The sequence below is a fragment of the Vibrio sp. S12_S33 genome (genome assembly GCF_963889785.1).
Lineage (GTDB): Bacteria > Pseudomonadota > Gammaproteobacteria > Enterobacterales > Vibrionaceae > Vibrio > Vibrio aestuarianus.
In genome coordinates this window covers 1-56,308 of the sequence record NZ_CAWPQZ010000025.1, presented here as the reverse complement: position 1 = coordinate 56,308, position 56,308 = coordinate 1, and the positions used below count along the sequence as shown (strand labels likewise).

Genomic DNA, 56,308 nt, shown 5'->3' with positions numbered 1-56,308 from the left:
CGATATTGGTTGATTTCGTGGTTTGTAACTGCTGGCGTTTGGCATAAAAGGTAGACAGACTTAACCCGTTACGCTCACAGAAGACACGCTGGGATAAATGACTGGATTGGTATTTTTCAAACAGGTTTTGCCATTCTTGGTCGGTACGTCGTTTTGCCATTTCAGATCTCCTTATGGTTGGAGATTTGATCGTATAGCGTGCTGAGGTTGATTAAAATGTGGGGTTTATGATGCGCTTACGTTAATACGACTTTTGTGTTGCGAGAGATTGGTCGCTCATCAGGTTCAAGAGTAAGCGACCAACTACTCAGCTATAGAATATCTTCAAATGGTTGAACTAACTCCAAGCCCACCAATTCTTTTTCTAAATATGGACGAAGATTATAAGCATTACGGAGCTGCATATACTCTTTTGTGAGCTGGTCAATATTATTACCCTGTGTTTTTTTCGCTCTAAGCATATAATTTTTATCAGTAGCTCTCGTTGATACGAATTCAATAACATCAACATCATATGACAACATTTCTAGCAAAAGAGCTCTCATAGAATCTAAAATTATGTAAAGCAAACGATCTTTATACACGCTGTGCTTAGTCAAGCCTTTGGTGGGTTCGAATGATTGCATACTTTTTTTAACGCTGTGTTGGCAGCATGACACAGAGACAATGTGTCTTGCATTATTCTTAAGCCCTAAGAGCATTGCTTTATCAGTCGCAATATCGCAGGCATGAAGTGAGTAAGCGACGTCGATGTCTCCATTATGGGTGTAAAGTTCTATATCAGCGGCATGGAAGTGCATTCCAGTGAAACCCAAGGAATCAGCTAAAGTACGATTCTTATCCATCAGCTTCTTATTGAAATCAACACAATGAATCTGAACTGGTCTTTTTACTATATTTGTATAATAGTAATAAACAATAAAGCTCAGATAACAATTTCCCGCTCCGCTATCAACAAAAACCAGTTCCCTTTTTGAAGAGTATTTCCTTACTTGACTATGTATAACTTCCAAAAAAGCGAGTATTTGTTCAACTTTTTTGGTTTTGTTCGAAATCTCTTTTTTTTGTGGTGTTAATAAACCTAAACCAAGTGAAAAATCACAGAGTTTGATTTTAGTAGCATGCTCAATAAGCATGTCGCCTCCTAAATAATATTAGGGGTGAGACAACACTGTTAAGAAAGTCTATGAAGAGGGGGATGTCATCTGGAAGGAAACCATCTATAGATAGACCTTTACAAAACAGCAGACACACCCGTTGTATACAAATAATGTATACAAAAGTTTCTTACCCAATGATTTAAACAATCTTGAGTTTTTGATGTACTGGTATTCTGTAATTGATTTATCTATGTTCCAGAGTTGCCGCCTTAAGGTCTAGCTTCTCCGGATGGATTTCTCCCATCGTTTATAGTGAAATGAGTAACCTCTGTTACTTTGCGAAGAATAAACTCACTTGTTTTTGAAAGCAAGTTCTATGGTGTTAAAAGAGAGCTGAGATCAATTATACCCGACTCAAAAGGCTTTCTTGGGTGATAGTATTTTATGACTGGAGGAAACTAATGGAGAAATCACACTTAATGGACAACACCTTTGCTAACTTGGCTGATTAGAATTATCCACGGATGTTAATCGTCTATCTCGCTAAATTGCTTTCTCCTAAAAAGTGAATTTAGATTGTAAGCAGACATCCAAATAAAGACCGCTAATTTAGTGGCCTTTTGTCTATCAGAAGTTTAAGTCTAATCTATTGCCAAACGTCTGTACCTAGCTTCTTCAATTTCACATTGTCAAATTCTGTAGTGGCCGCTTTTCCTAGCTGTTCGACCACATAGACTCGAAGCTCTCTACACGGTTTTTGCTGTCGTTACGCTTACCAACGGACTTTCTAATCGTGTTGCCTTGAATGTAGATTGATAAGTTGTCGAAACTGGTCACCATAATGCCGCATGGGGGGAAGTTGGAGACTAAAAATGAAGGTAAACCGCCATAGGTGGAAATAACCTGGCGCATTTCAATCTTCGTTTTTTCGCTTGGGATACTTCCGTTCTCGGCGTATAACTTGGCTTGGTCAGTGGCAATCAACTCATTACCAATGATAGCGACTAGGTCATTAGTGGCGGCAAACCATTCATCAAGCATGGTTTTAACGGTGAGTACCACTAGGTCTAGGTTCACAAAGTCACCACCCTCACCAATGCGAATTTCATTCGAGTCTTTGACCACAGAATGCAGTGTTTATGATGCGCTTACTAACCATCTATATGTAGCGATAAAAAAACCTCAGTGTTAACACTGAGGTTTTTTATTTGAGCTAATGATTAAAGATCTTAATCAGAGTACATTAATTACTGTGCATCACCAATTAATACTGAATCTAAGGCTATCTCAATCATCTCATTGAAGGTGTTTTGACGTTCCTCTGAAGTCGTTTGCTCACCTGTTTTGATGTGATCAGATACGGTACAAATCGTCAATGCTTTTGCGCCGTATTCAGCAGCAACACCATAAATACCTGCCGCTTCCATTTCCACCCCAACGATGCCGTACTTATCCATGACATCAAACATTTCTGGATCAGGTGTGTAGAAAAGCTCAGCTGAAAATAGGTTGCCTACTTTGACATCAATGCCACGAGCCGTTGCTGCTTCTTCAGCCGCTTTTACCATTTTGTAATCGGCTATTGCAGCGAAATCGTGATCTTTGAAGCGAATACGGTTCACTTTTGAATCCGTACATGCGCCCATGCCAATCACAACATCACGTACTTTGATGTCTTCACTTACTGCGCCACAGCTACCAACACGGATAACCTTTTTCACACCAAAATCTTTAATCAGCTCGGTCACATAGATAGAACATGATGGAATACCCATACCATGTCCCATTACTGAAATTTTACGGCCTTTATAAGTACCAGTGTAACCAAACATGTTACGAACATCGCACACTTGAACGACATCATCGAGGAAAGTTTCTGCAATGTATTTTGCACGAAGTGGGTCACCAGGCATTAAAACGACGTCAGCGAATGCACCCATTTCCGCGTTAATATGTGGAGTTGCCATTGAAAATATCCTTTATCTAAAATTGACGAAAGAATAGAGAGTACCCTCTCTATTCATATTCACAAATGCAATGAGCACTTAAAGAAAGTTCTTACCATAATCCATTGCCGAAGTATCAAAGTACTGCGCGATAGATTGACCGATGTCTGCAAAGGTATCACGACGGCCCAATGATCCTGCAGCCACTTTTTGGCCATACACTAATACAGGAATGTGCTCACGAGTATGATCCGTACCCGGCCAAGTTGGGTCACAACCGTGATCCGCCGTTAGGATGAGGATGTCGTCTTCTTCCATAAGCGCCAATACTTCTGGTAGACGATTATCAAAATATTCAAGTGCAGCCGCATAACCTGCCACATCGCGACGGTGGCCATAAGCTGAGTCGAAATCAACAAAGTTAGTAAAGACAATGGTGTTATCTTTCGCAACTTTAATTTGCTCTAAAGTTGCATCAAACAACGCAGGAATACCTGTTGCTTTTACTTTTTTCGTAATACCGCAGTTGGCATAGATATCGGCAATTTTACCAATAGAAACGACGTTGCCTTGTTTCTCATCAACCAATTTTTGCAACACAGTAGCCGCAGGTGGCTCTAAAGAAAGATCACGACGGTTACCGGTACGCGCGAACTCTCCCGCTTTAGGGCCAATGAATGGACGAGCGATAACACGACCAATGTTGTAATCTTCCAATTCTTCACGAGCGATTTGGCAAAGTTCAAGTAAACGATCAAGACCAAACGTTTCTTCATGACAAGCAATTTGGAATACTGAATCAGCAGACGTATAGAAAATCGGCATGCCCGTCTTCATGTGTTCTTCGCCTAAATCATCTAATACTTGCGTACCAGAAGCATGGCAGTTACCCAAAAAGCCAGGAAGGTTAGCACGCTTTAGAATTCGGTCGGTAAGCTCTTTGGGGAAGCTGTTCTGCTTATCACTAAAGTAGCCCCATTCAAACAGCACAGGCACGCCGGCAATTTCCCAGTGACCTGATGGTGTATCTTTACCTGATGACAACTCTGCCGCATGGCCATAGGCACCAATAATCTCAGCATTGGCATCCAACCCTGGAGCAAAACGCCCAGTTGACTCTTTGTGAGCCATCGCCAAACCTAATTTGGATAAGTTTGGTAAGTTTAACGCCCCTTTACGCTCTGCATTATCTGCATCGCCTTTTGCACATTGCTCTGCAATGTGACCAAGCGTATCTGAACCGACATCACCGAACTTTTCTGCGTCTGCCGCTTCGCCAATACCAAATGAATCTAATACTAAAATAAATGCTCTTTTCATTTCTCTCTCCAACCAGCGTGTTACACATTTTCTGCACGAATTTGACGGTAAACATCTGGTGTTGGTGTATATTCTCCGCCCACTTTAATGGCGTTTTGTAAGGCTTTTGCCGCTTCTTGCCATTGCTCTTCATTACGCGCATGAATCATAGCCAGTGGTTTGTTGCTATCAGCGACCTCGCCTAAACGGATAAATTGGTCAAAACCCACCGCGTAATCAATGCTGTCTGTTGCAACGCGGCGTCCCCCCCCCATGCCCACAACAGCCATACCAATGGCACGAGTATCCATTGCCGATACCACACCACTTTCTAGTGCGTAAACGGGTTTAATGATCTCGGCTTTATCAAGGTAATGATCATAATTTTCGACGAAATCAGCAGGACCGCCTAAACCTTTGACCATTTTGCCAAAGCACTGTGCAGCTTTACCGTTATCTAGCACCGTCATCAGTTTAGTGCGTGCTTCATCGCTATCTTTCGCTAAGTGACCGAGTACCAGCATTTCAGCACAAGAAGCCAAGGTAATTTCAAGTAAGCGAGGGTTACGGTACTCTCCAGTTAAGAAACGAACTGCTTCACGCACTTCAACTGCATTCCCCGCAGAAGAGGCTAACACTTGGTTCATGTCCGTTAAAATAGCCGTAGTTTTAGTGCCAGCACCATTTGCTACCGCAACGATCGATTTCGCTAACTCTTCAGAAGCTTCGTAGGTTGGCATGAAAGCGCCCGAACCCACTTTGACATCCATCACTAGAGAATCTAAACCTGCTGCCAGTTTTTTCGAGAGAATAGAGGCAGTGATCAGTGAAATATTGTCCACCGTTGCCGTAATATCACGCGTGGCATATACACGTTTATCCGCAGGAGCAAGATCACCCGTTTGACCAATGATCGCCACCCCTGCCTCTTTCGTCACTTGACCAAAAACATCGTTAGTTGGTGTGATGTTATAGCCAGGAATAGATTCCAATTTATCCAATGTTCCACCGGTGTGGCCAAGCCCTCGGCCTGAAATCATCGGCACAAAACCGCCACAAGCAGCTACCATTGGGCCAAGCATTAGTGAGGTTACATCACCAACACCACCAGTTGAATGCTTATCGACTATAGGGCCATCAAAGTTCATGTAGTCCCAATCGATCACCATGCCTGAATCGCGCATCGCACAAGTCAATGCAATGCGCTCTGGCATGGTCATTTCATTAAAGAAAATAGTCATAGCAAAAGCGGCTATCTGACCTTCAGATACCGTATTTTTTGCTACGCCTTGAATAAAGAAGTTAATTTCGTCAGCGGTCAGTATTTCGCCGTCACGTTTTTTACGAATGATTTCTTGTGGTAAATACATTAGATCCTCCCAAGCAATACGCTTTGGTCTGTAGGGTAAAGAGGTAATGCGGAGCCATAAAAACAGCCCCACAAATCAGACTTATTATTATCAGTTCAGATGTAACCTACGATTAGTACGCGGCAGGATCTGCTGTTTGGTCTGTTACTTCTAATGTATTTAAAAGGTTAGTCAGTAGACTTGATGCACCAAAACGGTAATGCATGTTATCGGCCCAGTCGGCACCTAATAACTCATCAGCCATAGTGAGGTACAATGCCGCATCTTCTGCTGTACGAACACCACCAGCTGGTTTAAAACCAACGGTTTTAGCAACGCCCATATCACGAATCACTTCTAACATCATACGTGCATATTCTGGCGTAGCATTCACTGGCACTTTACCAGTTGAAGTTTTGATAAAGTCTGCACCAGCTTCGATACAAATCTGTGATGCTTTTTTGATCAAAGCTTCTTCTTTCAATTCACCCGTTTCGATAATCACTTTCAAAAGGATATCGCCACATGCTTCTTTACATTGCTTAACAAGATTAAAACCGACTTGTTCGTTACCTGCGATTAATGCACGGTAAGGGAAAACAACATCAACTTCATCAGCACCATACGCAACAGCTGCTTTTGTTTCAGCCACTGCAATTTCAATATCATCATTACCATGAGGGAAGTTTGTTACTGTCGCAATACGAATCTCTGGTGTGCCTTGCTCACGAAGTGTCTTCTTAGCAATAGGAATAAAGCGAGGGTAAATACAAATTGCAGCTGTATTGCCTACTGCTGTTTTCGCATCATGACAAAGGGCGATCACTTTCGCGTCTGTGTCATCATCATTTAGCGTAGTCAAATCCATCAATTTTAGTGCACGAAGTGCTGCTGCTTTTAAATCGCTCATTTCTATCTCCGATCAATATATTCAAATAGTTCACTACTGGCACGCGAGTTGTTGGTGCGTTTTTCCCAGTAGCCACAAATGAACGGACTTGGTTCCCTGAAGACTCGGAATGCTGAACATTCCAATTGCTATCCCTGTCACCGCACAGTACCAATTTGGCCTATGGCACAAACAATGTTACTCCAATATTGAGCTTTTATTGCTGTGTCTAACGTATATCAAGGCAACACAGTTGCCCTAGCTCTAGATCATACTCCATGTATTGATTAGTGCTAGCTAAAGCCTTCAATATTCCATTGAAAACTAATCTCACCGATACAGTATAGATTTTCGCTACAAAACTGTAGCGCCATTCATAGAGCAAACGGTTTGTATCTCAAAAAGATTTTAAATCCCCTTAAACTATCTCTCTTTTTTGCATGGCCAATAATGAAATTAAACCCAGAAAACAAAAAAGCCCCGTAGCAATTTCTTGCTACGGGGCGATATTAAATGGTGTCTATAAATTAATTATTTTCTAACTAAATTATAGCGCAGCTAGGCTTAAGCAGAAGCCTGCAATTGTCGCTGCCATAAGGTTAGACAACGTACCAGCAAGTACCGCTTTAATACCCATACGAGCAATATCGCTACGACGGTTTGGAGCAAGGCTACCAAGACCACCAAGTAGGATTGCGATAGAAGAAAGGTTCGCAAAACCACATAGAGCGAATGAAATAATTGCAGTCGTCTTCTCAGACATCACTTGACCAGTTGCAGCAATAACTTGCGCGTTCTCACCTAAGTAAGGTGTGAAGTTTAGGTAAGCAACGAATTCGTTAACCACTAATTTCTGACCGATGAATGAACCAGCGGTTACCGCTTCAGCCCATGGCACACCGATAAGGAATGCTAGTGGAGAGAATGCATAACCTAGAATCAGCTCTAGAGTTAGCTCAGGCATACCGAACCAACCACCGATACCGCCCAACATGCCGTTAACAAGAGCAATCAAACCAACGAAGGCAATCAACATTGCACCAACGTTTAGCGCTAGTTGTAGACCAGATGCCGCACCGCCCGCTGCTGCGTCGATAACGTTAGCTGGTTTGTCGTCGCCGCCGTCTAATGCTTCATCGAAATCTTCATGAGGCTTATCAGTCTCTGGGTGAAGAATCTTAGCAAATAGAAGACCACCAGGTGCTGCCATAAATGATGCTGCAACAAGGTACTCTAGAGGAACACCCATTGAAGCATAACCAGCCAATACACCACCAGCAACAGAAGCAAGACCACCACACATTACTGCGAATAGTTCAGATTGTGTCATCTTAGGTACAAACGGACGAACAACAAGTGGTGCTTCAGTTTGACCTACGAAAATGTTTGCCGCAGCTGACATTGATTCCGCACGAGAAGTACCCAGTGCTTTTTGAAGCGCGCCACCAAGAATCTTGATAACCCACTGCATAACACCGATGTAGTAAAGTACAGAAATAAGTGCAGAGAAGAAGATCAGTGTAGGAAGAACGCGGAAAGCGAAGATGAAACCACCACCACCGAACACTTCGAACATCTTGTTAGAAACAAGACCACCGAACAAGAATGATGAACCATCGTTACCATAGTTGATAACGTTAGATACACCAGTTGAGAAACCGTTTAGAAGATCACGGCCCCAAGGTACGTAAAGAACAAATGCACCTAATGCAAATTGGATGGCAAAAGCGCCGCCCACAGTTCTGATATTGATAGCTTTACGGTTAGATGAGAATGCAAATGCAATAGCAAGAAGCACTACCATACCGACTAGGCTCATAAACAGGCTCATAGTTTATGACTTCCTTATAAGTTATTTATTGGCGTGTTACAAAATGGAGCTATAAAGCGAGGTGATTATACTCATCCCTCCTTAGATAAAGTAATGCCAGCCTCACACTTTCTTATAAGATTCAGCTCGCATTCACTCACTTATGTGAGCTAACTCACCATTTAATGATACAAAAATCACTAGCCATACATTTCATTTCGAATTCATTCACAAAGAAAATAGCAGTGAGTGGCTATTTTCCCATAAAACCTCAGCAATCGATTGTTCTGACTGTCCCCTTAGTAAAGCAAGCGTTTGCACAATAATTGACAAATATTTAGGGTGATTCACTTTGCCTTGCAAGCCATTCAATGGCATGTCTGGTGCATCCGTTTCAAGCACTAAACTTTCGATAGGCAAAGCACAAATGGCCAAACGCGTTTTATTGGCCCTTGGATAGGTGATGATTCCCCCTACTCCAATTTTAAAGCCAAGATCAATAAACTGCTTGGCTTGCTGCTCACTTCCGGAAAAGGCGTGTAATATTCCACCTTGGTTAAAGTGGTGTTTTTTCAAAAGTTGAAGAACACGATTGTGAGCTTTACGGCTATGTATAATAAGAGGTAAAGCCGTCTTTTTCGCCAACTCAATTTGAACTTCAAACATCGATTCTTGCAATTTAGAGTCAACGTCTATAGCGAAATCAAGACCACATTCCCCTAAAGCAAGGCACTTGTCGTGTCTGTTATCTAACGCTTGTTCAAACTGATCTATATAAGAATGTGATGATTGAGATAAAAAATAAGGATGAAAACCTAAAGAAAAATAGAGAGCAGGATAACTTTCCGCCAACTGAGCAACTCGCTGCCAATTACTTGGACCAATCGCTGGAACCAGTAATTTCTCAACTCCAGATTTCTGAGCAAGTTTAATGTGTAGATCAACATTTTCAGAAAAAACAGAAAAATCAAGATGGCAATGAGTATCAAACAGACGTAACTTACTGATGCTCACGTTTAGTCTCTTTATCCGTAGCCGGGTCTTGTCGATAAGGGACACAACTGCGCTTTTTATCCGGTGTCAGCCCCATACTTTCGCACCAACGATCATAACGTGAGATTTGTCTTTTCAACCACTGCCACATATTACCACCTAACTATATCATTACTGCTCTTCACGCTTGAAAACGAGCTCAGTCGCTGAAGATTCTTGTTCAACAAAATAGTAACCTGCACGATCAAACTGAGTCAATTGCTCAAGCGAGGACACCTGATTATCGATGATATAACGCGCCATCATGCCGCGCGCTTTTTTCGCATAAAAACTGATGACCTTATATTGTCCTTTTTTACAATCCTTAAAAACGGGAGTAATGATCTGACCATCTAACTTTTTATGATTGACGGCTTTAAAGTATTCATTAGAGGCTAAATTAATCAATACATTATCCCCTTGATCTTGCAGAGCTTGGTTCAACTTATCAGTAATGATATCTCCCCAAAACTGATACAAATTAGCTCCTCTCACATTGCTCAATTTCGTTCCCATTTCCAAACGATAGGGCTGCATTAAATCAAGCGGTTTCAACAGGCCGTACAAACCAGACAACATTCTTAGATGCTGTTGAGCATAATCAAAGTCAGCATCCGATAGCGTTTCAGCCTTAAAACCAGTATAAACATCGCCTTTGAAAGCCAAAATAGCAGGCCTTGCATTATCTGTAGTGAAGGGTTTACTCCATTGAGCAAAACGTGCCACATTCAAGCCAGCAATTTCATCACTGACCTTCATTAATTGAGAAATGTCGCTAGGGGTTAGACGACGACATACTTCAATGAGCTCCGCGGAATGATCGACGAGTTCAGGCTGAGTGAATTTATTGGTGACTAGCGGAGATTCGTAATCTAACGTTTTAGCTGGAGATAGAACAATGAGCATACCTTTCTTTCCTCTATATTTATTATTTAACCTGAGTTGAGGTTATTAAATCAAAGCAGTCAACAACTTCAATTCATCTTATGGATAACAGAGTACAAAAAAAGCCATGCAGTGTCTGCATGGCTTTGCCAATCTATTCAATTGTTCGTAACAATGGTTATTTATTGTTGTTATCCCAAATACCATCTTCTAACTGGGATTTTAGCTCTGGATACTCATTGGCATCAAAGGTTGGGACTTTACCTGCCTTTAACTGGCGGTTATAGTCTTTCGCCAGTTTAATTACGATGCCAGACAGCAGCAGAATCGCCACTAAGTTAACAATCGCCATCAAGCCCATCGAAACATCCGCCATTGCCCATACGGTTGGCAACGTAGCCAAAGAACCAAACATCACCATAGAAAGGAATACAATTCGGAAAACTGTTAACCCTTTCTTATTGTTATGCTCTAAAAAGATGAGGTTGGTTTCAGCATAGGAGTAGTTAGCAATAATGGAAGTAAAGGCGAAGAAGAAAATCGCAAGTGCAACAAAGATGCTCCCCCAACTACCAACTTGAGAACTTAACGCGCGCTGAGTTAATTCAATACCCGTAATTTCACCATGTGGTACATATTCCCCAGACATTAGGATAATGGCAACCGTCGCTGAACAGATCACGATAGTATCGATAAACACACCCAACATTTGCACATAACCTTGTGAAGCAGGATGCGGCGGATAAGGAGTTGCAGATGCCGCGGCATTTGGTGCAGAACCCATACCCGCTTCATTTGAGAACAAACCACGCTTGATACCGTTGATCATCGCTTGTGCAATTGCGTAACCCAAACCACCCGCAGCAGCTTCTTGCAAACCAAATGCACTCTTGAAAATCAACGTGAGCACGGCTGGCAATTTTTCAATATTGGTTACCATCACAAACATTGCTATCGCTAGATAGGCTAATGCCATGAAAGGCACAATCAATTCAGCGGTGCGTGCAATTTTTCGAATACCACCAAAAATAACAAAGGCTGAAATCGCAACAATGAAAATACCCACATGAAGCGGTTCAAAGCCAAATGCGTTATTCATTGCCCCAGCAATGGAGTTTGCTTGAACGGCATTGAACACCAAACCGAAAGCGATAATAAGGAAGATAGAGAACAATACCCCCATCCAACGCATGCCAAGACCTTTTTCCATGTAGTAGGCTGGCCCACCACGATAGTTACCATCTTTGTCACGAGTTTTGTACAACTGAGCAAGCGTACTTTCTGCAAAAGAAGTAGCCATACCTAACATGGCGATTAACCACATCCAGAAAATAGCACCAGGCCCACCAGCGGTTAGAGCAACAGCAACCCCCGCCATGTTTCCGGTACCGACACGAGCAGCAAGGCTAGTACATAATGCTTGAAAAGAGGAGATACCCGCTTTGTCTGCTTTACGGCTATTTTTTAGCACACTGAACATGTGGCCAAAGTGGCGAAACTGGATAAACCCTAAGCGAACGGTGAAGTAAACCCCAACACCAACTAAAAGATAAACAAGAATTGATCCCCAAAGTAGATCATTCATTAAATTGATTAAGTCTGTCACAAGAACCTCTCATAGAGTGATAGCGCTGGCCGCAGAAAATTTAATGAAAGAACACACATGTCTCGTTCAACATCCTTTCGAGCATGCTTTTATCGATATTATTAGATGTGTTCTATTCATCCAAAACGCGAGAGATCTCACATTTTGCAGAGGCCGCGTATTTTTTGACGAACGGATAATGCAACCTGAAAGGTTAAAAATCAATATGCATCAAGTTTAGTTAAAATGTTATTTTTCACCATAAAATCACCTTCAGTTAACATAAAGCCAATCAGAACCCCAACAAAGGTAAAACAAATAACAACCAAAACACCAACATTACAGAATAAAAAACAACCATAGAAACTCAGTTGCATCAACTTAATCTCAACCATTGAGAATCAAGGGTTCATTCGATTGATTAAAGAATTTTGCATAATTAGATAATTATTTTTCGTTAAGCGCTCAAAAAAAAACCACCCACCCACGTCAAAATACTCAAAACAACAATTAATTAACATTCTCAAATATAAATAAAATCGTTTGCTTTAGTTAATCGCTCGCTTTTCATACCAAACATCTCAACTGAAAATGTGAAATTCTGTTCAAAATCCAATAAAAGCTTCATAAAAAGGAAACAAATGAGAAACAAATCATAGTTAGGCTAAGTGAAAATGTGCTATCTAGAATGCACGACATGGCGTAATCACAACAACAAGAGGTTGCTTATGGAAGGCTTGCAATTTGACGAAATGTTGGAAATGGAAATCACGAAAATACGCTCCAGCCGCGCTAAACCAGTAAAGCGAATGTGGCGAGAAATAGAATTAATTCAAGATCAAAAACGATTGCAAAAAGAATTGATGGAGATGGATGTCTGCTTCGAAGCAGAACTGAGTAAAATTTAACCGAAAAAAGAGGCATCTTGAGTAGATGCCTCTTTTTTCACTGCGCGTTATTGGCATTCAGAAGCGGTTTGTCTCACTCGCTGAGCCAGTTGCTGATACTGTTCTGCAATCGTTTCACCAAATACCGGATCATCCTCTGATTGACTCCATTGAACCTCTACCGCTTGCCAATCCGCAATGGTAAAGGTTTGAGTAATCAATGGAAGTATCGACTGCTCTTCAAGTTCTAAATGCTGCTTCTGGGAAGAGATAAACGCTTCTAACTGCTCAATGAATACATGCTGTGGAACCACTGCATCTTGCAAAATCATATCGACAATATCAAGGAAACCATGGGTTATACTCGATAGTTCCGAGTGTTCTTTCTCTAAATTTTCGATCTCATTTTGTTGACCATAGTGTTCAATATAGTAGCGATAAATGATGTCTTCTTTCGGGTGGTGTACTGTTTCGGAGTGGCTCCCCAGATAATCTACAATTTCTCTGAGCAACGCATAGTTAACACTTTGCTCATTCTTGAGTTGGTGCAATTTACTACGCAAAATTGCAAGCAAGCGCGCCATGTAGCCATGCTCTCTTCGGATCCTTTCAATCATCATTGTGCTTCTCCATTACACATAACTTTAGCTAAGTGTATAAAAGGATTGCACTCCACGCTTTGACACTGCTCGAAAAAACATCAAATCATCATTCATCGAGCAGAGGTTGCCAATTAATAGGCTCTTTACCTTGCTGGATAAGCAATTGATTCGTTTGAGAGAAATGTTTACAACCAAAGAAGCCTCGATGGGCCGATAGAGGAGAAGGATGAGGAGCCATTAATACATGATGTTTGCTGCGATCGATCATACGGCCCTTTTTCTGGGCATGAGCTCCCCACAATAAAAATACCACTCCATCACACTGCTGATTAACAGCATCTATGACTCTATCTGTGAACGTTTCCCACCCCGTATTGGCATGCGAATGAGCCTGACCTTGTTCAACGGTCAAAACCGTATTGAGTAACAACACCCCTTGTTGCGCCCAACTTTTCAAATATCCATGCGAGGGAATTTGAAAACCCGGAATATCCTGCGCCAATTCTTTATACATATTGACTAAAGAAGGTGGCGTTTTCACCCCTGGTAATACAGAAAAGCACAACCCATGTGCTTGCTTTGGTCCATGGTAAGGATCCTGCCCTAGGATAACCACTTTGACTTCATCAAATTCAGTAAAACGAAATGCGTTGAACACATCATTAGCTGGAGGATAAATGACTTTCCCTGACGACCTTTCTTTTTCTACAAACGCCATTGTTTGCTGAAAATAGTCTTGTTGCTTTTCGTGGCCGATAACATCATGCCAAGTCAGTGATTGAGTCATAAAAGAGCCCTGTGAAGTAAGTATGGCTAACATTGTACCCACAAATACTCATTACTGCATGAGTCAACTTCACAGAGCTTTAGCTGATTAATGAGACTTTTGTTGCGGCGTTCGAGCATGTCCTTGCCCCGTAACATGGCGGTTAGGTATTGGTAGTCGAACAGGTCTGTGAGTATTTACAGTACGTGGCATTGAATGAAACATAGTGGCATCCTCCTTCATTACAGACTTAGCTATGCATAAGCCACTATGAAAGAAAGATGCCAACTTTAATTACGATTCAATTATTGAAAGCGATTCAACATGAAATTGCCTTAGTGTCTGGATTTCTTGTGACCAAATATCAGGATCAATCGTTTCTAAAATCAAAGGGATACCATCAAATCGTGAGTCTTTCGCAATATATTCAAAACAGGCCCAACCGATTTCCCCTTTCCCCAGTGAATGATGGCGATCGACTCGACTAGCAAATTCTGATTTTGAATCATTAATATGCATTGCCCGCAAATAGTGCATACCGACGACGCGATCAAACTCAGCAAACGTCGCCTCACAAGCCTCTGTCGTGCGTAGGTCATAACCAGCAGTAAAGGTGTGACAAGTATCCAAACACACCCCAACTCGTGATTTGTCATTCACTTGTTTAATGATTTGCGCCAAATGCTCAAAACGCCACCCTAAATTGGTACCTTGCCCAGCTGTATTTTCAATAACAGCAATCACATCAGGTACAGCTTGATGTGCCAAATTGATCGACTCGGCAATAGTGGCAAGACACTCGCTTTCCGACACTTTTTTTAGATGGCTGCCAGGGTGAAAATTAAGTAGCGTCAATCCAAGTTGTTGGCAGCGCTCCATTTCATCGATAAAAGCTTGCCGTGATTTTTCGAGCTTATCCGCTTCTGGAGCACCCAAGTTAATCAGATAGGAGTCATGCGGCAGAATGTGCTCTGAATTAAACCCTAGCATCAAACAATTGGCCTTAAAGGCACGAATGGTTGCCTCCTCTAAAGGCTTAGCCACCCATTGCCGTTGATTTTTAGTAAACAAGGCAAATGCATTAGCTCCAATTTCTCTTGCTCTTAGTGGGGCTTGATCGACACCACCGGTGGCAGATACATGAGCCCCAATAAACTTATTTCCGATACCTTGTTTTCTGTTTGTCATTAAATCACTTTATACTTTCAACATTAGTTTCTAATTGTCTGATTTTACATTGAGCAGGTCAAACCCACTCTATTTATGTAGTAAAATTACAACAAAATGACCGTTAAAATATTTTTTATAGTTTAAAATAAAATTAAAACTATTGTTTTTAAAAGATTTATTGATTCAAATCAAAAAATCAACCACCATAAATTTAATGTTTTTAGTTGTTTTTTGACCTAAATCAATATTAATATCATGGATATTAGCTATATAATACTGAGCTCAACAAAATTCGAAAGTTAACACCAATAACACCACTAAGGTGGACTAGGAGATAGTAATGATCCAAGGCATTCAAATTACAAAAGCAGCAAACGACAACCTACTTAATTCTATCTGGTTGCTTGATAACGAAAAGAACGAAGCTCGTTGTGTTGCAGCAAACGCAGGCTACGAAGCAAATCAAATTATCGCGGCAAGCGATCTTGGTGAATACGAAAGCCGTGAAGTAGCTATCGAAACTGCACCTCGCATCGAAGGTGGCCAACACCTGAACGTGAACGTTCTTAAGCGTGAAACGCTAGAAGATGCTGTTGCACACCCAGAAAAGTACCCACAGCTAACTATCCGTGTATCGGGTTACGCGGTACGTTTTAACTCATTAACGACTGAACAGCAACGTGATGTGATTGCTCGTACATTTACTGAGACTCTATAATCAATAAAAAATTGATTCGTTAGATGCAAAAATGGCGCTCATAGAGCGCCATTTTTATTACTTACATCAGAGAAAAAATACAACTAATGGATGGAACCTGATTTCCTGATTTTTACATCAGAAAATCAAGTATTGCCTTAAGGCTGAACTTTTCGGAGTACCGCTTTCAATGCATCAAAGTCGTTATCTAGCTCTTCCGACAACAACTCCATTACAGCATGTTTAGCTAATGGCGCTGGTAGTTCAATATCTGTTGCTAATACTTCATCAACGACTTCTTTGAACTTGGCTGGATGCGCAGTACACAAGAACAGACCAGTTTCACCTTCTTGCAACTGTTGATCTAATAGTCGATAGGCAATTGCACCATGTGGTTCACAAAGGTAATTCAACGCATAAAGCTCGCGCACTGACTCTGCACTTTGCTCATCAGATACCGCACCTTTTCCAAGAGTATCTAATCCCCAACCTTTGAGTCGACATAGCTCCTCAATACGCGGCCAGTTGTTTGGTTGGCTAACATCCATCGCATTTGAAGTCGTTGCCACTGTTGGTTTTGGATCCCACTCGCCTGTTTCTAGGTAGCGAGGGACAGTATCATTAGCATTGGTTGCAGCAATAAAGCGTTTAATTGGCAAGCCTAATGCCTTAGCTAATAAGCCAGCCGTTAAGTTACCAAAGTTGCCACTTGGTACTGAAATAACCAAGTTTTCACGCTCTGACTTACTCATCTGCGCTGCCGCTTCAAAGTAGTAACAAATCTGTGCCATTAAGCGACTGATATTAATTGAATTAGCGGAATTAAGGCCTATCTCTTGGCGCAGCTTCGCATCATCAAATGCTTGCTTCACCAGTGCCTGACAGGCATCAAAATCACCGTTAATGGCAACTGTGTGGATATTGTTACCAAGTGTACAAAACAGTTTTTCTTGTAGCGGGCTGATCTTCCCTTTCGGATAAAGAATAACCACATTAATATCTTCCATGCCATAGAATGCATGTGCCACAGCCGCACCTGTATCGCCAGATGTAGCAGTTAAAATCGTAATTTTTCCGCCGTTAGATACTGCGGCTAAAGATTGCGCCATAAAACGGCCACCAAAATCTTTAAATGCCAGTGTTGGGCCATGGAAAAGCTCTAACGCATAAATACCATCTTTCACTGATTTGATTGGCGCTGGAAATTGGAAAGCAGCATCAACCATTGCATTTACTTGCTCTACTGGTAACTCATCACCAATCATTGCAGATAGAATTTTAGTGCTACGAGAAACAAAATCTTCTGCTAAAAATGCATCAATATCATCAAACTTTGGTAATTCAGATGGAAAAAACAGTCCCTGATTACGACCTAAACCTTGGCGCACAGCTTGGCCAAAAGAGACTTGTTCATCATTTTCTTTTATGTTGTAAAGCTTCATAGCGAACTTCCTGTAACGGTCGAACCATTTTTGTCTAAACGACAAATATGGACGAATCCTTCTTCATTTTGTACGTAATTTTGTTCCAGCCAGCGAGCGACACGCTGCGCGACATCTTTTTCTTTGCAAATACTAAATAATGTTGGGCCACTACCAGAGATACCCGTCGCCAATGCACCTGCCGATATCGCATATTTGCGAGCATCAGCAAAACCAGGAAGCAGTTTCTCACGATATGGTTCGGCGATCACGTCTTTGATCATTTTCGCTGCAAGTTCTGGCTGTCCAGAATGGCAAGCATGGATAAATCCAGCTAAATGACGACCATGAGCAATAATGTCTTGCCGACGATATTGAGAAGGTAAAATAGCGCGAGCTTCGGCAGTAGACACTTTTATACCCGGGTAAGCCATGACCCAATACCAATCATCAAAACAAGGCACTTCTTGACTGATAATACCAAGTTCTTCGAGCATTAATTGCACACCACCAAGATAACACGGCGCAACATTATCATAATGCACACCACCGGAAATTTGGCCTTCCATCTCGCCCATCAACGCAAGAAGCTCAGTTTCATTCAAAGGTAAATCATGAAAACGATTGAGTGCATCGAGCGCAGCCACAATTGAACATGCGCTCGATCCTAGCCCTGAACCAATCGGCATGTTTTTTTCTAGCGTCATTTCGAGTGGCTTAAGTGCAATACCTTTCTTTTCAAGCTCTCGAGCAAACACGACCCAACAATCATACACAATATTTTCTTTTGGGTTTTCTGGCAATTTGGCGACGAAGCTACCCGCAGTTTTCAATACAAAAGGTTCGCTTCCCGCTTTGATCTGAACGCGGTCACCAAGCAAGCTTCCATCAATCGGTGACACAGCAGCACCTAACACATCAAAGCCTACACTGACATTACCGATAGAAGCCGGAGCGTAAACCACCACTCCCATATCACTTGAACTCATTGACTAAACTCCTAATTTCCAACCCAGTGTACGCATCACATCTGAAAAGACGCCTGCTGCTGTCACTTCAGTACCCGCACCATAGCCACGCAGAACGAGTGGAATTGGTTGATAATAACGACTGAAGAAGGCAAGAGCATTTTCACCATCTTTGACTTTGAACATAGGGTCATTTTCATCCACGGCGGCAATACGTACTTTACATTTCCCATCCGCGATTTCACCTAGATAACGTAGAACCTTACCTTCTTCGGCCGCTTTCGAAGATAAATCTTGGAAATACGCATCAGCTTGGGGTAAACGAGCCATGAACTCTTCAACACTTCCTGAAATATCAAAGCCAGGTGGTAGAGCAAGATCAACTTGTACGTCATCTAACTCTAAAGGCATTCCCGCTTCACGAGCGAGAATCAACAGTTTGCGCGCAACATCCATACCCGACAAATCATCACGAGGATCTGGCTCTGTAAACCCTTTATCTTTAGCCAGTGTAGTGGCTTGGCTTAGTGTCATCCCTTCATCTAGCTTACCGAAAATGAAAGAAAGCGATCCAGAGAGAATACCGTTGAATTTTTCAAGCTCATCACCTGCAGCAATCAGGTTTTGTAGGTTTTCAATTACGGGTAAGCCTGCGCCAACTGTTGTTTCATACATCAATTTACGACGAGAGCTACGGGCCACCTCTCGCAACTGATGGTAATAAGCCATGCTCGCTGTGTTCGCTTTCTTATTCGGAGTAACTACGTGGAAACCCGCCGCTAAAAATTCAGCATATTGATTAGCGATCACTTCGCTAGAAGTACAATCGACAAGCACAGGGTTAATAATATGGTTGCGCTGCACAAGAGAAATTAACCTCGCAAGACTAAACTCTTCACTCGCCGCCGACATTCTGTCTCGCCAATACTCAAGGGGAATACCATCACTATCAAGCAACAAACCTTTACTATTAGCAAGGCCGCACACACGGATAATGATGCCTTTTTCGGCCAACGTTGCTTGCTGGCGGTTGATCTGGTCAACAAGTTCACCACCAACACCACCAACACCCACCACGAACACATCCAAGAAATGCTTAGAATTGAAGAGATTTTCATGACACGCTTTAATCGCTTCTGCAATTTTGTCTTCAGGGATTACGGCAGAAATTGCTCGTTCAGAAGAGCCTTGAGCAATCGCCACGATATTAACGTGAACTTCGGCTAACGAAGCAAAGAACTGCGAAGCAACACCACGAGAAGTGCGCATCCCGTCGCCCACTAGCGTTACAATCGCCACATCATTCATGAACTCTACAGGCTCCAGTAAGCCATCTTTTAGCTCAAGCTCAAAAGCTTCTGACAACGCTTTTTTCGCAAGTGCTTTGTCTTGCGCCTCAATACAGAAGCTAATGCTGTACTCTGAAGAAGACTGAGTGATCAAAACAATCGAAACACCGGCTGCGGACATAGCACCAAAGACTCGACTAGCCATACCGACCATGCCTTTCATACCTGGGCCTGAAACGTTAACCATCGTCAAGTTATTGAGTGTGGTAATACCTTTTATCGCCAGCTTATCTTCGCCTGTATCTTGGCCAATTAATGTGCCAGCACCTTGCGGATTGAAACTGTTTTTGATCAGACAAGGGATATGGAATTGCGCAATAGGGGCAATGGTTTTTGGATGCAAAACGGAAGCACCAAAGTAAGAAAGCTCCATCGCTTCTTGGTAGCTCAACGACTTGAGTAAACGAGCATCATCAACTAGGCGAGGATCACAGTTATACACCCCATCCACATCAGTCCAAATCTCGCAGCAGTCGGCGCGTAAACAAGCAGCCAGCACAGCCGCTGAGTAATCAGAACCATTACGACCTAAACAGACCAATTCACCTTTTTCATTACCAGCGGTAAAACCAGGCATGATATTAACGTGATCATGTGGTAGAGGCTTCTGTTTAAAGTTTTGCGTAGAAATTTCAACATCAACCATCGCCTCAAGGTGATCGCCTTGAGCAAAAAGATACTCAACAGGATCAATTAGCGATGCCGCTTGCCCCTTAGCTTCAAGTACAGCCTTCATCAGTTGGATGGAGATTCGTTCACCTTTACTGATAATACGAGCATTAACATTATCGGGGCACATACCCAACAAACTCATACCATGCACAAACTGGCGCAATTGAGAGAGTGATGTTTTTACTTGGTTATCAAATGCGCTGCCATCAACAGTGGGAACTTGTGCTTTAATGGCTGAAAATAGCACTTGAAATGATGATTCAAGCTCTGCAATTTGCAGTTCAGCCTCACCATCACGTAAAGCACTCTCAATAACCGCTACCAATTTATTGGTGGTTTTGCCTGGTGCAGACAAAACCACGGCGACTTCTTCTTGTTGCGCATTGTTAGCAATGATATCAGCTGCCCTTAAAAAACGATCAGCATCAGCTAACGATGAACCTCCAAACTTTAATACTCGCATCCCTTCCTCCAAAACATTCTAAATTGGTATAAAAAAAGGCCTGTATCTGGTGGGATACAGGCCTTTTTTGAAAAAAATTTTCGCTTAGCAGCCCACCCCAACATGTGTAATGTCGGTAATAATAATGGTGGTGGTCATTACTATTAGGCTGTGCTGTAACATAGGAAAACTTTCTATACTCGTGTATTTGCTTGCCTCTACGTTTACCTTATTTAGTGATCATTAGTCAATTAAAATCTGTTATTTTTTAACTAACACCACAGCGTAGTGAGTCAAAAACCAAACCTCACAAATGAAACTTGTTACATAACCAATTCGATAGCAAATCTAATAAGCAAATAACTAAATGCCATATAAATCTACCTGTCATTGATGATATTTTGTGCTTTAATTATGGTCAGTGCAGTGGATGCAGTACCCCAAAATAATAAACATAAGGAGAGATGAATGAAGTTGACGATCACGCTTGCTTTGTCTTTTGTTATCTCTTTACCTAGTATGGCGAACATGTTGCCGTTACTGCCTTCAGAGCAAGTTAAGTCGTCACATCGACTATTTGTTTCAAGTGAAAGTGATAGCCAAAGCTTTGACAGCTGGACAATTGATAGTGGCTATTCTTACAGCATATTTGAAGATTTGGATGTGTATGTTGGAACAAGAATCAATAATTCAGGGAACAGTGAAAGTGGTGGCTTTCTAAGTGGCATTCGTTATCAATTAACCCCGAAGCTATCGTTAAAAAGTACCTTGCGTTCAGCAAATAGTACACCAGAAAATGATAAGCGAGCTGATGCAGTCTCTGCTGAACTTTCCAGCCGACTGCAGATCTCTGAAAATATCGACTTGCACGCCACTCTCGATTATCAAGAGTGGCAGCAGGGTGTTGAGTTTGGGCTCGGATTCCGTTTTTAGTTCCAATCCAAAGCTTGAGTTGATGTTAAAACACCATTCCAATCGGCATAAATGTAATCGCCAGGTTGAATCATCTGCTTGAGAATAGTCAGGGTTACATTCACTTCACCTGCTCCTTTTTTCTCAGTCTTAATCGGGCAAGCACCTAGAGCTTTAATCCCAAGGTCCATTTGCGAAAGCATACCCACATCACGTACAGCGCCATATACAATGATTCCTTCCCACTCATTTTCTATGGCCATAATCGCTAGCTGATCACCTAGCAACGCCTTATGGCAAGAACCATTACCATCAACAACCAATACTTTGCTTTTGCCATTTTGACTCAAAACATCACGAACTTTCGAGTTGTCGTGATAACAACGTACAGTAACAATTTCTCCCCAAAATGCGCTTTTGAGACCAAACGTTTGCAGAGGTAAGTTTAATAAAGTCACTTGTGACTCATATTTGTCACAAATATCTGGCGTTATATCTATCATCATTCTTCCTTGGATTATTGTTAATTATTTTGAATTTAAGCGATTGTGGAGGAGGTTTGTTAAAGCTAGGAACGGAATTCACTCCCACAATGCATAACACTTTGCTCAAATAATCTAAACACGATGCAAAGCAACACTTGCATAGAATAAACAACATTTACTACCTAAATGTCAGCAAAATACCGGATTTTCATACTAATGGATTTTATCATAGTACGTATTTCACATCTGTAAACGTTGATTTTTTACGCAATTCTCATTTTTTGACAAGAATCTATCAAGCGGGTTCCACCTTATCACAAAAGCAGGTTAAGACTTGACGTGCTTATTGTTCACTCAAAATATCAAATCGAGTGATGTTCAAAGCTCGCATCTCGTATTGGGAAATATTCCGTAAGTTTACAACTGAGCAAGACTATTAATATTTGTTACATTAGAACTATTGATGTAAATCAACAAAGTGATTGGAATTAACATTCAGTCATTGTTAGCATGCTGTTAACATTATAGAATCCGCGTCAGAAACTAATAGAATAATAGAGGGCACGGAGACCTCGATGCTAAAGATATCTATGGATGGCGGGCGACTGAAGTAAGTGTATTTTTCAAAACTTTGGTTTATGATTTAACAACAGATTACCTGTATGTTACGTTTTTTGCCTAGAATTAATTCTATTAGCACAATTTTTTCACAAGTTTAGGTACCGCCAATGCAAACCCCGCAGATCCTTATCGTTGAAGATGAGCAAGTAACTCGTAACACTCTTAAGAGTATTTTTGAAGCAGAGGGATACGCTGTTTTTGAAGCCAGTAACGGTGAAGAAATGCACCACGCACTGTCTGATAACTCAATAAACTTGGTAATTATGGACATCAACTTACCAGGTAAAAATGGCCTTCTGTTAGCTCGCGAACTTCGTGAACAAGCGAATGTTGCGCTAATGTTTCTGACTGGTCGTGACAACGAAGTCGATAAAATTCTTGGTCTAGAAATTGGCGCGGATGACTACATCACGAAGCCATTTAACCCACGAGAATTAACCATTCGTGCTCGTAACCTTTTAAGCCGATCAATGAATGCCAATACCACGCAAGAAGAAAAGCGTAGTGTTGAGAAGTACGAATTCAATGGTTGGGTTTTAGATATCAACAGCCGCTCTTTGGTTAATCCTGATGGCGAAGGATACAAGTTACCACGTTCAGAATTCCGTGCACTTCTACACTTCTGTGAAAACCCAGGTAAAATTCAAACTCGTGCTGACCTATTGAAGAAAATGACCGGTCGTGAACTTAAGCCTCATGATCGTACTGTTGATGTGACCATCCGTCGTATCCGTAAGCATTTTGAGTCAGTATCAGGAACTCCTGAAATCATCGCCACGATTCATGGCGAAGGCTACCGCTTTTGTGGTGACCTAGAGGGCTAATAACCTCTCATTATGCTGATTAAAAAGCCCTTTAACTCACGTTAAAGGGCTTTTTGTTATCAATAAGCTTAATAGACATTATCTATCATTACGCCACGGTCAACCAACCACTGCGCTTTTTCGCCATCACTCAACTGCAACGCGATATCCACAGCTTCATCCGTATTTGCTTCTATTTTACGTTCAAAGACGACTTCCCACTGATTCTCACTGTAAGTACGTAATTCCAGTGAATCACTATCCACAATCCAACTGCGGCTACCTTGCTGAATAACCAATGCATCAACGGTTAAATTAGCAGGTAATACCGCTGATGAATCTAATCTTAAAATGCCATGTAAAGCTGGTGCTGCAGGCGTCTCTTCATCACTGATTGCTGGCATTTGATTCATCCATAAAGTACTTTTTAGCCCAATGGTGATATTTGATACCACCGCTAGGTTATCTTGTTGCCAATCGATTTGTGGAGAGCCACATCCAGCTAACAAGGCCATAGCGAGTGAAGCCAATGCAATTTTTTTCATAATATTACCTTTGAGCTAACCATTGTTTTAATACTTGGATATCGTGCTGATAACCATTTTTGATTTCATCAACCCAATCACCTATATTTTCCCACCACGCGGGCAAGTCTGGCGATTGCGCTTTTTGAGCTACATTTTGAATATGTTTAAGGCCTATCGAGCCTGCTGCACCTTTAATTTTGTGTGCTTCAGAGACAATTCCAGCCTGATCTTTGGCGACCATATTCGAATCAAGCACTTCGATATAGCTGGGCATCATCTCTTCGAACATCTGGATACTTTCCAAAACGGGTTTTGGTCCAACGATATCAACATAGGATTCAAGCATATCAATATCCAGTAAGTGCGTGCTCACTTCACTACTATCTTCCACCGTTTTATCTTCAGGTTGCGGCAAGTCAGCCACTAACTCACGGTCTGTAAACTTTGCAATGATCATTTGAACGGCAGAGACAGACAACGGTTTGCTTATCGCATCATCCATGCCTTTTTGTAAGTATTCCGTTTTATTCTTCAGAACATTAGCCGTTAGTGCAACCAATGGTGGCAATTTAGAATACTTGTCTCGATAATAAGCCGCAACATCAAAACCCGTCATATCCGGCAATTGAATATCTAAAAAAACCAAGTCGTACTCTTCGGGCACAAACATTTGTAAGGCCTCTTCACCAGTCATTGCAACGGAGACCGTATGACCTAAACTTTCAAGTAGTGAGCGAGCCACGGTGACATTGAGTTCTATATCTTCAACCATAAAGATATTTAAACTTCTTTGAGGGACAGAGATTAGTGGCTGAAAATGCACATCTTGCGATAAAGGAACGCGAATCGACACTGTAAACGTACTTCCGAACCCTTCTTCACTACTTACTGAAATATCGCCATCCATTAAATTAATTAACTGGCGAGAAACTGCAAGACCGATCCCCGTTCCAACTGCATGTAGGTTGTCCTTACCAGATTTAACCTGGTAATACATTGCAAATATTTTATCAAGTTCAGCTTCAGGAATCCCAATACCGGTATCCTCAACTTCCATTACAATATGGGCAAATTGATCTTCCACATCGGCGCTTACAGTCATCACTACACCACCTTCTTTGGTGAATTTCATCGCATTACTGATTAAATTCCATAAGACTTGGCGCAAGCGAGTGGCATCAACTTCGATCGCAGCAGGTAAATCACTAAGCCTTTCAAGATCAAACCGTAGCCCTTTCTGCTCTGCCATCAACGCAGAAATGCTTTCAATTTCCGCAACAAACTCTTCAAAATTTAACGGCGCAGGAAGCAACTCAAGTTTGCGGCGATCAAACTTATCCATGTCAATAATGTCATTAAAGATATTGCCCAACGTGATGGCACTGACGTTGATGGTTTGCATGTGCTTACGTTGTTCAGGAGTTAACGTGCTATCAAGTAGCATTCGACTTAGCCCTACAATGCCATTGAGCGGCGTGCGTAACTCATGACTGATGGTCGAAATAAAGGTGGTCTTGTCACGACTCGCCTTTTCTAAAGATTCTTGGTTACGTTTACGCTCAGTAATATCACGGCCAAAACCGACCAAGCCTAAATGACGGCCATCTTTGCTGTAAAAAGGCACTTTACGCAATTCAAAATAGTTCTTACGACCATCTGGGTATTCGAGCCACTGTTCATAAGTCAGAGCTTGGTTGTTTGCAAATACTCTTTCGTCTGTTTCGACTATCTGTTGTGCAACTTCTTTGCTGTAGACATCCCAAGGCGTAAGGCCGACCAATTGATTTTCTCGCTTACCTGTTAGCTCTTCCATAGCGCGGTTACAACCAGAAAATACACCGTTATAATTGCGGTAATAGATTAAGTCAGGAGAGGCATCAATAAACGAACGTAATAAAGCAGTTCGCTCTGCAAGTTCAAGCTGGGTTTTTTCACGTTGATAGACTTCATTTTCTAAATCTACCATCGCCTCTTCACGAGCTTCTTCAGCTTTGATTCTTTCATCAATTTCTTGGTTTAGTTTGACAATATTTTGTTGCAGCTTGTAGTTCAATTCTTGGTCTCGCAAACGCATATCTTTCAATTTTGAAACCAATTTGGAAAGACGCTGACGTGACTCTTCCAGTTGATCAACAACGACCGACAGAAAGTAAACCGCCCACGGCGTGATCAGCAAGCCAAAGAATACCGAGCGTACAATATCGATATCATCCACGTAACCGTTGAGAACTAAAGTGATTCCAACTTGCACCACAACCGCCAGTGCAACCAGCGCAAGAGCAAGTAGAATGGAGAAACGAAGAATGCCCAGCTTAACCAATAGGTCGACATAATACTGGGCAAGATTTTTCATGGGTTTCATTAAATGCTCCATGCGATAACAGTATGGCTAGTCTAACGTGTTTATCGCTAATTCGTCAGCCAAGTAATCACAGGGATTTGTTAAAATATCGAATATTTAACTATTTGGTAGGGAATAGACAAACGGTCTATTTAATAATGAGCCTTGAGCGCCATCTTTATCCAATGCTCGGCCAATTTCGGTCATCGCCAACCAGCGATTTTCACACCAAAGCGGAGCTAGCAATGTCGGCCGACGGGCGGCAGAAGAGACTCTGTGATACACCACTTCAGGCGGGGTCATACGAATCAGTTCACTCGCGATCGAAACGTATTCCTCTAAAGCTGGGGCTTCTAACTTTCCAGCACGCCAAGCTTTGGCCATAGTGCTACCTTCTACAATATGTAACCCATGCAACTTAATGCCATCGGTTCCAACCGCTAGAACTTGCTGTAAGGTTTCTACATTGTCATCTCGGGTCTCCTTAGGTAACCCAACAATTAAATGCGTGCAGACTTTAATACCAAGCACACGTGCTCGCTGGGTGATCTCGGCATAACATTCAAAATCATGACCACGATTGATACGTTTCAACGTGTCGTTATTAGCCGTTTGTAACCCCAGTTCAAGCCAAATCTCATAGCCTTGTTGCACGTAACCAGAAAGCAGATCCAACACGGCATCTGGTACACAGTCAGGGCGAGTACCTACGCACAAGCCAATAATATCTGCCGCTTTGAGTGCTTGTTGATACATATTTTTCAGCACCTGAACTTCAGCGTAAGTACTGGTGTAAGCCTGAAAATACGCCAAATATTTTTTGGCGCGCTTAACTTCATCGGCCCGATCGGTCAGTTGTTGTTCAATACTCTGGATTTGAGTTTGTTCATCGACAAAAGAAGAGACGTTACAGAACGTGCACCCTCCTCGACCAATCGTGCCGTCCCTATTTGGACAACTAAAGCCACCATGTAAGGTGAGCTTATGAACTTTTTCGCCGTAACGTCGCTGAAGATCTTGGCCAATAGTATTAACCAGTTGGTGCAATTGCATTGATGAAAAACCACTCATAGATAGTAATGAATATCAATTCGATTAATGTAACTAAATTACATCCCTGCAAATTAAATCCACAAAGATTACCCCTTTCAAACACAATGCCACATAATAAAAATCAATAAACATGCAGAAAAACTGTGTTATTTGCGTAATGTTGCGACATTGTTAAACGAAATATGCATTTTTAACGAAAAAAATGGGCGACTAAAGCGAGTTTTCGTTGGAATTCCCAAAAACAAATTGTAGGATACTTACACAACCGCCCTATTTTTTGTGATTTTTATTACACAAATAGATGCGGAAAAATCGGTGATATTCAGCACTCACCTATATAAACCACTACAAAGTGGTATTAATAAATTGAATATCACTAAGGAATGTTTTTCTCGCAATATTTTTCCTGTGAGAAACGGAAAGGACTCAAACTCGCCAATCATCGGTGGGTTTAAATTAATAACAATTAAAGGACAAGCCGCATCGCTAAGTATGCCTTAGCCAACGTGTGTCTAAATTGAACTGGAAGGATGTATCTATGGTAGATAGAGAGCAGAATTCACGAGGTCTATATACTCCTGAATTGGAGCATGACGCTTGTGGTATCGGTTTTGTTGCTCACTTAAAAAACCGTAAGTCTCACGCGGTTGTGACTCAAGCACTGGACATGCTTGCTCGCATGGAACACCGTGGCGGACAAGGCTGTGACCCATGCTCAGGTGACGGTGCCGGTATTTTGCTACAAAAACCTCATGAATTTTTACTGGAAGAAGCCGTTAAACTAGGTATTAAGCTACCTTCTTTTGAAAAATACGGTGTCGGTGTAGTGCTATTTCCTAAAGATGAGCACAAACGCGTACAATGTCGTGATATTTTAGAACGCAACGCTAAGCGTCTAGAATTAGAAGTGATTGGCTACCGTGTTCTTCCTACCGACAACTCAATGATCGGTGCCGATCCGCTTAGCACTGAACCACAATTTGAACATGTGTTTATCTCTGGCGGCCCAAGCACCACGCCAGAAGAGCTGGAACGTAAACTTTATGTATTACGAAACTACACCGTTCGTGTTTGCTTAGAAAGTATTTCAAACATTGGGGATGATTTTTACATCAACTCAATGTCATATAAAACCTTGGTTTATAAAGGTCAGCTAACGACAGAGCAAGTACCACAGTACTTCCTTGACCTACAAAATCCAACCATGGTGACAGCGCTTGCACTAGTACACTCTCGCTTCTCTACCAATACATTCCCGAAATGGCGCTTGGCGCAACCTTTCCGTTATATCGCTCACAATGGTGAGATCAATACCGTTCGCGGAAACTTGAACTGGATGAAAGCGCGTGAAGCGATCCTTGAATCGGATCTCTTTAGTCAAGCCGAAATTGATATGCTACTTCCTATTTGTCAGGAAAGCAGCTCAGACTCATCAAACTTCGATATGGCACTGGAACTTTTAGTGCTTTCAGGCCGCAGCTTGCCACACGCGTTAATGATGATGATCCCAGAAGCGTGGCAAGAAAATAAACACATGGATCCAACGCGTCGTGCATTCTATCAATACCACGCAAACCTTATGGAACCATGGGATGGCCCAGCCTCTGTTTGTTTCACTGACGGGGTTCAAGTAGGTGCCACACTAGACCGAAATGGTCTACGCCCTTCTCGCTATACCGTCACTAAAGATGACTTCTTGGTCATGGCATCTGAGTCTGGTGTAGTTGAAATTGCTCCAGAAAACGTTGAATATCGTGGTCGTTTGCAGCCTGGCCGTATCTTTGTTGCCGACCTTGAACAAGGCCGTATCATCTCAGATGAAGAAGTAAAAGATACCATTGCCAGCGCCCAGCCTTATGCAAAATGGGTTGAAGACAACCTATTAAGCTTGAATAAGTTACCAGAGGCAAGCAACCAGTATAGCCAACCAACGCCAGAACGCTTGATGTCTCGTCAACAGTCATTCGGTGTCAGCTCTGAAGAAGTGAATGAAATCATTCTTCCATTGGCAAAAACGGGTTACGAGCCACTTTCTGCTATGGGTGCTGACTGGCCATTGGCGGTGTTATCGCATCAATCTCAGCACCTTTCTAACTACTTCAAGCAGTTATTTGCTCAGGTAACCAACCCACCGATCGACCCGATCCGTGAGCGTATGGTGATGTCTTTAAACACCTATCTAGGTAAAGATCAAAACCTACTGACTGAAACGGCCCTTCACTGCCAAAAAGTAGAATTGGAATCTCCTGTTCTTTCTAACTCTGAACTTGAAAAATTACGTGCGATTGATAACGAGCACCTTCAAGCGAAGACATTAGATATCGTATTCCAAGCAAATGAGGATCAGGGCAAGCTAGAACGTGCTCTTAAACGTATTTGCCAATATGCTGAAGATGCTGTCATTGACGGTTATTCAATCATCTTACTGACTGACCGAGCGGTAAACTCCAACCATGCAGCTATCCCTGCTATGTTGGCAGTAGGCGCGGTTCATCACCACTTAATCCGTAAAGGTTTGCGTGCGAAATGTGCCATTGTGGTTGAAACGGGTGATGCGCGTGAAACGCACCACTTCGCGACCTTAATTGGCTATGGTGCAAACGCGGTTAACCCTTACTTGGTTATTGAAACCATTATTGAACTGCAACGCACCAAAAAACTGGATCCAAATACATCGGCTAAAGAGTTGTTTGCTAATTACCGTAAAGGGATTAATGGCGGTCTGCTGAAAATCTTCTCTAAAATGGGTATCTCAACGCTGCAGTCTTACCACGGTGCACAGATCTTTGAAGCTCTGGGGATCAGCAAATCGGTGGTCGATAAATACTTCACTGGCACGGTTTCTCGTATTCAAGGTTTAACCATTGATGACATCGCAAAAGAAGTATTGGTTCGTCACCGTGTTGGTTACCCAACTCGTGAAGTGCCAGTACAAGTATTGGATGTGGGTGGTGTTTATCAGTGGAAACAACGAGGTGAAAAACACCTATTTAACCCAGAAACTATCTCGCTACTGCAACAGTCGACTCGCAATAAAGATTACGAGCAGTTCAAGCAATATGCCCAAGCTGTTGATTCTCAAGGTGACAACGCTGCAACGCTGCGTAGCCAACTTGACTTTGTAAAAAATCCAGCTGGCTCTATTCCGCTTGCTGAAGTCGAGCCTGTGGAAAATATCTTAAAGCGTTTTGCAACCGGTGCGATGTCTTTTGGTTCAATCTCTTACGAAGCTCACTCAACCTTAGCGGTTGCGATGAACCGTATCGGTGCGAAATCGAACTCTGGTGAAGGTGGTGAAGACCCAACTCGTTTCGAGCGTAAAGAAAACGGTGACTGGGAACGCTCAGCGATTAAACAGGTTGCTTCTGGTCGCTTTGGTGTGACGTCTTACTACCTCACTAATGCTGATGAGCTACAAATCAAAATGGCTCAAGGTGCTAAACCGGGTGAAGGTGGACAACTTCCAGGCGATAAAGTCGACGATTGGATCGGTGCAACTCGTCACTCTACTCCTGGAGTCGGCCTGATTTCACCACCACCACACCATGATATTTACTCAATCGAAGATTTGGCTCAGCTTATCTACGACTTGAAAAACGCTAACCGTACGGGCCGTGTCAATGTGAAACTCGTGTCGGAAGCAGGTGTCGGTACTATTGCTTCAGGCGTAGCAAAAGCAAAAGCAGATGTGGTACTTATCGCCGGTTTTGATGGTGGTACAGGCGCATCGCCAATGTCATCAATCCGCCATACTGGTTTGCCATGGGAACTTGGTCTGGCTGAAACTCACCAGACGTTGCTTAAAAATGGTCTACGCAACCGTATTGTTGTACAAAGCGATGGCCAGATGAAGACACCTCGTGACTTAGCTGTAGCAACCTTGCTTGGTGCAGAAGAGTGGGGGATCGCAACAGCTGCACTTGTTGTTGAAGGCTGTATCATGATGCGTAAGTGTCATAAAAACACCTGTCCTGTCGGCATTGCAACTCAAAACAAAACACTACGTGAACGTTTCGATGGTCGCGTAGAAGATGTTGTTACCTTCTTCCATTACATGGCTGAGGGTCTGCGTGAAGTGATGGCTGAACTTGGCTTCCGCACCATTGATGAAATGGTTGGTCAGTCACATAAATTGAAAGTTCGCGAAGACATCAACCACTGGAAATATAAGAACCTTGACTTGTCACCGGTGCTTTATATTGAACAGCCACGCGCAGAAGATGGTATCTATTGCCAAACCAAGCAAAATCACCAACTTGAAAATGTACTGGACCGTCAGTTGATTCAAGCAGCGATTCCAGCGTTAGAGAAAGGTGAAGCGGTTAATGCAACGTTCCCTATCGTCAATACAGATCGCAGCACTGGAACCATGCTCTCGAATGAAATTTCGAAAGTGTACAAAGACCAAGGCTTACCACAACCGATGAACGTCAAGTTTAACGGCTCTGCGGGTCAATCTTTTGGTGCTTTCTTAGCTAAAGGCGTCAAATTTGAAGTAGAAGGTGATGCGAACGATTACTGGGGTAAAGGTTTATCTGGCGGTACATTGGTGCTCTACCCTGACGCACGTTCAACAATTATTGCTGAAGATAACATTGTTGTCGGTAACGTTTGTTTCTACGGCGCGACTTCTGGTGAATCTTACATTCGCGGCTTAGCTGGTGAACGTTTCTGTGTCCGTAACTCTGGAGCGAAAGTGGTTGTCGAAGGGGTTGGTGATCACGGTTGTGAATACATGACTGGCGGCGTTGCGGTTGTATTAGGTTCAACAGGTCGCAACTTTGCGGCTGGTATGAGTGGCGGTGTTGCATACGTTTGGAACAAAGCCGGTGACTTCGAGTCCAAACTCAACCCTGAACTGGTTGATCTGGATCCACTAGAGCAAGAAGATAAAGATCTGCTGCGTGAAATGCTGTCCAAGCATGTTCAATTCACAGGAAGTGAAGTCGCTCAGTCATTCCTCAACAATTTTGAAGCAAGTTTGACTGATATGGTCAAAGTAATGCCGCGTGATTACAAAGCTGTACTTCAAAAGCGTAAGGCTGAAGCTGAGCAAGTACAAACGGAAGAAGTGGAGGCCGTATAATGGGTAAGCCTACTGGATTTTTAGAACATGGTCGCGAGCTTCCGCAGAAGCTCGACCCTTCAGTTCGTATTCAAGACAACAAAGAATTTGTTCTCAATGAAGAATTTGGCAGCAAGATTAACACTCAAGCTTCTCGCTGTATGGACTGTGGCGTGCCATTTTGTCATAACGGCTGCCCGATCGGTAACATTATTCCTGAATTCAATGACGCGGTGTATCGCGACAGTTGGGAAGAAGCTTGGAAAATCTTAAGCTCAACCAATAACTTCCCTGAATTTACAGGACGTGTTTGCCCTGCACCTTGTGAAAGTGCTTGTGTACTTGGGATTAACCAAGATCCAATCACCATCTGTAATATCGAAAAAACCATTGTTGAGACCGCTTACCGTGAAGGCTATGCGAAGCCTAAAACGCCTCGCTCACGCACCGGGAAAACTGTTGCCATTATCGGCTCGGGTCCTGCTGGTCTAGCCGCCGCAGAACAGCTCAACAGCGCAGGTCACTCCGTAACCGTGTTTGAACGCGATGAAAAAGTGGGAGGGTTACTGCGCTTTGGTATTCCTGATTTCAAACTCGGTATGGATATAATTGATCGCAAAATTAACCTGATGGCAGAAGCTGGGGTTGAGTTTAAAGTCAACCAGCACATTGGTGTCGATGTTAATGCACAACAGCTACGCCAAGAGTTTGATGTCGTATTGCTCACTGGTGGTTCAACTGTGCCACGCAACCTACCAATCCCAGGTCGTGAACTCAAAGGCGTACACTTCGCCATGGAATTCCTCGGCCAAAACAACCGCCGCGCCAATGACATGGATCTTAAAACTGAAGAGATCCATGCGAAAGGCAAACACGTGGTGGTGATTGGTGGTGGTGATACCGGTTCTGACTGTGTCGGTACATCAAATCGTCATGGCGCAGCGAGCATTACCCAAGTTGAAATCATGCCAATGCCTGCAGATAAACGCCCAGCAAATATGCCTTGGCCTCAGTATCCAATGATCTTGCGTACCTCAACTTCTCATGAAGAAGGTTGTGAACGTCACTGGAACATCTTAACCAAAGAATTCATTGGTAATGAACAAGGTCAAGTCACGGGTCTACGCCTTGCCGACATCGTTTGGCAAGATGCAGCTCCTAGTGAACGTCCAACGTTTAAAGAAGTTGCAGGCACTGAACGCGTTATTGCTTGTGATATGGCTTTCTTGGCGATGGGCTTTTTGCATCCGGAACCGCATGGAGTACTTGCTCAGCTCGATATTAAACTTGATGAGCGCGGTAATGTTGCTACACAAGGTTTTGCAACCAACCAAAAAGGCGTGTTCGCAGCGGGTGATATGCGTACTGGCCAATCTTTGGTTGTCCGCTGCATCAATGAAGGTCGCGAGTGTGCTCGTGAAATTGATGCCTACCTGATGGGTGGTACTAACCTAGAAGCAAAAGCAAGTTCGCTGATGCTTTCAGCCTAACGGCTCAATACTCTCCTGCGTTTATCGACGTAGGAGAGTGTCTGAATCAAACGATTCCTTCCAATTTTTACTTTTTGGCCAGCACTCCCTGCTGGCCTTTTTTGTTGTTTTTCTTATTAGATGCAATTTCAATTGTTAATAAATAGTAACAACAAAAACACTATCACATTGAATCCATTAGTTTAATTCAGACAATTACATGGTAAATCGCATTCCAGCGTGATTTTTCACCAAGAACTTGACCTTATCCATAATAAGCTATAGCTTGTGAGGTCAGTGAAAATTAAATTGACCATTTTTGTTAAAATTAAAATCAAAAATGGCACATGAATACGCACTAAAAATAATAAAAATAGAATAGTTAGTCATTTACTGTCTGGATGACAGAGAAGCAAAGGGAGAATTGCAATGGCTCTATATGATCCAAGTTTGGAGAAAGACAACTGTGGATTTGGTTTGATCGCGCATATGGAAGGTCAAACTAGTCATAAATTAGTAAGAACGGCGATTGCAGCATTAGATCGCATGACTCACCGAGGCGGCATCGCAGCCGATGGTAAAACCGGTGATGGCTGTGGCTTATTACTTCAAAAGCCAGATTCATACCTCAAACTTATTGCCGAAGAAAACGGGTGGAAGCTCAGTAAGCAATACGCTATCGGCATGATTTTCCTCAGCCAAGACCCAACTAAAGCGCAAGCCGCGCGCGATATTATCAACCAACAATTAGCACAAGAAACGCTCACTGTTACGGGCTGGCGCACTGTGCCAACCAATAAAAGTGTTCTTGGGCCTATCGCGGCAGACTCCGTCCCTGATATTCAGCAGGTCTTTATTTCAGCGCCTGCCGGCTGGCGTGAAAGAGATGTTGAACGACGCTTATACATTGCTCGCCGCCGTATTGAAAAGCAGATCACCGATGATAGCGATTTCTATATCTGCTCACTATCAACACAAGTTATTGTTTATAAAGGCTTGTGTATGCCTGCGGATCTACCACGCTTTTATCTCGATCTTGCCGACTTACGCATGGAATCTGCCATTTGTTTGTTCCACCAGCGTTTCTCAACCAATACCCAACCCCGTTGGCCGCTTGCTCAACCGTTCCGCTACTTAGCCCACAATGGTGAAATCAACACTATTGAAGGTAATCGCCAATGGGCAAGAGCCCGTGCTTATAAATTTGCTTCACCGCTGTTGCCCGATCTACAAACAGCGGCTCCGTTCGTTAATGAGACAGGTTCGGACTCTTCCAGTCTCGACAATATGCTTGACCTCTTTTTAGCTGGCGGCATGGATATCTTCCGAGCAATGCGCATGTTGGTGCCGCCAGCATGGCAAAACCACCCCGATATGGACCCAGATCTTCGTGCTTTCTATGACTTTAACTCAAAACACATGGAACCATGGGATGGTCCGGCTGGCATCGTCTTGTCTGATGGACGTTACGCCGCCTGTAACTTGGATCGCAACGGCCTGCGCCCTGCCCGTTATGTCATAACCAAAGATAAGCTCATTACCCTCGCCTCTGAAGTTGGCATTTGGGATTACGCCCCCGATGAAGTGGCAGAAAAAGGGCGTGTTGGACCTGGTGAACTGTTGGTAATCGATACTCGCCAAGGCAAACTTTGGCAATCCAGTGAAATCGATAATGATCTAAAAAACCGCCACCCTTATGGCGAATGGATGAAAAATAACGTCCATCGATTAACTCCATTTTCTGAACTCAGTGACGATTTGGTGGGCGAACGCAGCTTCGGTAATGACGAGCTAAAAACCTATCAAAAACAGTTTGCGATGAGCAACGAAGAGATCGATCAAGTGCTGCGCGTGCTGGGTGATGTGGGACAAGAAGCCGTAGGTTCGATGGGTGACGATACGCCGATGGCAGTACTTTCATCAAAAGAACGCTTGGTAACCGACTATTTCCGCCAAAAATTTGCGCAAATCACCAACCCACCTATCGATCCACTGCGTGAAAAACATGTGATGTCTCTTGCCACTAGCGTCGGTCAAGAGATGAACGTCTTTTGCGAAACTGATGGCCATGCGTATCGTGTGACGTTTGACTCTCCAGTTTTACTTTATTCAGATATGCAACAACTGCTTAATCTAAGTGATAAACACTATCGACATAGCCGGTTGGATATCAATTACGATCCCAAACAAAAAGATCTCCAGCAAGCACTGCTCGATATATGTACACAAGCAGAACAAGAAATTCGCCAAGGATCGGTACTGATCGTATTGTCAGATAGAGCATTAACCAAAGAGACGCTACCTATTCCAGCAGCCATGGCAGTAGGCGCTGTACAAACTCGCTTAGTAGAAGCGAACCTACGCTGTGATGCCAATATTATCGTTGAAACCGCCACCGCGCGTGATCCTCATCAGTTTGCAGTCCTACTTGGCTTTGGTGCCACAGCCGTTTACCCCTACCTTGCTTACGAAACATTAAGCAAGATGATCGATGACGGTACCTTAGAAAAAAGCTATCGCGAAGTGATGCAAAACTATCGCTACGGTATTGATAAAGGCTTATTGAAGATCATGTCCAAAATGGGCATTTCGACCATCGCCTCTTACCGTTGTTCACAATTATTTGAAGCGGTAGGTCTGCATAGTGACGTCGTCAATTTGTGTTTTAAAGGAGTCACAACTCGCATTCAAGGCGCTAATTTTGATGATTTTCAACAAGATCTTTATAACTTTGCGCGCAAAGCTTGGACCAAACGTAAAACGCTGGAACATGGCGGACTACTGAAATATGTACACGGTGGTGAGTATCATGCTTACAACCCTGATGTGGTTAGCACATTACAACAAGCCGTAAAATCAGGTGAAACATCTGATTACAAGGCTTTTGCTCAGCAGGTCAACGCTCGCCCAGCGGCAATGTTGCGTGACCTACTCAAGCTAAAAAAATCAGCCACACCTTTAACGCTAGATCAAATCGAACCGAATACCGAGCTATTTAAACGCTTCGATTCTGCCGCCATGTCCATTGGAGCATTAAGCCCAGAAGCACATGAAGCGCTCGCGACTGCCATGAACCGTTTAGGCGGCTATTCGAACTCTGGCGAAGGTGGTGAAGATCCACGCCGCTTTGGTACCGAGCGAAACTCTCGTATCAAACAGGTTGCCTCGGGGCGCTTTGGTGTGACACCGCATTACTTAACCAATGCTGATGTATTACAAATTAAAGTTGCCCAAGGTGCAAAACCAGGGGAAGGCGGACAACTGCCCGGCCATAAAGTTACCGCGGAAATTGCCAAGTTGCGTTATTCAGTGCAAGGGGTAACCTTAATTTCCCCACCACCACACCACGATATCTATTCAATTGAAGATTTAGCGCAGCTTATTTTCGACCTTAAACAGGTAAACCCCAAAGCGTTGATTTCGGTCAAACTCGTTTCAGAACCGGGCGTTGGCACTATTGCAACCGGTGTAGCTAAAGCCTACGCTGACCTTATCACCATTTCAGGTTACGACGGCGGTACAGCAGCAAGTCCACTCACATCAGTTAAATACGCAGGCAGCCCGTGGGAACTTGGTTTGGCCGAAACCCAACAAGCATTAGTCGCTAATGGCTTGCGTCATAAAATTCGTTTACAAGTAGATGGCGGATTAAAGACCGGCCTGGATGTGGTTAAAGGCGCTATTCTCGGTGCAGAAAGCTTTGGGTTTGGTACTGCACCTATGGTCGCAATGGGCTGTAAATTCTTACGCATTTGCCATTTAAATAACTGCGCAACGGGTGTCGCAACACAAGATGAAACGCTGCGTAAAGAGTATTTCAAAGGCCTACCTGAAATGGTGATGAACTATTTCATCGGCCTTGCTGATGAAGTGCGCGAATACCTAGCAGAGTTAGGTGTTGAAAAGCTCACCGACTTGATTGGCCGTACAGACTTACTGGAAGTCGTCACAGGGATGACTGCCAAACAAAGCAAGCTTGATCTATCTGGCTTGTTAGAAGCACCGGTATCTCAACATCATCATCCGCTATATTGGACTGAACCAAACACACCGTTTGATAAAGCTCAACTTAACCAACAGATCGTTGACGATGCGCTAAGCGCCGTCGAATCTCAACAATCGCTCAACCTGTATTACAACGTGCGAAATACGGACCGCTCTATTGGTGCACGCTTATCGGGTGAAATCGCTAAGCGCTATGGGAACCAAGGCGTGGCAGCCTCACCGATTAAAATTCACCTTGACGGTACCGCAGGCCAATCTTTCGGGGTATGGAATGCTGGTGGTGTTGAATTATATCTAACTGGTGATGCAAACGACTATGTCGGTAAAGGCATGGCAGGGGGTAAGTTAGTGATCAAACCACACCTTGGCACAACCTTTAATTGCCATGAAGCCACCATTGTCGGCAATACTTGTTTATATGGCGCAACTGGTGGAAAACTGTTTGCAGCGGGTAAAGCTGGCGAACGTTTTGGCGTGCGTAATTCAGGTACCATCACCGTCATCGAAGGTGCTGGTGATAACACTTGTGAGTACATGACTGGCGGTATTGTTGCCATTCTTGGGGCAACAGGAGTGAACTTTGGCGCTGGTATGACTGGTGGATTTGCGTACGTGATGGATGAAAACGGGGATTTCCAAGGTCGTGTCAACGGTGAATCTGTCGAGGCCGTTTCATTGCAAGATTTATACATCCACCAAGAACATTTACGTGGTTTAATCGCCGAGCATTTGGAAGAAACCGGTTCAGTTCATGCCGAACATATTCTCGCAAACTTTGATGAATGGATACCAAAGTTCTATCTCGTTAAACCACAAGCTGCCGATCTCAGCACACTACTAGGCCATCAAAGCCGTAGTGCCGCAGAGCTGCGCGTTCAAGCACAATAATTGGAAGGAGCCAGATTTATGAGCCAGAACGTATACCAATTTATTGATGTGAGTCGAGTTGACCCGGCGAAAAAACCGATCACTATTCGTAAAATTGAGTTTGTCGAGATCTACGAACCATTCACTAAGCAGCAAGCAACCGCCCAAGCTGACCGCTGTTTAGATTGTGGTAACCCGTACTGTGAGTGGAAATGCCCAGTACATAACTATATTCCACAGTGGTTAAAACTCGCCAATGAAGGGCGAATTATTGAAGCGGCAGAGCTTTCTCATCAAACCAACAGCTTGCCAGAAGTGTGTGGCCGAGTATGCCCTCAAGATCGTTTATGTGAAGGTTCTTGTACACTCAACAATGACTTTGGCGCAGTAACGATTGGTAATATTGAAAAATACATTACCGATAAAGCCTTTGAAATGGGTTGGAAACCTGACATGTCAAATGTCGAGTGGACAGATAAAAAAGTCGCGATTATTGGTGCAGGACCAGCCGGTTTGGCGGCGGCGGATGTTTTAGTGCGCAATGGAGTCAAACCCGTTGTGTTCGATCGATATCCAGAGATCGGCGGCTTACTCACCTTCGGTATTCCATCTTTTAAATTGGAAAAAGGCGTAATGGAAAATCGCCGTCGCATCTTTAGTGAAATGGGCGTTGAATTCCAACTCAATGTTGAAGTAGGCAAAGATATTGAGCTGCAAAGCTTAGTTGATGATTACGACGCGGTATTTCTTGGCGTTGGCACTTATCAAAATATGCGCGCAGGCCTTGCCAACGAAGAAGCCGAGGGCGTTTACGATGCTCTACCCTTTTTAGTGTCTAATACATATAAAGTGATGGGACTGGAATCAGAGCAACCTTTCATTGATATGGCCAATAAGAAAGTCGTCGTTTTAGGCGGTGGTGATACGGCTATGGACTGTGTTCGAACCTCTATTCGCCAAAATGCGGATCAGGTCATTTGTGCTTATCGCCGAGATGAAGAGAACATGCCAGGCTCTCGCCGTGAAGTAAAAAATGCGAAAGAAGAAGGCGTTGAATTTATCTTCAACCTTCAACCACTGGGCATTGAAACCAATGCAACTGGTCAAGTGACCGGGGTAAAAGTGGTAAAAACAGCTTTAGGAACAGCCGATGAAGCAGGACGTCGTCGCCCAGAACCGGTAGCAGGTAGTGAACACGTACTCGCTGCCGATGCGGTAATCATGGCTTTTGGCTTCCAACCTCATGCTATGCCTTGGCTTGAACCATTTGGTGTTGAGCTTGATCAGTGGGGAAGAATTAAAGCGCCTTCTGTGCAGTCCTTCCAATACCAAACTAGCAATGAAAAAATCTTCGCTGGTGGTGATGCGGTTCGCGGCTCTGATTTAGTCGTCACAGCCATTGATGAGGGCCGTAAAGCTGCTGAAGGAATACTTGATTACTTAGAGCTTTAAGTCTTAACTACTAAAAACCCAATACCAAAAAGCACAATCAACAATTATACCGTTTCAAGTAAATAAAGGATTCACACAAAAGTGAATCCTTTTGCTTAATCTATAAAATAAATATCATAAGGAAAAAGATGCGTTTACTATTCAGTCTATTACTGTTTTCAACATTAACAGCATGCACTCAAGGAGTGACCACCATGACCGACCACACAGCAACACCTTGCGGTGATAAACCCAATTGTGTATCCACACAAGATGATCGCAATGCTTTCTCGGTTTCGCCCTTCATCCTCAAAGCTGGCGTTTCTTTAGATCAAATTGAAGCTGTTGCCCTTTCTATTCCACGTTCTAAAACCGCAAGCAAAGAAGATAACTATCTACGTATTGAATATACTAGCCGCATCATGCGCTTTGTTGATGATCTTGAATTAAAAATTGATAAGCGACGATTAATCGTTCGTTCTGAATCACGCATTGGTTATTCTGATATGGGCGTTAACCGCAAGCGAGTTGAACTACTCAGAGAAAACTTAACCAAAGCCGGACTACTCGAATAAAAAGTACCTTATCGCTCTAGTGGAAAGTTTCATGTTAAACTTCAGCCAATTTTAATTATTAACCGAATAAGAGAATCCTCATGAAAATCGGCATCATTGGCGCGATGGAACAAGAAGTCGTGATTTTAAAAGACGCAATTAACAATGTGCAACAAGTAAGTAAAGCTGGTTGCACTTACTTTATCGGTCAAATCCATGGGGTGGATGTCGTACTTCTTCAATCTGGAATTGGTAAAGTAGCGGCAGCTATTGGCACGACAATTTTACTTGAAGACTACCAACCAGATGTTGTGATTAATACCGGCTCTGCGGGTGGCTTTGATTCTAGCTTAACAATGGGTGATGTGGTTATTTCTAGCGAAGTTCGCCACCACGATGCAGATGTCACCGCTTTTGGCTATGAGATGGGCCAAATGGCTGGGCAACCAGCCGCTTTTAAAGCCGATGAAACGCTGATGAACATTGCTGAAAAAGCACTGACCCAAATGGAAGATAAACACGCGGTGCGTGGTCTTATTTGTACCGGTGATGCTTTTGTCTGTACTGCTGAACGCCAAGCCTTTATCCGCCAACATTTCCCAAGTGTCATCGCGGTCGAAATGGAAGCATCAGCGGTCGCTCAAACCTGTCATCAGTTCAATGTTCCTTTTGTCGTCGTTCGCGCGATTTCAGACGTAGCAGATAAAGCATCGCCAATGTCATTTGATGAGTTCTTGCCACTTGCAGCGCAAAGCTCCTCTGAAATGGTGATCAAAATGGTTGAGCTTCTTAAGTAAGAAGCGACGATCATCATGGAAGAGATGTTGAAACCGTTTTATGCCAATGGTTCGCTCCTCGTTATGTGGGGAGCGATTGTATTTCATCTCATTTTGCCCATCCCTCGTAACGCGCACCCAGTAACTTTATGGCACAAATTTGCTGAAATACTCGCCGATAAAGTCAATACCAATAACAGTTACTCGCAAAGTGTAATCTCCGGTACGCTAGCCTTGCTGCTGATGTGCTTGCCAGCACTGGCCATTCTGATTGCCCTCAAACCTCTGGTTTGGCAACCTCAACTTTTTGATTTAGCCATTCTTCTGTTGGCTTTTGATTGGCGCAGCCAAGAACAACTTGCGAACCAACTGATTAACGCTTTAGCCAAAGAAGATAAAAAACTAGCACGACGCTTACTCGCACCTTTTGTTAATAGAACGACAGAAAGTTTATCACCGCTAGGATTAGGAAAAGCGGGGGCAGAGACGATCATCATAGGCTATGGCCGCAATGTTATCGGTGTTCTATTTTGGTATGCATGCTTAGGCGCAACTGGAGCATTAATGTATCGCCTAGTGGCTGAACTCGCGAGAGCATGGTCGCCTTCTCGCCAAAGGTTTCACCCATTTGGTTTACCGGTAATACGCTTGCTCGCTATGCTAGATTTCATTCCTTTACGCTTATTTAGTGTGTTGATCGTCATCGGTGATAAAGCATTGACAACGTTTACGGCCATGATAAAGCAAAGTAAAGTCTGGCCTTTGCCGGGTCCAGGATGGCTATTAACCGCCGTCGGCAACAAATTAGAATTGTCACTTGGTGGGCCAGCCATTTACGGTGAGAAAAAAGCTATCCGAGTTAAAATTGGGGGGCGCGTCGCACCTGCTGCTATTCATTTATCTCAATTACAAAAGCTGCTCGCGTGGCGAATTTTTGCTTGGCTGGTGCTAGAAAGCGCTCTACTCCTCATGATTAATCAAGGGCTATAAATTGCGCATATTGATCTTCCTTTGTCTTCTATTCGCTGGGATTATCAACCCAGTTCAAGCTCAAGTAGAACGCATTATCAGCTTAGCACCTCACGCGACAGAGCTAGCTTTTGCCGCTGGCCTTGGTGATAAACTGGTTGCTGTCAGTGAATACAGCGACTATCCACCTCAAGCGAAAAAATTAGAAAAAGTAGCAAATTATCAAGGTATTAATCTAGAACGCATTCTAAAACTACAACCAGATTTAGTGATCGTTTGGCCTTCTGGCAACCCTGCTAAAGAGATAGCAAAACTGAAACAGCTAGGGCTAACCATTTACTCAACAGAAACCAAAACCTTAGAAGATATCGCCACTAATATCGAGCAACTCAGTCAATACGCCGATAATCCACAAATCGGGAAAAATGCGGCGCACAACTTTCGACAATCTTTAGCGATATTCAAACAGCGCTATCATACTGGTTCTAAAGTTCGTTATTTTTATCAACTCAGTGAAAAACCGATCATCACACTGGCGCAAGACAGCTGGCCTAGCGAAGTCTTTCGTTTCTGCGGTGGTGAGAATATTTTTGCCGATAGTCCATCGCCCTATCCTCAAGTGGGCATTGAACAAGTATTACTCGCTAACCCCGACGCTATATTTACTTCTGAACATGCGATCAAAAACGGTCATATGTGGTCAAAATGGCAGCAACAATTATTCGCCGTTCAGCATGACTTTGTTTGGTCTTTAACTTCAGATTGGTTAAATCGGCCAACTCCTCGCACATTGAATGCAATTGAAGAAGTATGTGATCACTTCGCACACATCCGGCAAAAACGCTAGCACTAACACGCTAAAATCTCGTACAATTCGAGCCCAAATTCTGTTCCATTAACTATAAAGAGAACCTAGTAAAATGGACTCCGTGTTGCTCTACTTGATTGATTTATTTGGTACGGCTATCTTTGCCATTTCAGGTGTATTACTTGCTGGCCGACTAAAAATGGATCCCTTTGGTGTCGTTGTATTAGCCAGTGTTACCGCCATTGGTGGCGGCACTATCCGTGATATGGCGCTCGGGGCTACTCCCGTTTTTTGGATAAAAGACACCACTTACCTTTGGGTTATTTTTATCACCTGCGTACTCACCATGTTGTTAGTTCGTCGACCTAAGCGAGTTGCTTGGTGGATATTACCTGTCTGTGATGCTATTGGTTTGGCGGTCTTTGTTGGGATCGGTGTAGAAAAAGCAATGCTTTATCAAGATTCAGCCATCGTTGCTGTCATCATGGGAGTCATTACTGGTTGTGGTGGTGGCATTATTCGCGATGTATTAGCTCGCGAAATCCCGATGGTATTACGCAGTGAAGTATACGCCACAGCATGCATTATTGGCGGCCTATTTCATACGACCGCACTAGCAATGGGCTATGATAATTCAAGCGCTTTTATCGCTGGAGTGCTTTCAACGCTCATCATTCGATTAGGTGCAATTCGTTGGCATTTGTCACTGCCCACATTTGCACTTAATAAGTAACCTCTGCTCGAAATAATAGTGTAGAGTAAGCTCACCTATTCCCAATGCTCTTTAATTATGCTGCTTGAAGGTATCGAAACCTTGCTTATGTTAAGCAAAGAAAAAACCATGAGCCGAACCGGCAGTTTGCTCTATATTAGCCAATCTGCGGTGAGTAAGCGTATTGCTAATTTAGAAAAGAGACTCGGGAAGAAACTTATTGAGCCTGATGGGCGGCAGATAAAACTGACCACCGACGCACTGGCTCTAGTTGAGAGTATTGGTCCAAGCTTCAATGAGTTATGTGGTTTAATCTTCGATCAGCAAGCACTGACTGATGATACCTTAATCAAACTCGACTGTTCAGAAACCTTGGTCGCTGGTTACCTAAATGTGGCAATGGGCCGCTATCTGCAGCAAGATAAATTCATAACTATCACGACCAACCACACACCGAGAATTGTGCAACATGTGCAATCAGGAAAAGCAACACTTGGGTTCTGTGCAGGTTACTTACCAGCTAATCATGGATTAATGGCTTTCCACCTAGCCGATGAGCCCTTTTATATCGTCAGCCAAACGCCACTAACGAGCTTACCAACACAATTAGTCACCAATGATTTGTCAAACCCTGCAAATACTTATCAGCTTGATATACTAGCCAAATTGTCAATCACGCCCTTGATGGAAATGGACTCATACACGGCTTCAGCACAATTAGCATTAGGGGGAATGACGCCAGCACTAGTCCCCTTGTCCGTAATTAAAACACTCAATATCAAGCCACAATATTGTTTTAATTTCGACCAATTACAGGCGCTTGTCCGCCCCATCCATATTTGTTTGCGTAGCAGTAGTTATCGCTCACCAAGGATTAAAAAATTGATTGAAACCATTGCGGATGCTGTTGCCAAAGAAGTTTAGCTGCCATCAGCATTGACATAACAATAACCAACGGACGAATCCATTTCTGCCCTTTTGTGACAACCACTTTAGCTCCCATTCTCGCACCGATAAAACCACCGACAGCCATCACCAAACCAATTTCCCAAATAGGTAATCCCGCAATCAAGAAGAATAGTAACGCCGCGATGTTAGAGGTGAAGTTTAGTACCTTAGTTCTTGCCGTCGCTTCAACTAATGAAAAGTGACCAAGCACAACAAAACAAACCGTGAAAATAGAACCGGTGCCAGGGCCAAAAAAACCATCATAAAAGCCTACACCACCACCGATAAAAAAAGCAAAAAGCCTTTCTGATAGTCGGGGATTACCCTGAACCGCTTTCGTTTGTGGAGCCAACAAAAAATACAGCGAAATGCTAATAAGAAGAATAGGAATTAAACTGGTTAGTAAACTGGCATCAATATGCTGAACCAACTCTGCACCACAAGCTGAACCAATAAAAGTGCAAGCTATTGCAAGTTTCATCTCTTTCAGGCTTACCATGCCATTACGCACGAAATACCAAGTCGCTGAAAAACTACCAAAGGAGCTTTGCAGTTTATTGGTTGCAAGAGCTTGAGCTGGAGGCACACCCGCCGCCAATAAAGCAGGTAGCGTTAATAACCCACCACCTCCCGCCATTGCATCAATGAAACCAGCAGCGCTGGCAACCAAAAAAAGCAGTCCCAAAACCTCAATTGAAATATCCATTTAATCCTTAATCGCTGCATTATTTTGCTCACGCTAACACTGAACAATCGTTGCTAAAAGAGAAACTCACGCCTTCAATTCATTCCAAATATTCATCAATTAAATTAATACTCACAATGTACTAAACAACCTAACTAAAGTGATATGTCCTTCCTACTTGAAGTTGTTTGGGGGGAGTTCTCTTAAACAAAAAAAGCCCGCTTAATTTAGCGGGCAATGAGGTTGTCATGTAGCTCTGAGAACTACTGATTTATTATTTTTTTAGCTAGCTTAAGCTAAGTTAGCTTTAACTTGTGCGTGCAACTCTTGAACTGATGTCACTGATGATTTTGCATCTGCCGTATGAGACATACAGGTTGCAAAAGCAGCGTTCAGAGTTGTGGTGTAGTTCACTTTCTCAGCCAATGCGCCACGACGTAGAACTTTAGAGTCTTCAATCGCTTGGCGACCCGCGGCGGTATTGATGATATAGGTGTATTCATTATTCTTAATTCGGTCAAGAATATGAGGGCGACCTTCATGAACCTTGTTGACTAAGCGTGGGTTAATACCAGCTTCGCCCAAAATAACCGCAGTACCATGAGTTGCATCGAGTTGGTAACCCAATTTAACCAGCTTAGAAGCCAAATCAACTACTCGTTGTTTGTCACCTTCACGAACCGATAGCAATGCGCGACCACCTTCAGGGTAAACATTCCCACAACCAAGCTCTGCCTTAGCATATGCTTCAGCAAACGTTGCACCAACACCCATCACTTCACCTGTTGAGCGCATTTCTGGGCCTAACAGTGGGTCAACACCTGGGAATTTATTAAACGGTAGTACCACTTCTTTTACCGAGTAGTAAGGTGGGATAATCTCTTTGGTGAAGCCTTGCGACTCTAGAGATTGGCCAGCCATTACACGCGCTGCAATTTTTGCCAGTGGGGCGCCCGTTGCTTTTGAAACAAACGGTACAGTACGAGCAGCACGAGGGTTAACTTCAATTAAGTAAACTTCGTTATCTTTAACCGCAAACTGTGTATTCATTAGGCCACGAACACCCAATTCAAACGCCAGTTTTTCAACTTGCTCGCGCATCACATCTTGGATTTCTTGGCTTAACGTGTAAGCCGGAAGAGAACATGCTGAGTCACCAGAGTGAACACCCGCTTGTTCGATGTGCTCCATGATACCGCCAATCACAACGCGCTCACCATCACAGATAGCATCGATATCGACTTCCACTGCATCATCTAGGAAACGGTCAAGCAGTACTGGTGATTCATTCGAAACACTAACCGCTTCGTTGAAGTAGCGACGTAAATCTTGTTCGTCATAGACGATTTCCATCGCACGACCACCGAGAACATAAGAGGGGCGAACCACGAGAGGAAAACCGATATCTTTCGATTTTTCAATCGCTTGCTCCATAGTCGTTACGGTTGCGTTTTCTGGCTGAAGCAAACCTAAACGGTCAACAGCTTGTTGAAAACGCTCACGGTCTTCTGCGCGGTCAATAGCGTCAGGGCTTGTACCAATGATAGGCACACCAGCAGCTTCAAGTGCGCGAGCCAATTTCAATGGTGTTTGACCACCGTATTGCACAATCACGCCTTTTGGTTTTTCTACGCGTACGATAGAAAGTACATCTTCTAATGTTACTGGTTCAAAGTAGAGACGATCCGATGTGTCGTAATCCGTTGAAACCGTTTCAGGGTTGCAGTTAACCATAATGGTTTCATAACCGTCTTCACGCAGTGCAAGAGAAGCATGCACACAGCAGTAGTCAAATTCAATACCTTGGCCGATACGGTTAGGACCACCACCAAGTACCATGATTTTGTCTTTATCTGTTGGCTGCGCTTCACACTCTTCATCATAAGAAGAATACATATAAGCCGTGTCAGATGAGAATTCTGCCGCACAAGTATCCACACGTTTGTAAACTGGATGAATATCATGTTGGTCACGCATACGACGAATTTCGCTTTCCGAAACACCAAGTAAGGTTGAAAGACGCGCGTCAGAGAAGCCTTTGCGTTTCATTTTGCGCAGAACATCAGCGTTCAAGCCCGCAAAACCACCTGCTTTAACCTCTTGTTCCATCTTGACTAATTCTTCGATTTGCACAAGGAACCAACGGTCGATATTGGTTAGGTTAAATACACCATCGACTGACAAACCGGCGCGAAATGCATCAGCAATGTACCAAATACGTTCTGCGCCCGCTTCTTTTAGCTCATGACGAATAGTAGTCAGCGCATCTGGTGCGTCTAGATCAACCATTTCATCTAAACCGTTTACACCGATTTCTAAACCACGCAATGCTTTTTGTAATGACTCTTGTTGGTTACGACCAATAGCCATAACCTCACCCACCGACTTCATCTGTGTCGTCAAGCGATCATTAGCACCAGCGAATTTCTCGAAGTTAAAACGAGGGATCTTGGTAACAACGTAGTCAATCGTTGGTTCAAACGAAGCCGGAGTCGCGCCACCTGTGATGTCGTTCATTAGCTCATCTAAGGTAAAACCAACCGCAAGTTTCGCTGCGACTTTAGCAATAGGAAAACCTGTTGCTTTAGATGCTAGAGCAGAAGAGCGAGATACACGAGGGTTCATTTCGATGATGACCATACGGCCATCTTTCGGATTGATACCAAACTGTACGTTTGAACCGCCCGTTTCAACGCCGATTTCACGCAATACTGCTAGCGATGCATTACGCATCAATTGATATTCTTTGTCGGTTAGCGTTTGCGCCGGTGCCACTGTGATTGAATCACCCGTATGGATGCCCATTGGGTCAAAGTTTTCAATCGCACAAACAATGATACAGTTGTCCGCTTTATCGCGAACGACTTCCATTTCATATTCTTTCCAACCAATCAAAGACTCATCAATAAGGAGTTCATTGGTTGGAGAAAGATCGAGACCACGACGACAAATTTCTTCGAACTCTTCTTTGTTATACGCAATACCACCACCGGTACCACCCATAGTAAAAGATGGACGAATGATACAAGGGAAGCCAACCATTTCTTGAACGCGGTAAGCTTCTTCCATCGTTTTTGCTGTATCGGCACGAGGACAGGCTAAACCGATAGATTTCATTGCCTTATCAAAACGTGAACGGTCTTCCGCTTTATCAATCGCATCAGCCGTTGCGCCAATCATTTCAACACCGAACTCAGCAAGCACACCGTGCTTTTCTAAATCAAGTGCACAGTTAAGCGCCGTTTGACCGCCCATAGTTGGCAATACAGCATCTGGACGTTCTTTTTCAATGATCTTGCGTACCACTTCCCAATGAATTGGCTCGATGTAAGTTGCATCGGCCATCTCTGGGTCAGTCATAATAGTGGCAGGGTTTGAGTTAACCAAAATAACTCGATAACCCTCTTCGCGCAGCGCTTTACAGGCTTGAGCGCCTGAGTAGTCAAATTCACATGCCTGACCGATAACAATCGGGCCAGCACCTAGAATTAGAATACTTTTAATGTCAGTACGTTTTGGCATTGTCTACTACTCCGAAATTAAGCGCTGTGTTTTTTAATTAGTTCGATAAAGTGATCGAAAAGCGGGGCTGCATCATGTGGACCTGGGCTTGCTTCAGGGTGACCTTGAAAGCTAAATGCTGGTTTATCCGTGCGATGAATGCCTTGTAATGAGCCATCAAAGAGTGACTTATGTGTCGCTCGAAGGTTTTCAGGCAACGTCGCTTCGTCCGCAGCAAAGCCGTGGTTTTGTGATGTAATCATCACTACATTGCGATCTAAATCTTTGACCGGGTGGTTCGCACCATGGTGGCCAAACTTCATTTTTACTGTTTTTGCACCGGAAGCTAATGCCAAAATTTGGTGTCCTAGACAGATACCAAAGACCGGTAATTCTTTGTCTAAGAATACTTTGGTCGCTTCAATCGCATAAGTACATGGTTCTGGGTCACCAGGGCCGTTTGATAAAAAGACACCATCTGGTTTTAGCGCAAGAACTTCTTCAGCTGAAGTTTGAGCTGGTACAACAGTTAAGCGGCAGCCTCGGTCAACCAACATGCGTAAGATGTTGCGCTTTGCTCCGAAATCGTAGGCAACAACGTGATATGGCAACTCGCTGTCATCTTTCGCTTCTGGAAGCCCACCTTCAAGCGTCCACGAACCTTGTTTCCATTGATACGCTTCTTTTGTTGTAACCTCTTTCGCAAGATCCATTCCTTTTAAGCCAGGGAATTCTTTCGCTTTCGTTAGCGCCAATGCTTGATCTAAGCGATCACCAGCCATAATGCAGCCATTCTGTGCACCTTTCTCACGCAAAATACGAGTTAGCTTACGAGTATCGATATCAGCAATGCCGACGATATTTTGTGATTTCAGGTAATCGGAAAGGGATTTTTCATTACGGAAGTTAGAAGCGATAAGAGGGAGATCGCGAATCACAAGGCCTTGTGCATGAATGGAAGAAGATTCTTCGTCTTCGGAATTGGTTCCGGTATTGCCTATGTGAGGGTAAGTGAGAGTAACGATTTGTTGAGAATAAGAAGGATCAGTGAGGATTTCTTGGTACCCCGTCATCGAGGTATTAAAAACGACTTCACCGACAGACGTTCCATCAGCTCCAATGGATACACCGTGGAACACCGTCCCATCTTCTAGGACTAACAGTGCTGATTTACTCAAGACAACCTCCAGGAATAAAAATGCAAAAAAAATAAATTAAACTGCAAATCTGTCTTCCTTTTCGCCATAAGGTAGCGCTATAGGGTGATTTAGACAAATTGGCGGTATTCTAAAGATCGCTGTGATTCCTGTCAACATTTGATAACAAATAAAACTTACATTTAAAGCCTTACACACTAAAAGAGCCATCAAACCATTAAAAAAGCACATTTAACTCATCAAAACGCAAAAAAGGTTTCAATAAACACCACTATATCAATCGACAATGTAATTTCAAAGCAAACCACTCAAAACAAACAGACGCAAACGTTACTTAAAGCAAAAAGCAGTAAGCTTTTGGAAGGTTAAGACAAAAAACAAACCAAACAAAGAGAAATTACACATTAAAGTGTAAATTAACGAAGATATGCAGGAAGATAACTAAAGAGGGAGATTAGTGAGAAAAACAGATGCGCCAGTATTTACTGGCGCATAATTATGTAATTAAAGATCGTTCAAACCCAATACATCCGTCATGCTATAAAAGCCTGCTGGTTTATCATTTAACCAAACAGCAGCTTTAACGGCACCATTGGCAAATGTCATGCGATCTGTCGCTTTGTGAGTAATCTCAACACGCTCACCAATATCGGCAAACATTGCCGTATGTTCACCAACAATGTCACCAGCGCGAATCGTGGCAAAGCCAATTTCATCTTTACTTCGCTCACCAGTAATGCCTTCACGAGCATACACTGCGACATCACTTAATTTATTACCCATAGCTCCAGCAATTGCTTCTCCCATACCGATTGCGGTTCCTGAAGGGGCATCCACTTTATGGCGATGGTGAGCTTCGACAATCTCAATGTCACAGTAATCACCCATCACTCTCGCGGCCTTTTCAAGCAACTTAAAGACGAGGTTCACGCCAACACTGTAGTTGGGAGCCATAACAATTGAGATCTGTTGCGCTGCTGACTCGATGATCGCTTTTTCTGCTTCAGAAAAACCAGTCGTACCAATCACCAATTTTTTACCGTGTTTTTTACACAGTTCAATATTCGCTAATGTGCTTACAGGAGCAGTAAAATCGATAATCACATCAAAGTGATCAATCGCATTTTGTAGATTATCGACTAAAGCGATATCAAATCGACCTTCACCACATAATTCACCGATATCGACACCGACCAGCGACGATTCTGGACGTTCAGAACCCGCCCCCACTTGAGCATTTGGGTTTTGATAAGTGGCTTTAACTAGGTTGCGGCCCATTCTGCCCGCAGCTCCTGCAATCGCAATTCTCACCATTGCGTTTTTCTCCATTGTTACGCTATCAACCTAAACTGATATCGTTTTATACATTCAAGGTGTTTCTTTAAACTATCAACAATTAATCGCGGTGGCTAGGGCGTGTTGACCGTTGGACGATAAATTTTGTTCAAAATACTTAGGCAAACTCTTTTACCACTCGCTCCAATATCGGTCGATTCGCCTCAGGAAAAGCGTAGTCAGTCAGGTGTGCAACAGGTACCCACTGACCTTGCTGACCTTCTTTGCCATAGGGTTGATGGTTAAATTGAGTCACACATATAAAATCAAACTTTAGGGCTTTATCTGCATAGTCAAACTCTAAATATTGGTAAGGTGATTGTTCGGTAACATCAATACCGATCTCCTCATTGAGCTCACGAGTAATCGCTTGCTCTACCGTTTCACCAACTTCCAGCTTGCCTCCTGGGAATTCCCAGTACCCACCTTTATGTAAATGTTCTGGTCGCTTTGTAATATAAACTTCTGATTTATCGGCATTAAAAATAATAGCAGCAACAATATGCACACGTTTCATATTAACTCCAATTTAGCTCTAACCTCACAGTAGGTTAAAGAATATTTAGTTAAAAAAAGAGCCGCTTAAGCGACTCTTTACTCAATAAATAGTGATTAACCTATTTGCCCATGGCACTGTTTGTACTTTTTACCGCTACCACAAGGGCAAGGTTCATTACGACCAACTTTGCGCTCTTCGCGCACCATAGGTTGGTGAGCATGCTCATCCGTTTCATCACTGCCTTCGGCTAATGGATTTTCAGCATTTTGATGCTGGAACTGCTGGCGACGCGCGGCTTCTTCAGCTTGCGCTTGACGCTGAGCTTCCATACGTTCAACTTCTTCTTGCTGCTGCACACGTACTTTCGACAAAATAGTGATCACATCAGTCTTCAAAGAGTCCAACATATCTTCAAACAGTTCAAATGACTCACGCTTGTACTCTTGTTTCGGGTTCTTTTGTGCATAACCGCGTAAATGAATACCTTGACGCAAGTGATCCATTGCAGCTAAGTGCTCTTTCCACAAGGTATCGAGCGTTTGCAGCATGACGGATTTTTCGAAATTACGAAGTACTGACGCACCAACGGTTTCTTCTTTAGCACGATAAACATTAACGGCTTCTTCAAGAATTCGCTCGCGTAGCGCCTCTTCATACAATTTGTCGTCGGCATCGAGCCAAGCTTGAATTGGAAGCGTTAAATCAAAGTCGTTTTTCAGACGCTCTTCTAATCCGGTAATATCCCACATATCTTCTAAAGATTGAGGTGGAATGTATTCACTGATCACTGAAGTAAAGACGTCTTGGCGGTTTAACTCAATCATATCACTGATATCATCAGCGTCCATCAGTTCATCACGTAACTCGTAAACCACTTTACGTTGGTCGTTCGCAACATCATCGTATTCAAGAAGCTGTTTACGAATATCAAAGTTACGACCTTCCACTTTTCGTTGTGCTTTTTCAATGGAGCGCGACAGCATCTTACTTTCAATCGCTTCACCTTCATCCATACCACTTTGGATCAAACTTGCCATGCGATCTGAAGTGAAAATTCTCAGTAGAGAGTCTTCCATTGAAAGGTAGAAACGCGATGAACCCGCATCCCCCTGACGACCAGAACGGCCACGTAGTTGGTTATCAATACGGCGAGATTCATGACGTTCAGTACCGATAATATGTAAACCACCCGACGCTAATACTTGATCGTGAACGATTTTCCATTCTGCTTTGATAGCATCAATTTGTTCTTGTGTTGGGTTATCTAACTGCTCTATTTGAGCTTGCCAACTGCCACCCAGAACAATATCCGTACCACGACCAGCCATGTTTGTAGCAATGGTCACAGCACTTGGTGTACCCGCTTGCGCGACGATTTCCGCTTCTTTCTCGTGGAATTTAGCATTCAATACATTATGTTTAACTTTGGCTTTTTTCAGAGCATTAGAAAGTAGCTCTGATTTTTCAATCGAAACGGTACCCACCAAGGTTGGCTGACCTTTTTCGACGCGCTCTTTGATATCTTCAATGATCGCTACAAATTTCTCAGCTTCAGTACGATACACCACATCGGGCATGTCATTACGCACCATAGGTTTATTAGTCGGGATAACAACCGTTTCTAACCCATAAATCGATTGGAATTCGAATGCTTCAGTATCCGCAGTACCCGTCATACCAGACAATTTGTTGTATAGGCGGAAGAAGTTCTGGAAGGTAATCGATGCGAGAGTTTGGTTCTCGTTTTGGATCTTAACGCCTTCTTTTGCTTCTACTGCTTGGTGTAAACCTTCAGACCAACGACGCCCAGGCATAGTACGACCAGTATGCTCATCAACGATGACCACTTCACCATCGTCATTGACGATGTAGTCGACATTCTTTTCAAATAGCACATGGGCACGCAGCGCCGCGTTGACGTGATGCAACAAACTGATGTTAGTTGGTGAGTAAAGCGTGTCTCCCTCTTCCATCAAACCATTTTTAACCATTAATTCTTCTACGAATTCTTGGCCTGTTTCGGTTAGGTGTACCTGCTTAGATTTCTCATCAACGGTGTAGTGACCGTCACCACGATATTCTTCAGAATCTTCTTTATCCTGCTTCTGTAGTAACGGGATGAGCGTGTTAATACGGATATAGAGTTCAGAACTATCTTCTGCAGGGCCTGAAATTATCAGCGGTGTACGAGCTTCATCAATAAGAATCGAGTCCACTTCATCGACAACAGCAAAGAAGCGCTCACGTTGTACACGGTCTTCTTTACGAAATGCCATGTTGTCACGCAGATAATCGAAACCAAATTCATTATTGGTTCCGTAAAGAATATCAGCTTGGTAAGCGACTTTTTTTTCTTGAGGTGGCATATTCGGCACATTAATGCCAACTGTCATGCCAAGAAATTCAAATAACGGACGGTTGGTTTCTGCGTCACGTTTGGCTAAGTAATCATTGACCGTTACGATATGCACACCTTTACTTGGCAATGCATTTAGATAAGCAGGTAAAGTTGCGGTTAATGTTTTACCTTCACCCGTACGCATTTCTGCGATTTGGCCAGCATTCAATACCATGCCACCAATTAACTGAACGTCGAAATGGCGCATGCCATATACACGCTTAGAAGCTTCACGTACTGTGGCAAATGCCTCAGGAAGCAATTGGTCTAGGGTTTCACCCTGTTCCAAGCGCTGACGAAACTCAACCGTTTTAGCTTTTAATTCTTCATCGGTCAGTGTTTCAAAAGTCGGTTCGTAGCTGTTGATCTCTTTTACAATTTTTCTAAGGCGGCGCAGTGTTCGGTCATTGCGACTGCCAATTACCTTTGTCAGTAGCTTAGTTATCATGTGTTAGGAATCTCTCTTTCTTAGATCGCTTTCGATCTACTCTTAATGCCGTCAGTCTCTACCAGTTTTGAACTAAGGATACTGAGATAAATCATGTATCACAGACATTGTGGCGGTAAGGTATATTTTCAAGGCATTAAATGATTATGTGGCGCATAGTTTAAGGATTTTTTGTCACAACAACCAATATCAAAACTATTTGTTTGAAGCGCACATAATTTTTATCGAGTTTTGAACAGTACTTGAACAACAAAATGGCGTTGTTGCTATACACTTCCAGCCCATGGCCATAGAATGAAAGAGTTGTATTAAGAGGTAGAGACTATGCGCGATCATCGCCCCACTTTAACAAAAGAGCTGATCAGCGATTCATCACTGCGTAAAATTCAAGAACATGCCAGCGAGATCATTGCCTTAAATAAAGTATTGCAAACTTTATTACCTAAAGGCACTGCAGATCATGTACGTGCGGCAAATGTACGTGGTGGACATCTGATTGTGGAAGTGGCGAGTGCAGCAATTAAAATGAAATTGGAATATGACCGCCTACACTTGCTTAATCAATTACGCTCTCAAGGTTTTGCAAAGTTAGTCAGCATTGAGCTAAAGATTAACCCTGGGTTATATCGTAATCGAGGAAAAAAAGATGAAAAAGAGGTCATTGCCAGACCACCACTTTCTGAAAATGCAGCTCAAGTGTTGTTGATGGTTGCTGACCATGCACCACCAAAAATCAAAAAACGTTTAGAAAATATCGCTAAGTTAGCTAAGCAAAAAAATAATAAGTAGAAATAATGGATACAAAAAAGGTTCATCGCGGATTAGCGGGAACTAAAAACAAAAAAACGGTAGTAAGTGATATGGTTTAGTCGCCAAACAAAAATCATACACAAACTACCGTTTCCATGTCGAATCATACTTTCCTATCTTCATTCTGGGAAGGCTTTAAAATAGTAAAGTCTCACCAGACAGCATCACTTATTACCCTGACTCTTAAACCTAACTCTGAGGCCAAATGCCTTTGTGGTCTTGAGGCCGAGGCTATCCATGAGTATCAATGGCGTCATGTA

General features: G+C 43.1%; 44 protein-coding genes, 1 pseudogene and 1 other annotated feature. Of the genes and pseudogenes, 16 read left to right on the top strand and 29 right to left on the bottom strand.

Annotated elements, in window-relative coordinates; translation table 11 throughout:
- The 12 genes from tnpA to AACW06_RS12370 form a co-directional block, all read right to left on the bottom strand.
- Positions 1-160: IS66 family insertion sequence element accessory protein TnpA (tnpA, locus tag AACW06_RS12425; RefSeq protein ID WP_443263390.1), on the bottom strand; the 160-nt coding region annotated here is incomplete at its 3' end.
- Positions 161-311: 151 nt separating this feature from the next.
- Positions 312-1,136, bottom strand: coding sequence for a class I SAM-dependent methyltransferase (locus tag AACW06_RS12420; RefSeq protein ID WP_192075287.1), 825 nt, complete (start codon positions 1,134-1,136; stop codon positions 312-314).
- A 678-nt stretch (positions 1,137-1,814) separates the two neighbouring features.
- Complete coding sequence (locus tag AACW06_RS12415) at positions 1,815-2,177, bottom strand: P2 family phage major capsid protein (RefSeq protein ID WP_337923434.1); 363 nt, start codon at positions 2,175-2,177, stop codon at positions 1,815-1,817.
- Positions 2,178-2,347: 170 nt separating this feature from the next.
- Entirely contained in the window at positions 2,348-3,067 is a 720-nt protein-coding gene (gene deoD, locus AACW06_RS12410; protein ID WP_053310822.1) for a purine-nucleoside phosphorylase, read from the bottom strand.
- Positions 3,068-3,145: 78 nt separating this feature from the next.
- Positions 3,146-4,366, bottom strand: a complete 1,221-nt coding sequence (gene deoB / locus AACW06_RS12405) for a phosphopentomutase (protein ID WP_192075286.1) — start codon at positions 4,364-4,366, stop codon at positions 3,146-3,148.
- A 20-nt stretch (positions 4,367-4,386) separates the two neighbouring features.
- Positions 4,387-5,715, bottom strand: coding sequence for a thymidine phosphorylase (gene deoA, locus AACW06_RS12400; protein WP_192075285.1), 1,329 nt, complete (start codon positions 5,713-5,715; stop codon positions 4,387-4,389).
- Between the two features lie 112 nt (positions 5,716-5,827).
- The gene (deoC, locus tag AACW06_RS12395; RefSeq protein WP_192075284.1) at positions 5,828-6,604 is read right to left on the bottom strand and encodes a deoxyribose-phosphate aldolase; all 777 of its coding nucleotides are present in this window, start codon (positions 6,602-6,604) and stop codon (positions 5,828-5,830) included.
- Between the two features lie 526 nt (positions 6,605-7,130).
- A complete protein-coding gene (locus AACW06_RS12390; protein WP_053310818.1) occupies positions 7,131-8,414 on the bottom strand; it encodes a NupC/NupG family nucleoside CNT transporter in 1,284 nt (427 codons plus the stop codon).
- 207 nt (positions 8,415-8,621) lie between these two features.
- Positions 8,622-9,407 carry a TatD family hydrolase gene (locus AACW06_RS12385; protein ID WP_337923432.1) on the bottom strand — a complete coding sequence of 262 codons (786 nt, stop codon included), beginning with the start codon at positions 9,405-9,407 and terminating at the stop codon, positions 8,622-8,624.
- Entirely contained in the window at positions 9,394-9,537 is a 144-nt protein-coding gene (locus AACW06_RS12380; RefSeq protein WP_168521133.1) for a DUF5363 family protein, read from the bottom strand. Before AACW06_RS12380 ends, AACW06_RS12385 begins: the two co-directional genes overlap by 14 nt.
- A 20-nt stretch (positions 9,538-9,557) precedes the next feature.
- Entirely contained in the window at positions 9,558-10,331 is a 774-nt protein-coding gene (gene yaaA / locus AACW06_RS12375; protein ID WP_192075282.1) for a peroxide stress protein YaaA, read from the bottom strand.
- A gap of 157 nt (positions 10,332-10,488) precedes the next feature.
- Complete coding sequence (locus tag AACW06_RS12370; RefSeq protein WP_172531975.1) at positions 10,489-11,916, bottom strand: alanine/glycine:cation symporter family protein; 1,428 nt, start codon at positions 11,914-11,916, stop codon at positions 10,489-10,491.
- Between the two features lie 707 nt (positions 11,917-12,623).
- On the opposite strand from AACW06_RS12370, the gene AACW06_RS12365 reads away from it, so the two are divergent.
- Positions 12,624-12,803 carry a DUF3545 family protein gene (locus tag AACW06_RS12365; protein WP_192075281.1) on the top strand — a complete coding sequence of 60 codons (180 nt, stop codon included), beginning with the start codon at positions 12,624-12,626 and terminating at the stop codon, positions 12,801-12,803.
- A 47-nt stretch (positions 12,804-12,850) separates the two neighbouring features.
- On the opposite strand, the gene AACW06_RS12360 is transcribed toward AACW06_RS12365, so the two are convergent.
- From AACW06_RS12360 to nfo, 3 genes are all read right to left on the bottom strand, one after another.
- Positions 12,851-13,402, bottom strand: coding sequence for a hemerythrin domain-containing protein (locus AACW06_RS12360; protein ID WP_192075280.1), 552 nt, complete (start codon positions 13,400-13,402; stop codon positions 12,851-12,853).
- 88 nt (positions 13,403-13,490) lie between these two features.
- Positions 13,491-14,171: a uracil-DNA glycosylase gene (gene ung, locus AACW06_RS12355; protein WP_172531973.1), complete on the bottom strand. Its 681-nt coding sequence runs from the start codon at positions 14,169-14,171 to the stop codon at positions 13,491-13,493.
- A 273-nt stretch (positions 14,172-14,444) separates the two neighbouring features.
- Positions 14,445-15,338: a deoxyribonuclease IV gene (gene nfo / locus AACW06_RS12350; RefSeq protein WP_192075279.1), complete on the bottom strand. Its 894-nt coding sequence runs from the start codon at positions 15,336-15,338 to the stop codon at positions 14,445-14,447.
- Positions 15,339-15,660: 322 nt separating this feature from the next.
- Here nfo and grcA point away from each other — a divergent pair, with 322 nt between their 5' ends.
- Positions 15,661-16,038, top strand: coding sequence for an autonomous glycyl radical cofactor GrcA (grcA, locus tag AACW06_RS12345; protein WP_053310811.1), 378 nt, complete (start codon positions 15,661-15,663; stop codon positions 16,036-16,038).
- 137 nt (positions 16,039-16,175) lie between these two features.
- Here the strand turns inward: grcA and thrC are convergent, their stop codons facing one another.
- The 4 genes from thrC to thrL all read right to left on the bottom strand — a co-directional run bounded on the left by thrC (position 16,176) and on the right by thrL (position 21,052).
- Positions 16,176-17,459, bottom strand: a complete 1,284-nt coding sequence (gene thrC, locus AACW06_RS12340) for a threonine synthase (RefSeq protein WP_192075278.1) — start codon at positions 17,457-17,459, stop codon at positions 16,176-16,178.
- Positions 17,456-18,412: a homoserine kinase gene (thrB, locus tag AACW06_RS12335; RefSeq protein ID WP_053310996.1), complete on the bottom strand. Its 957-nt coding sequence runs from the start codon at positions 18,410-18,412 to the stop codon at positions 17,456-17,458. The genes thrC and thrB overlap by 4 nt, the downstream gene beginning before the upstream one ends.
- A gap of 18 nt (positions 18,413-18,430) precedes the next feature.
- Positions 18,431-20,890: a bifunctional aspartate kinase/homoserine dehydrogenase I gene (gene thrA / locus AACW06_RS12330; protein WP_192075277.1), complete on the bottom strand. Its 2,460-nt coding sequence runs from the start codon at positions 20,888-20,890 to the stop codon at positions 18,431-18,433.
- A 29-nt stretch (positions 20,891-20,919) separates the two neighbouring features.
- Positions 20,920-21,039: a sequence feature (Thr leader region), on the bottom strand.
- Complete coding sequence (gene thrL, locus AACW06_RS12325) at positions 20,975-21,052, bottom strand: thr operon leader peptide (protein ID WP_192075289.1); 78 nt, start codon at positions 21,050-21,052, stop codon at positions 20,975-20,977. Its footprint overlaps the feature before it by 65 nt.
- A 285-nt stretch (positions 21,053-21,337) precedes the next feature.
- On the opposite strand from thrL, the gene AACW06_RS12320 reads away from it, so the two are divergent.
- A complete protein-coding gene (locus AACW06_RS12320) occupies positions 21,338-21,802 on the top strand; it encodes a hypothetical protein (RefSeq protein WP_192075276.1) in 465 nt (154 codons plus the stop codon).
- Here the strand turns inward: AACW06_RS12320 and AACW06_RS12315 are convergent.
- A complete protein-coding gene (locus AACW06_RS12315; RefSeq protein ID WP_192075288.1) occupies positions 21,799-22,284 on the bottom strand; it encodes a putative 4-hydroxy-4-methyl-2-oxoglutarate aldolase in 486 nt (161 codons plus the stop codon). The genes AACW06_RS12320 and AACW06_RS12315 overlap by 4 nt on opposite strands.
- 710 nt (positions 22,285-22,994) lie before the next feature.
- Between AACW06_RS12315 and arcA the strand changes: the two genes are divergently transcribed.
- A complete protein-coding gene (arcA, locus tag AACW06_RS12310) occupies positions 22,995-23,711 on the top strand; it encodes a two-component system response regulator ArcA (RefSeq protein WP_192075275.1) in 717 nt (238 codons plus the stop codon).
- Between the two features lie 68 nt (positions 23,712-23,779).
- Here the strand turns inward: arcA and AACW06_RS12305 are convergent, their stop codons facing one another.
- The 3 genes from AACW06_RS12305 to AACW06_RS12295 form a co-directional block, all read right to left on the bottom strand.
- A complete protein-coding gene (locus AACW06_RS12305) occupies positions 23,780-24,235 on the bottom strand; it encodes a hypothetical protein (protein WP_192075274.1) in 456 nt (151 codons plus the stop codon).
- Between the two features lie 4 nt (positions 24,236-24,239).
- The gene (gene arcB / locus AACW06_RS12300; RefSeq protein WP_192075273.1) at positions 24,240-26,579 is read right to left on the bottom strand and encodes an aerobic respiration two-component sensor histidine kinase ArcB; all 2,340 of its coding nucleotides are present in this window, start codon (positions 26,577-26,579) and stop codon (positions 24,240-24,242) included.
- 96 nt (positions 26,580-26,675) lie between these two features.
- Positions 26,676-27,611 carry a TIGR01212 family radical SAM protein gene (locus AACW06_RS12295; RefSeq protein ID WP_192075272.1) on the bottom strand — a complete coding sequence of 312 codons (936 nt, stop codon included), beginning with the start codon at positions 27,609-27,611 and terminating at the stop codon, positions 26,676-26,678.
- Between the two features lie 538 nt (positions 27,612-28,149).
- Here AACW06_RS12295 and gltB (AACW06_RS12290) point away from each other — a divergent pair.
- The 10 genes from gltB (AACW06_RS12290) to AACW06_RS12245 all read left to right on the top strand — a co-directional run bounded on the left by gltB (AACW06_RS12290) (position 28,150) and on the right by AACW06_RS12245 (position 45,191).
- A complete protein-coding gene (gene gltB, locus AACW06_RS12290; protein ID WP_192075271.1) occupies positions 28,150-32,697 on the top strand; it encodes a glutamate synthase large subunit in 4,548 nt (1,515 codons plus the stop codon).
- Entirely contained in the window at positions 32,697-34,166 is a 1,470-nt protein-coding gene (locus AACW06_RS12285; protein WP_192075270.1) for a glutamate synthase subunit beta, read from the top strand. Before gltB (AACW06_RS12290) ends, AACW06_RS12285 begins: the two co-directional genes overlap by 1 nt.
- Positions 34,167-34,574: 408 nt before the next feature.
- A complete protein-coding gene (gene gltB / locus AACW06_RS12280) occupies positions 34,575-39,038 on the top strand; it encodes a glutamate synthase large subunit (RefSeq protein ID WP_192075269.1) in 4,464 nt (1,487 codons plus the stop codon).
- Positions 39,039-39,056: 18 nt separating this feature from the next.
- Positions 39,057-40,469: an FAD-dependent oxidoreductase gene (locus AACW06_RS12275; RefSeq protein ID WP_192075268.1), complete on the top strand. Its 1,413-nt coding sequence runs from the start codon at positions 39,057-39,059 to the stop codon at positions 40,467-40,469.
- 128 nt (positions 40,470-40,597) lie between these two features.
- The gene (locus AACW06_RS12270; RefSeq protein ID WP_192075267.1) at positions 40,598-41,023 is read left to right on the top strand and encodes a DUF1499 domain-containing protein; all 426 of its coding nucleotides are present in this window, start codon (positions 40,598-40,600) and stop codon (positions 41,021-41,023) included.
- 80 nt (positions 41,024-41,103) lie between these two features.
- On the top strand, positions 41,104-41,799 hold the full coding sequence (gene mtnN, locus AACW06_RS12265) for a 5'-methylthioadenosine/S-adenosylhomocysteine nucleosidase (RefSeq protein ID WP_192075266.1): 696 nt from the start codon (positions 41,104-41,106) through the stop codon (positions 41,797-41,799).
- Between the two features lie 15 nt (positions 41,800-41,814).
- Positions 41,815-42,768: a cobalamin biosynthesis family protein gene (locus AACW06_RS12260; protein ID WP_192075265.1), complete on the top strand. Its 954-nt coding sequence runs from the start codon at positions 41,815-41,817 to the stop codon at positions 42,766-42,768.
- A gap of 1 nt (position 42,769) precedes the next feature.
- Positions 42,770-43,594 carry a vitamin B12 ABC transporter substrate-binding protein BtuF gene (gene btuF, locus AACW06_RS12255; RefSeq protein WP_372586272.1) on the top strand — a complete coding sequence of 275 codons (825 nt, stop codon included), beginning with the start codon at positions 42,770-42,772 and terminating at the stop codon, positions 43,592-43,594.
- 73 nt (positions 43,595-43,667) lie between these two features.
- Positions 43,668-44,288 (top strand): TRIC cation channel family protein, encoded by a 621-nt coding sequence (locus AACW06_RS12250; RefSeq protein ID WP_053310795.1) that lies wholly within the window; start codon positions 43,668-43,670, stop codon positions 44,286-44,288.
- A 57-nt stretch (positions 44,289-44,345) separates the two neighbouring features.
- Complete coding sequence (locus AACW06_RS12245; protein ID WP_192075264.1) at positions 44,346-45,191, top strand: LysR family transcriptional regulator; 846 nt, start codon at positions 44,346-44,348, stop codon at positions 45,189-45,191.
- Here the strand turns inward: AACW06_RS12245 and AACW06_RS12240 are convergent.
- The 6 genes from AACW06_RS12240 to secA form a co-directional block, all read right to left on the bottom strand.
- Positions 45,142-45,921, bottom strand: coding sequence for a TSUP family transporter (locus AACW06_RS12240; RefSeq protein WP_192075263.1), 780 nt, complete (start codon positions 45,919-45,921; stop codon positions 45,142-45,144). The two genes, AACW06_RS12245 and AACW06_RS12240, sit on opposite strands and share 50 nt — an antisense overlap.
- Positions 45,922-46,191: 270 nt before the next feature.
- Positions 46,192-49,422 (bottom strand): carbamoyl-phosphate synthase large subunit, encoded by a 3,231-nt coding sequence (gene carB / locus AACW06_RS12235; protein WP_053310792.1) that lies wholly within the window; start codon positions 49,420-49,422, stop codon positions 46,192-46,194.
- Between the two features lie 17 nt (positions 49,423-49,439).
- On the bottom strand, positions 49,440-50,579 hold the full coding sequence (carA, locus tag AACW06_RS12230; protein WP_168521101.1) for a glutamine-hydrolyzing carbamoyl-phosphate synthase small subunit: 1,140 nt from the start codon (positions 50,577-50,579) through the stop codon (positions 49,440-49,442).
- A gap of 483 nt (positions 50,580-51,062) precedes the next feature.
- Positions 51,063-51,887 carry a 4-hydroxy-tetrahydrodipicolinate reductase gene (gene dapB / locus AACW06_RS12225; RefSeq protein WP_171375415.1) on the bottom strand — a complete coding sequence of 275 codons (825 nt, stop codon included), beginning with the start codon at positions 51,885-51,887 and terminating at the stop codon, positions 51,063-51,065.
- Between the two features lie 124 nt (positions 51,888-52,011).
- A complete protein-coding gene (gene mutT, locus AACW06_RS12220) occupies positions 52,012-52,410 on the bottom strand; it encodes an 8-oxo-dGTP diphosphatase MutT (RefSeq protein WP_168521099.1) in 399 nt (132 codons plus the stop codon).
- A gap of 95 nt (positions 52,411-52,505) precedes the next feature.
- On the bottom strand, positions 52,506-55,238 hold the full coding sequence (gene secA, locus AACW06_RS12215; RefSeq protein ID WP_192075262.1) for a preprotein translocase subunit SecA: 2,733 nt from the start codon (positions 55,236-55,238) through the stop codon (positions 52,506-52,508).
- 324 nt (positions 55,239-55,562) lie between these two features.
- On the opposite strand from secA, the gene AACW06_RS12210 reads away from it, so the two are divergent.
- Entirely contained in the window at positions 55,563-56,027 is a 465-nt protein-coding gene (locus AACW06_RS12210; protein ID WP_172532208.1) for a DUF721 domain-containing protein, read from the top strand.
- Positions 56,028-56,143: 116 nt separating this feature from the next.
- A pseudogene (locus AACW06_RS21015) lies at positions 56,144-56,308 on the top strand (ISL3 family transposase); the annotation flags it as partial.

Coding starts and splice junctions, on each gene's coding strand:
- nfo (WP_192075279.1), bottom strand. CDS start 15,338: ATGACAAACAGAAAACAAGGTATCGGAAATAAGTTTATTGGGGCTCAT.
- AACW06_RS12320 (WP_192075276.1), top strand. CDS start 21,338: ATGAAGTTGACGATCACGCTTGCTTTGTCTTTTGTTATCTCTTTACCT.
- thrB (WP_053310996.1), bottom strand. CDS start 18,412: ATGGGAGTGGTGGTTTACGCTCCGGCTTCTATCGGTAATGTCAGTGTA.
- AACW06_RS12360 (WP_192075280.1), bottom strand. CDS start 13,402: ATGATGATTGAAAGGATCCGAAGAGAGCATGGCTACATGGCGCGCTTG.
- AACW06_RS12380 (WP_168521133.1), bottom strand. CDS start 9,537: ATGTGGCAGTGGTTGAAAAGACAAATCTCACGTTATGATCGTTGGTGC.
- ung (WP_172531973.1), bottom strand. CDS start 14,171: ATGACTCAATCACTGACTTGGCATGATGTTATCGGCCACGAAAAGCAA.
- AACW06_RS12305 (WP_192075274.1), bottom strand. CDS start 24,235: ATGAAAAAAATTGCATTGGCTTCACTCGCTATGGCCTTGTTAGCTGGA.
- AACW06_RS12295 (WP_192075272.1), bottom strand. CDS start 27,611: ATGCAATTGCACCAACTGGTTAATACTATTGGCCAAGATCTTCAGCGA.
- mutT (WP_168521099.1), bottom strand. CDS start 52,410: ATGAAACGTGTGCATATTGTTGCTGCTATTATTTTTAATGCCGATAAA.
- deoC (WP_192075284.1), bottom strand. CDS start 6,604: ATGAGCGATTTAAAAGCAGCAGCACTTCGTGCACTAAAATTGATGGAT.
- secA (WP_192075262.1), bottom strand. CDS start 55,238: ATGATAACTAAGCTACTGACAAAGGTAATTGGCAGTCGCAATGACCGA.
- gltB (WP_192075269.1), top strand. CDS start 34,575: ATGGCTCTATATGATCCAAGTTTGGAGAAAGACAACTGTGGATTTGGT.
- deoA (WP_192075285.1), bottom strand. CDS start 5,715: ATGTATTTACCACAAGAAATCATTCGTAAAAAACGTGACGGCGAAATA.
- yaaA (WP_192075282.1), bottom strand. CDS start 10,331: ATGCTCATTGTTCTATCTCCAGCTAAAACGTTAGATTACGAATCTCCG.
- arcA (WP_192075275.1), top strand. CDS start 22,995: ATGCAAACCCCGCAGATCCTTATCGTTGAAGATGAGCAAGTAACTCGT.
- thrA (WP_192075277.1), bottom strand. CDS start 20,890: ATGCGAGTATTAAAGTTTGGAGGTTCATCGTTAGCTGATGCTGATCGT.
- deoB (WP_192075286.1), bottom strand. CDS start 4,366: ATGAAAAGAGCATTTATTTTAGTATTAGATTCATTTGGTATTGGCGAA.
- AACW06_RS12250 (WP_053310795.1), top strand. CDS start 43,668: ATGGACTCCGTGTTGCTCTACTTGATTGATTTATTTGGTACGGCTATC.
- mtnN (WP_192075266.1), top strand. CDS start 41,104: ATGAAAATCGGCATCATTGGCGCGATGGAACAAGAAGTCGTGATTTTA.
- AACW06_RS12245 (WP_192075264.1), top strand. CDS start 44,346: ATGCTGCTTGAAGGTATCGAAACCTTGCTTATGTTAAGCAAAGAAAAA.
- AACW06_RS12285 (WP_192075270.1), top strand. CDS start 32,697: ATGGGTAAGCCTACTGGATTTTTAGAACATGGTCGCGAGCTTCCGCAG.
- AACW06_RS12210 (WP_172532208.1), top strand. CDS start 55,563: ATGCGCGATCATCGCCCCACTTTAACAAAAGAGCTGATCAGCGATTCA.
- dapB (WP_171375415.1), bottom strand. CDS start 51,887: ATGGAGAAAAACGCAATGGTGAGAATTGCGATTGCAGGAGCTGCGGGC.
- AACW06_RS12420 (WP_192075287.1), bottom strand. CDS start 1,136: ATGCTTATTGAGCATGCTACTAAAATCAAACTCTGTGATTTTTCACTT.
- AACW06_RS12260 (WP_192075265.1), top strand. CDS start 41,815: ATGGAAGAGATGTTGAAACCGTTTTATGCCAATGGTTCGCTCCTCGTT.
- gltB (WP_192075271.1), top strand. CDS start 28,150: ATGGTAGATAGAGAGCAGAATTCACGAGGTCTATATACTCCTGAATTG.
- arcB (WP_192075273.1), bottom strand. CDS start 26,579: ATGAAACCCATGAAAAATCTTGCCCAGTATTATGTCGACCTATTGGTT.
- grcA (WP_053310811.1), top strand. CDS start 15,661: ATGATCCAAGGCATTCAAATTACAAAAGCAGCAAACGACAACCTACTT.
- deoD (WP_053310822.1), bottom strand. CDS start 3,067: ATGGCAACTCCACATATTAACGCGGAAATGGGTGCATTCGCTGACGTC.
- AACW06_RS12275 (WP_192075268.1), top strand. CDS start 39,057: ATGAGCCAGAACGTATACCAATTTATTGATGTGAGTCGAGTTGACCCG.
- AACW06_RS12240 (WP_192075263.1), bottom strand. CDS start 45,921: ATGGATATTTCAATTGAGGTTTTGGGACTGCTTTTTTTGGTTGCCAGC.
- AACW06_RS12315 (WP_192075288.1), bottom strand. CDS start 22,284: ATGATAGATATAACGCCAGATATTTGTGACAAATATGAGTCACAAGTG.
- AACW06_RS12365 (WP_192075281.1), top strand. CDS start 12,624: ATGGAAGGCTTGCAATTTGACGAAATGTTGGAAATGGAAATCACGAAA.
- AACW06_RS12270 (WP_192075267.1), top strand. CDS start 40,598: ATGCGTTTACTATTCAGTCTATTACTGTTTTCAACATTAACAGCATGC.
- carB (WP_053310792.1), bottom strand. CDS start 49,422: ATGCCAAAACGTACTGACATTAAAAGTATTCTAATTCTAGGTGCTGGC.
- AACW06_RS12390 (WP_053310818.1), bottom strand. CDS start 8,414: ATGAGCCTGTTTATGAGCCTAGTCGGTATGGTAGTGCTTCTTGCTATT.
- thrL (WP_192075289.1), bottom strand. CDS start 21,052: ATGTTACAGCACAGCCTAATAGTAATGACCACCACCATTATTATTACC.
- thrC (WP_192075278.1), bottom strand. CDS start 17,459: ATGAAGCTTTACAACATAAAAGAAAATGATGAACAAGTCTCTTTTGGC.